The organism is Escherichia sp. E10V5 (assembly GCF_004212315.1).
Taxonomy (GTDB): domain Bacteria; phylum Pseudomonadota; class Gammaproteobacteria; order Enterobacterales; family Enterobacteriaceae; genus Escherichia.
Window position 1 is genome coordinate 1 of the sequence record NZ_RHJM01000023.1, and the last position, 57,671, is coordinate 57,671.

Below are 57,671 nucleotides of genomic sequence, written 5' to 3' on the forward strand. Positions count from 1 at the left end.
CTTATATCAGGACTAGTCATTATTCTGGTCGAGGCTTCAGTGGGAAGCGACGACGCACCAGCACAAAGAATAGCGGCACGAAGTAAATCGCCAGAATGGTGGCAGAAATCATCCCGCCCATTACGCCAGTACCGACGGCGTGTTGCCCACCAGAACCGGCACCACTGCTGATCGCCATCGGCAATACGCCGAAGATAAACGCTAGCGAGGTCATCAGAATCGGACGTAAACGCTGACGGCAGGCGTGGAGTGTCGCTTCAAACAGGTCGTGGCCTTTTTGATTCATCTCGTTGGCAAACTCAACAATCAGGATGGCGTTTTTCGCCGACAAACCAATGACTGTTAGCAGGCCAACCTGAAAGTACACATCGTTTTCCAGCCCACGCATCCAGGTTGCCAGCAGTGCGCCGATAACTCCCAGCGGTACAACCAGCATTACCGAGAACGGTACTGACCAACTTTCATAAAGTGCAGCCAGACACAGGAATACCACCAGCAATGAAATGGCGTACAGCGCCGGAGCTTGTGCTCCGGAAAGTCGTTCCTGGTACGACATCGCTGTCCACTCCAGTCCAAAGCCGTTCGGCAACTGCTTCACCAACGATTCCATAATATCCATCGCGGTACCCGTACTGACGCCCGGGGCGGCTTCCCCGACAATCTCTACCGCAGAATAGCCGTTATAGCGTTCCAGACGCGGCGAGCCTGTTTCCCAGCGAGAGGTCGCGAAGGCGGAGAAAGGCACCATGCCGCCGTCTTTGTTACGCACATACCACAGGTTAATGTCATCTGGCAGCATGCGATACGGCGCGGCAGCCTGCACATAGACTTTCTTCACGCGACCGCGATCCATAAAGTCATTCACATAGCTCGAGCCCCACGCGGTTTGCAGCGTGTCGTTAATATCGTCAATGGCAACGCCCAGTGCCTGCGCTTTGCGCTGGTCGATATCAATCTGCAATTGCGGGCTGTCGTCCAGACCGTTATGGCGCACACGAGTAAGTTCTGGGTTTTCCGCCGCGAGCGCCAGCAGCTGATTACGCGCGGCCATCAGCGCATCGTGACCAGCCCCGGCGTGGTCCTGCAACTCCATATCAAATCCAGCGGAACTGCCAAGACCGCTGATAGCAGGCGGGCTACTGGCGATAACGCGAGCTTCTTTGATTTTATTAAATTCTTTTGTTGCACGTTCGATAATGGCAAACGAGGTGCCTGTTTTACTGTCGCGTTCGCTCCAGTCTTTCAGGCGGACAAACATTCGTGCCACGTTTTGCCCGTTCCCCCCTGGGCCAGAGCCGACAGTGGCAAACACCGACATGATGTTGTCTTTCTCATGGGTGAAGTAATACTTCTCGATCTGTTCCACCACTTTCAGAGTCTGTTGCTGAGTCGAACCGCTGGGTAACTGTACCGAGGTGGTAAACATGCCACGGTCTTCCAGAGGCAGGAACGACGTCGGCAGACGCAGAAACAGGAACACCATGCCGCCTAACAGCAGGACGTAAATCAAAATCCAGCGCAGGCTGCGGTGGAGAATTTTCGCCACCCCTTTTTCGTAGCGTTCGGCGTTGCGGTTGAACATCTGGTTAAACCAGGCAAAAAAGCCTTTCTGCCCGTGATGTTCACCTTTTTTCAGTGGCTTAAGTAGCGTAGCGCACAATGCCGGAGTCAGGATCATCGCCACCAGAACCGACAGCACCATTGCCGCAACAATGGTTATAGAGAACTGGCGATAGATAGCCCCGGTGGTGCCGCCAAAGAAGGCCATTGGCACAAATACAGCAGAAAGCACCATTGCAATCCCGACCAGTGCGCCCTGGATTTGCCCCATCGATTTACGTGTGGCTTCGCGAGGAGTGAGTCCTTCCTCACTCATAATACGTTCGACGTTTTCCACCACCACGATGGCGTCATCCACCAGCAGGCCGATAGCCAGCACCATCGCGAACATGGTTAAGGTGTTGACGCTATAGCCGAAGGCATAAAGCACCGAGAAGGTTCCCATCAACACTACCGGCACGGCGATAGTTGGAATCAGCGTAGCGCGGAAGTTTTGCAGGAACAGATACATGACGAGGAAAACCAGCGCGATAGCTTCTAACAGAGTTTTCACTACGTCTTCAATGGAGGCCTTAACAAACGAGGTGGTTTCATACGCCACCTTGTACTCCAGTCCGGGCGGGAAATACTGCGCCAGTTCATCCAGACGGTTGATCACCAGTTCTGCCGTTGCCATTTCGTTCGCACCGGAGGCCAGTTTTACCCCCAGCCCCGAGGCTGGTTTACCGTTGAAACGGCTAAGATAATCGTATTTCTCCGCTCCCATTTCGACGGTGGCGACATCACCCAGTTTCACTTCCGAACCGTCCTGATTTACCCGCAGAGTGATATCACGAAACTGTTCTGGCGTTTGCAACAGTGATTGGGCGTTAATGGTGGCGTTGAGTGCCTGGTTATCGACAGACGGCGTACCGCCAAGCTGCCCAACCGCAATCTGTGCGTTCTGCGACTCAATGGCGTCAGTGACATCTTTGGCGGTCATCTGGAAACTGTTCAGTTTTGCCGGATCCAGCCAGATACGCATCGAATATTGCGAACCGTAAGCGTCGATATCACCAACGCCGTTCACGCGGCTTAACGGGTCCTGAATATTACTGGCAACGTAATCGGCAATATCCTGTTTATCCATCGAACCATCGGTTGAGACGAAGGCAATGGTCAGAATGTTGGTATCGCCGGTTTTACGCACCGTTACGCCCTGATTTTGCACCGCCTGCGGTAGTTTACGCATGGCCGACTGCAACTGGTTCTGCACCTGTTGCACTGCTTCGTCCGGATCTGTACCAGCTTTAAAACTGAGCGTTACTGACGCCTGTCCAGTACCGCTGCTTTGTGATGACATATACATCAGGTTATCGAGACCAGTCATATTCTGCTCGATAACCTGGGTCACGGTGTTTTCCAGCGTCTGGGCTGACGCGCCAGGATAGTTAGCGGTCACTCGCACGTTGGGGGGCGCGAGATCCGGGTACTGTTCAACGGGCAATGAGAAAATGGCCAGGGTTCCTGTCAGACACAACAGAATTGCCAGCACCCAGGCAAAAATGGGGCGATCAATAAAGAAATTCGCCATTAAAAGAGGACCTCGTAGTTCTGCGTATCGTTATGGGCATGCCTTGCTTCACTGTAGCGGCAAGGTACGAGCCAATCGTGGAGAAAAAAAGGAGATAATGTAAATTATCATGCCCTTTTATACTGAACCTAAAATGCCAGTATTTAATGAATAGTAGGCAGCATCATATCTGCTGGCTTTCCTCGCTCTCCGCAGAGCGAAAGCTAATACTCACTAACGTGCCGCCGCCGGAAGGTTGCGAAAAAGTCAGCGTCCCACCCAATCTTTCCGCGCGCTCGCGCATGATATTCAGACCATAATGGCCTTCGGGTTCCTCCGGTTCACCGATGCCAATACCGTTGTCGCGAATATAAACTGTGTGATTGCCATCCGGCGCGGTGACGCAGCTAACGGCAATTTCGCTGGCGTTGGCGTGCTTCATGGCGTTCAGCACCGCTTCGCGAATAATTTGCAACAAATGCACCTGCATCTGCGCATCCAGCGCCAGGGTTGGCAGACGGCAGTCGAGCGTCAGTTTGGCGCTGGTTTGGTTTTGTAATGTATCCAGCATTTCACGCAGCGCAGAGGGAAGATCCGCTTGCTGTAGCGTCAGTCGGAAAGTGGTTAACAGCTCGCGTAACTGCCGATAAGCATCATTCAGCGCCTGGGAGAAGTCGGCCATGATACTTTGTGCAGTGGCGTTATTTTCGGGTATCGAACGCTTCAGTAACGTCAACTGGATACGTAAATAAGAAAGCACCTGGGCCAGCGAGTCGTGCAGTTCGCGGGCGATGGTCGCGCGTTCTTCCATCAACAGCAACTGCTGAAAATGCTTCTGCGCCTGATTAAAGTACAAACCGCGTCCCAGCATCGATGAAACGCTGTTAAGTAGCGGTTCTGATGATGACACGTGGCTATTTTGCCAGTGCAACTCGCCGTAAACCGTCTCTTGCATGGTGACCGGTAAAATCTGCATTGGCAGCTCAGGGTTTGGCTTCCCTTCGCTAATCCGCCAGTTATCCCCAACGTTCAGCTCCAGATATTCAGCAGCCTCATTGTCGCGAACAATCTGCAAAATATGGCGGAAACAATGCACATCAATCTGGCTGGTGTTCAGTGCCTGCGAACACTGATACAACACCTCCAGGCGACGCTTGGCCTCGTGGAGATCGCGAGTTTTTTCTTCTACTGACGCTTCCAGCGAGCGGTACAACTTATGCAGCTCGCTCGACATCTGGTTAAAGGTTTTTGCAAGCAGGCCCAGTTCATTGGGCAGGCTGGTATCCAGCGGCGGCGAGTCGAACTGCCCGTGTTCAATACGCTGACTGGCGGTAACCAGTTGATTCAGCGGGGCTACCACCTGATGGCGTATGCGGCGCAAAGTAAAAAAGACCAGCGTGAAAATGCCAATACCGCCAGCTAGCGAAATCGCCACCACCAGCAGCATTTTGCGTTCAGCGTAGTGTTGCAAAGCCAGCACGAACAGGTCTATCTGATTGACATAATTATTAATATTGGCCTGATACCACGGCAAATCACCCTTGATGAGCCGATTATTCATCTCCAGCCAGTTGGCATTCAGATGCGCATAGCGGGCTTTTACTGCCTCTGGCACATACCAGACGTTGAGATTGGTTAATACCGGTGAATGCAGTGCCTGCTGGAACAGTTGGCGGTGTGCGTTAAGCTGTGGACTGCCACTTTGCAGATCGTAACCCAGACGATAACTCTGCATACGCAGCGATCCGGCAATATTGATAGCCTCAGCGTCGCGCAAACTGCTCGCCAGAGTTAGCAGAGCGATACCCGTGGAAAGAATCGACAGCAGCACAATGTAAAAAAAGGCCCGGGCCAGACTGGCCGAGACGGGGCGTTTGACAATCACACGCGTCTTCTCCACATAAAATAATGAATGTTACAGCTCGCTGAAACGCAATTTGATAAGCGATGAGATTATTTGATCTGCCACAGTTTATAGCGAAATAGTTACTTGTTCTGGGCACATGAACATTGCCGATCCCCGTCTAAGTCGGGTAATAACAACACTCATATAAAGAATAAGGTTTTTACAACCAAAAAAGAAGGTCGTTATGAATCGTTTTATTATGGCCAACAGTCAGCAATGTCTGGGGTGCCATGCTTGTGAAGTGGCCTGTGTGATGGCTCACAATGATGAGCAACACGTGTTGAGTCAGCACCATTTCCACCCCCGAATTACGGTTATTAAACATCAGCAGCAACGTAGCGCAGTGACTTGTCACCATTGTGAAGATGCGCCCTGCGCCCGTAGCTGCCCTAATGGCGCGATCAGCCACGTTGATGACAGCATTCAGGTCAATCAGCAAAAGTGTATTGGCTGTAAATCCTGCGTGGTGGCCTGTCCATTTGGTACGATGCAAATCGTCCTGACGCCCGTCGCGGAGGGTAAAGTTAAAGCCACCGCGCATAAATGCGACCTGTGTGCAGGGCGCGAAAACGGCCCTGCCTGTGTCGAGAATTGCCCGGCGGACGCGCTGCAACTGGTCACTGACGCTGCACTCTCCGGCATGGCGAAATCCCGCCGCCTGCGCACCGCGCGCCAGGAACATCAACCGTGGCATGCCAGTACCGCGGCACAAGAAATGCCGGTAATGAGTAAAGTCGAGCAAATGCAGGCAACGCCCGCGCGTGGCGAGCCGGATAAACTGGCGATTGAAGCGCGCAAAACTGGTTTTGATGAAATTTATCTGCCGTTTCGTGCCGACCAGGCACAACGGGAAGCCTCGCGCTGCCTGAAGTGCGGCGAGCATAGCGTCTGTGAATGGACCTGCCCGTTGCATAACCACATTCCACAATGGATTGAACTGGTGAAATCTGGAAACATCGACGCCGCCGTTGAGCTTTCTCACCAGACCAACACCCTGCCGGAAATTACCGGACGCGTCTGCCCGCAAGACCGTCTGTGCGAAGGTGCCTGTACTATTCGCGATGAGCACGGTGCGGTGACTATCGGCAATATTGAACGCTACATTTCGGATCAGGCGCTGGCGAAAGGCTGGCGTCCAGACTTAAGTCATGTCACCAAAGTCGACAAGCGAGTGGCGATTATTGGCGCGGGGCCGGCAGGGCTGGCCTGTGCGGATGTTCTGACCCGCAATGGCGTGGCGGTGACGGTGTACGATCGCCATCCCGAAATCGGTGGCTTGCTCACTTTCGGCATTCCTTCTTTCAAACTGGATAAATCCCTGCTGGCACGCCGTCGGGAAATCTTCAGCGCGATGGGGATTCACTTCGAACTCAATTGTGAAGTGGGTAAAGATGTCTCTTTGGGTTCGCTTTTGGAACAATACGATGCGGTCTTCGTTGGCGTCGGCACTTACCGTTCCATGAAAGCGGGTTTACCTAATGAAGATGCGCCGGGCGTTTATGACGCGCTGCCGTTCCTCATTGCCAACACCAAACAGGTGATGGGACTAGAAGAGCTACCGGAAGAGCCGTTTATTAATACCGCCGGGATGAATGTGGTAGTACTGGGCGGTGGGGATACCGCGATGGACTGTGTGCGTACCGCGCTGCGCCACGGCGCGAGCAACGTCACCTGTGCCTACCGTCGTGATGAAGCCAACATGCCAGGTTCGAAAAAAGAGGTGAAGAACGCCCGCGAAGAGGGGGCGAACTTCGAGTTTAATGTTCAGCCAGTGGCGATTGAGCTGAATGAACAAGGTCACGTCTGCGGGATTCGTTTCCTGCGCACGCGTCTTGGCGAAGCGGATGCACAAGGGCGTCGGCGTCCGGTACCGATTGAGGGCAGTGAATTTGTGATGCCAGCCGACGCGGTGATCATGGCATTTGGCTTCAACCCGCACGGGATGCCGTGGCTGGAGTCGCACGGTGTAACGGTGGATAAGTGGGGCCGCATCGTGGCGGACGTTGAAAGCCAGTACCGTTACCAGACCACCAATCCGAAAATCTTCGCCGGTGGCGACGCCGTGCGTGGCGCGGATCTGGTGGTTACCGCAATGGCAGAAGGACGTCATGCGGCACAGGGGATCATTGACTGGCTAGGCATAAAATCAGTTAAATCTCACTGATAGCCTACGCAGACAAACCCGACTTCACAGCGTAAGATAATTGTTCATTTCGCGCTGTGGAGTCGGTATGACGCAACAAATCACCCTCATTAAAGACAAAATTCTCTCCGATAACTATTTCACCCTGCACAACATTACTTACGATCTCACGCGCAAAGATGGCGAAGTTATCCGCCATAAACGTGAAGTTTACGATCGCGGTAATGGTGCGACGATCCTCCTCTACAACGCGAAGAAAAAGACCGTAGTTCTGATTCGTCAGTTCCGCGTCGCTACCTGGGTTAATGGCAATGAAAGCGGGCAGCTGATTGAAACCTGCGCCGGGCTGCTGGATAACGACGAACCGGAAGTCTGTATTCGCAAAGAAGCGATTGAAGAGACGGGCTATGAAGTGGGCGAAGTGCGCAAATTATTTGAACTGTATATGTCGCCAGGCGGTGTGACTGAGCTAATCCACTTTTTTATCGCCGAATACAGTGACAATCAGCGCGCTAACGCCGGTGGCGGTGTCGAAGATGAAGATATTGAAGTGCTCGAGCTGCCGTTCAGCCAGGCGCTGGAGATGATCAAAACCGGCGAGATACGTGACGGTAAGACGGTGTTATTGCTTAACTATTTGCAAACGTCACATTTAATGGACTGAAAAATAACAATAATATTTCGTTGTTTATTATTGGCTCAATCCGATAAATCCGATTGAGCCGCGCTACCTGCGCAACGAAGATACGACTTGTGCTGTTTGTTTGAACTTCTGGGGTCGTACCGTCCATGCGCTATCGCATTTTTCTTCTCTTTTTTTTCGCTTTGTTGCCGACGTCTTTGGCGTGGGCGGCACCAGCGCAACGGGCGTTTTCCGACTGGCAGGTCACCTGTAATAACCAAAACTTCTGTGTGGCACGCAATATTGGCGATCATAATGGACTGGTGATGACCCTGAGCCGCAGCGCCGGGGCGCATACCGACGCCGTTTTACGTATTGAGCGCGGCGGGTTGAAATCACCGGATGTGTCGGAAGGGGAAATAGCGCCACGGCTGCTGTTAGATGGTGAGCCGTTGGCGTTAAGTGGTGACAAGTGGCGGATTTCACCATGGTTATTAGTAACCGATGATACGGCAACCATCACCGCGTTTTTGCAGATGATTCAGGAAGGGAAGGCAATCACCTTACGCGATGGCGATCAGACCATTTCTTTAAATGGCTTAAAAGCGGCGTTGTTGTTTATTGATGCCCAGCAAAAGCGCGTTGGCAGTGAAACCGCGTGGATAAAGAAAGGGGACGAACCGCCGCTCAGCGTACCGCCCGCGCCTGCGCTGAAAGAGGTCGCGGTGGTTAACCCAACGCCGACACCACTCTCACTCGAAGAACGTAACGATTTGCTGGATTATGGTAACTGGCGGATGAATGGTCTGCGCTGCTCGCTTGATCCGTTGCGTCGTGAAGTGAGCGTTACGGCACTGACCGATGATAAAGCATTAATGATGATTAGCTGTGAGGCAGGTGCTTATAACACCATTGATTTGGCATGGATTGTATCGCGTAAAAAGCCACTGGCCTCGCGGCCGGTACGGTTACGTTTGCCGTTCAACAACGGTCAGGAGACGAATGAACTGGAGTTGATGAACGCAACATTTGATGAAAAAACGCGTGAACTGGTGACCTTAGCGAAAGGTCGCGGATTAAGCGATTGTGGCATTCAGGCGCGCTGGCGTTTTGACGGCCAGCGTTTTCGCCTGGTGCGTTACGCCGCAGAACCGACCTGCGATAACTGGCATGGGCCAGACGCCTGGCCCACGTTGTGGATCACCCGTTAAACATCATGGCGTGGACATGTAGGCCGGATAAGACGCATCCGGCAATCAGCATCAGGCACCTTTCACTCCCAGCACCTTATGCGCTTTTGCCACAATATTCTCGGCGGTAAAGCCAAAGAACGGGAACAGCTTATCCGCCGGAGCAGACTCCCCGTAACCCGTCATTCCGACAATCGCCCCTTTCAAACCAACATATTTGTACCAGTAATCGGCTATACCCGCTTCTACCGCCACGCGGGCCGCAACGTTAGAAGGCAACACCGACTCGCGATATTCCTCATCCTGGGCGTCGAAAATATCGGTCGAGGGCAGGGAAACCACGCGAACATTGCGACCTTCTCCCGCCAGTTTCTCTGCGGCCTGTAGGGTGATTTCCATCTCTGAACCGGTAGCAATCAAAATGATATCCGGCTTGCCGCCGCTGTCTTTCAACACATAACCACCACGAGCAATCTCTTTTACCTGATCCGGTGTTCGTTCTACCTGTGCCAGATTCTGCCTTGAGAGGATCAGCGCTGTCGGCCCGTTGTGACGCTCGACCGCCAGCTTCCAGCCCACCGCCGCTTCCACCTGATCGCACGGTCGCCAGGTGCTGAAATTCGGCGTTAAGCGCAGACTTGCCAGTTGCTCCACCGCCTGGTGCGTCGGACCATCTTCGCCCAGACCAATTGAGTCGTGGGTATAAACCATAATCTGCCGCGCTTTCATCAGTGCCGCCATCCGCGCGGCGTTACGGGCGTATTCAACAAACATCAGAAACGTTGCGGTATACGGCACAAAGCCACCGTGGTGTGCAATGCCGTTGGCAATAGCAGTCATACCAAATTCGCGTACCCCGTAGTGAATATAATTCCCTGCGGGATCTTCCTTCAGCGACACAGACCCTTTCCAGATGGTGAGATTACTTGGGGCCAGATCCGCCGAACCGCCAAGCAGCTCCGGCAGCATAGGGCCGTAGGCGTTAAGCGTATTTTGCGACGCTTTACGGGTAGCGATTTTCGCCGGATTCGCCTGCAACTCATTGATATATTTCTGAGTGGTTTTCTCCCAGTCCTTCGGCAGACCACCGCTCATTCGGCGAGTAAACTCTTCTGCAAGTTGTGGATGGGCCTTTTTATAAGCGGCAAACTTCTCATTCCAGCTCTGCTGGGCTTTTTCACCTTTTTCGCGGGCATCCCAGGCGTGATAAATCTCTTTGGAGATCTCAAATGGTGGATGATGCCAGCCCAGTTTTTGCCGTGCCAGCGCGACTTCTTCTTCGCCCAGCGGAGCACCGTGGGCCTCTTCCTTACCCGCTTTATTAGGCGAACCAAAGCCAATCACCGTGCGGCAGATAATCAGCGATGGTTTATCTTTCACGCTTTGCGCTTCAAGAATCGCTTCCTTCACCGCTTGCGGATCGTGGCCGTCGATCTCGTGGACAACATGCCAGTGGTAGGCTTCAAACCGTTTTGCCGTATCGTCGGTAAACCAGCCTTCGGTTTCACCATCAATCGAAATACCGTTGTGGTCGTAAAAGCCGATCAGCTTGCCGAGTCCCAACGTTCCTGCCAGTGAACAGACTTCGTGAGAGATACCTTCCATCAGACAGCCGTCGCCCATAAACACATAGGTGAAGTGATCGACAATCTCATGATCCGGCTGGTTAAACTGCGCTGCCAGCGTGCGCTCCGCTATCGCCAGTCCAACCGCGTTCGCCAAACCTTGTCCAAGTGGACCGGTGGTGGTTTCAACACCTGGCGTATAGCCAATCTCCGGGTGACCTGGGGTTTTCGAATGCAACTGACGGAAGTTCTTCAGCTCTTCCAGCGGCAGGTCATAACCAGTCAGATGTAGCAAACTGTAGAGCAACATCGAGGCGTGACCGTTGGAAAGAATAAAGCGGTCGCGGTCATACCAGGTCGGATCGGTGGGGTTATGTTTGAGAAAGTCGTTCCACAGCACTTCGGCAATATCGGCCATGCCCATCGGCGCGCCGGGATGACCGGAATTGGCTTTTTGCACCGCATCCATACTGAGCGCGCGAATCGCATTGGCAAGGTCTTTTCGGGACATAAAACACTCCGTGGCTGGTTTTAGAATTTGGCGGCAAGAAGATCTTCCAGTTTGCGTTGATCAACGGCGAACAGGCGGATGCCTTCAGACAGTTTTTCTACCGCCATCGGATCCTGATTGTGCTCCCAACGAAATTCCGCTTCGCTCATCGGGGAGGGGCGAGGGAAGGATTGCGATGCCGGGATCAGTTTGCGAACCACTGGCGAAACCTTTTCCTGCAACTCCTTCAGCAAATTCGGCGCGATGGTCAGACGGTCACATCCGGTTAAGGCGAGGATTTGTTCGGTACGACGGAAGCTGGCACCCATCACAATGGTTTCGTAGCGATGCTGCTTATAGTAGTCGTAGATGTTGCGCACAGATTTGACACCCGGATCTTCCTCTACCACATACGGGTCCATCGGTTTGCGCGCCTGATACCAGTCATAAATACGACCTACAAACGGCGAAATCAGAAAAACGCCCGCTTCTGCACAGGCCCGTGCCTGAGCAAAGGAAAACAGCAGCGTCAGGTTGCAGTTAATGCCTTCTTTTTCCAGTTTTTCTGCTGCGCGAATTCCTTCCCAGGTGGAGGCCAGCTTGATCAGAATGCGAGATCTCTCAATGCCCTGTTGTTGGTACAACTCCACGAGATGGCGTGCTTTTTCGATACTTTTTTCTTTGTCAAAAGAGAGGCGTGCGTCAACTTCTGTCGACACGCGACCGGGTACGATTTTGAGAATTTCTGTACCGAAATTGACTGCCAGTTTGTCGCAGGCCGCGATGACTTGTTGTTCCTGGGTCTTGCCATTTTTTTTACCCCAGGCAATAGCATCGTCTATTAAATGTTCATATTGTGATAAACCGGCAGCCTTGAGTAACAGCGAAGGATTGGTGGTGGCATCCTGGGGATGATAATGGCGAATGGACTCAATATCACCGCTGTCTGCCACGACAGTGGTGAACTGTTTGATGCCGTCTAACTCGTTCATAGGAAATACTCCTTGAAAAGTAAAGTGTTAGATGAGTGCGTTAATTCACACTTCTGAGAAATTTCGCTAAACGCATCAAAAAAGCATAGCAGACAGGCATGGTATTGCTGGATGAAGCAGGTAACATCAGTGTTATGGGATTATTACCAAAACATTATTTGATGGGGGAGAGTTTGGGCTTGCTCAGAGTCTCGAAGCTCCGGCAAGGTAATAATGTGCGCCACGTTGTGGGCTGAGGCAGTTGCCCACACCTATTTTTGTGAACGTTACGTGAAAGGAACAACCAAATGGATGAGCAGTTAAAACAAAGTGCACTTGATTTCCATGAATTTCCTGTACCAGGAAAAATCCAGGTTTCTCCGACCAAACCTCTGGCAACCCAGCGCGATCTGGCGCTGGCCTATTCACCGGGTGTCGCCGCGCCTTGTCTTGAAATCGAAAAAGATCCGTTAAACGCCTACAAATATACCGCGCGCGGTAACCTGGTGGCAGTTATCTCTAACGGTACGGCGGTGCTGGGGTTGGGTAATATTGGCGCGCTGGCAGGCAAACCGGTGATGGAAGGTAAGGGCGTTCTGTTTAAGAAATTCGCCGGGATAGATGTGTTTGACATCGAAGTTGATGAACTCGACCCGGACAAATTTATCGAAGTGGTCGCCGCGCTTGAGCCAACCTTCGGCGGTATCAACCTCGAAGATATTAAAGCGCCAGAATGTTTCTATATTGAACAGAAACTGCGCCAGCGGATGAACATTCCGGTATTCCACGACGATCAGCACGGGACGGCAATCATCAGCACCGCCGCCATTCTCAACGGATTACGCGTAGTAGAGAAAAATATCTCCGACGTACGGATGGTAGTTTCTGGTGCGGGCGCAGCGGCAATTGCCTGTATGAACCTGCTGGTGGCGCTGGGTCTGCAAAAACATAACATCGTGGTGTGCGACTCAAAAGGTGTTATTTATCAGGGCCGTGAGCCGAACATGGCGGAAACCAAAGCGGCTTACGCGGTGGTGGATGACGGCAAACGTACCCTCGACGATGTGATTGAAGGCGCGGATATTTTCCTTGGTTGTTCCGGCCCGAAAGTGCTGACTCAGGAAATGGTGAAGAAAATGGCCCGCGCGCCGATGATCCTGGCGTTGGCGAACCCGGAACCGGAAATTCTGCCGCCGCTGGCGAAAGAAGTGCGTCCGGATGCCATCATCTGTACCGGTCGTTCCGACTATCCGAACCAGGTTAACAACGTGCTTTGCTTCCCGTTCATCTTCCGAGGCGCGCTGGATGTTGGCGCAACGGCTATCAATGAAGAGATGAAACTGGCGGCAGTCCGCGCGATTGCGGAACTGGCCCATGCCGAACAGAGTGAAGTGGTGGCTTCTGCGTATGGCGATCAGGATCTGAGCTTTGGCCCTGAATACATCATTCCAAAACCGTTTGATCCGCGCCTGATCGTTAAGATCGCCCCAGCGGTCGCCAAAGCGGCAATGGAGTCCGGCGTGGCGACGCGCCCGATTGCCGATTTTGACGTCTACATCGACAAGCTGACCGAGTTCGTTTACAAAACCAACCTGTTTATGAAGCCGATATTCTCCCAGGCTCGCAAAGCGCCGAAGCGCGTCGTTCTGCCGGAAGGGGAAGAGGCGCGCGTTCTGCATGCGACGCAGGAACTGGTAACCCTGGGACTGGCAAAACCGATCCTTATTGGCCGTCCGAACGTGATCGAAATGCGTATTCAGAAACTGGGCTTGCAGATCAAAGCGGGCGTTGATTTTGAGATCGTCAATAACGAATCCGATCCACGCTTTAAAGAGTACTGGAGCGAATACTTCCAGATCATGAAGCGTCGTGGTGTCACTCAGGAACAGGCACAACGTGCGCTGATCAGTAACCCGACGGTGATCGGTGCGATCATGGTTCAGCGTGGTGAAGCCGATGCGATGATCTGCGGAACGGTGGGCGATTATCACGAACACTTTAGCGTAGTGAAAAATGTCTTTGGTTATCGCGATGGCGTTCACACCGCAGGCGCAATGAACGCGCTGTTGCTGCCGAGTGGTAACACCTTTATTGCTGATACCTATGTTAATGATGACCCAGACGCAGAAGAGCTGGCGGAGATCACGCTGATGGCGGCAGAAACTGTCCGTCGTTTCGGTATTGAGCCGCGTGTTGCTCTGTTGTCGCATTCCAACTTCGGTTCTTCCAACTGCCCGTCGTCGAGCAAAATGCGTAAAGCGCTGGAGCTGGTCAGGGAACGTGCGCCTGAGCTGATGATTGATGGCGAAATGCACGGTGATGCGGCGCTGGTAGAAGCGATTCGCAACGACCGTATGCCGGACAGCACCCTGAAAGGTTCCGCTAATATTCTGGTGATGCCGAACATGGAAGCTGCTCGTATTAGTTACAACTTACTGCGCGTTTCCAGCTCGGAAGGTGTCACTGTCGGCCCGGTGCTGATGGGCGTGGCGAAACCGGTTCACGTGTTAACACCGATCGCGTCAGTGCGTCGTATCGTCAACATGGTGGCGCTTGCCGTGGTTGAAGCGCAAACCCAACCGCTGTAATTCTTGCTTAACTATCACGCTTACCCTGAGTAATTCGGGGTAAGCGATTTTTATATTATTAATACGTCTTACTGCTTTTACTAATAGCAAATAAATTACCCGACATAAAATAAAGCAATATCTTTATATTTATTCATGCTCTGCATATGAAAGTTTATGTATCACGGTAAATATCTCTCCATTCTTAGTGATCTACCTCACCTTTTAAACACGCTTGCCGAATTTTGTTATTTACTCTGACGAAAAATTGTCACGATACACGCACGTTTTTTACAGGCGGCGACTCATGGACAAAGAACGCATCATTCAGGAATTTGTACCCGGGAAACAGGTCACGCTGGCGCATTTGATTGCGCATCCGGGTGAAGAACTGGCGAAGAAAATCGGCGTTCCGGATGCTGGCGCAATTGGCATTATGACGCTAACTCCCGGCGAAACGGCGATGATCGCCGGTGATTTAGCGCTGAAAGCCGCTGATGTGCATATCGGTTTTCTCGACCGCTTCAGCGGCGCGCTGGTGATTTATGGCTCGGTGGGCGCAGTCGAAGAAGCGTTATCACAAACCGTCAGTGGTTTAGGACGCTTATTAAATTATACGCTGTGTGAAATGACTAAAAGTTAATACGAGGCATTCATGAAACGAATTACGTTTGTGGGTAGCGTCGGGGCAGGAAAAACAACGTTATTTAATGCGTTGCAGGGAGATTATACCCTCGCCAGAAAAACACAGGCCGTGGAATTTAATGATAATGGCGATATTGATACTCCGGGTGAATATTTTAGCCATCCCCGTTGGTATCACGCCTTAATAACCACGCTACAGGATGTGGACATGCTGATATATGTCCACGGCGCAAATGATCCAGAAAGCCGATTACCTGCCGGGCTGCTGGATATTGGCGCCAGTAAACGGCAAATCGCCGTCATCAGTAAAACGGACATGCCGGATGCTGACGTCACCGCAACGCGACAGTTATTGCTTGAGACTGGCTTTGAAGAGCCAATTTTCGCGCTAAACAACCATGACCCGCAAAGCGTGCAGCAACTGGTGGATTATCTGGCATCTCTCACCGAACAGGAGGAAGCAGGTGAAAAAACTCATCACAGCGAATGATATTCGTGAAGCACACGCGCGCGGCGAACAGGCAATGTCCGTGGTTCTGCGCGCCAGCATTATTACCCCTGAAGCGCGCGAAGTGGCGGAACTACTGGGTTTTACCATCACCGAGTGCGATGAATCGACGCCTGTAACGGCATCCGTTCCCGCCAGTGCATCAGCCGATAAAACCGAAAGCCAGCGCATCCGCGAAACCATCATTGCCCAGCTGCCGGAAGGCCAGTTTACCGAAAGCCTGGTCGCGCAGCTGATGGAAAAAGTGATGAAGGAAAAGCAGTCGCTGGAGCAGGGGGCAATGCAGCCGAGCTTCAAATCGGTGACCGGCAAAGGCGGCATCAAAGTGATTGATGGCAGCAGCGTCAAGTTTGGCCGTTTCGATGGCGCTGAACCGCACTGCGTGGGCCTAACTGATCTTGTGACCGGAGACGACGGCAGCAGTATGGCCGCTGGTTTCATGCAGTGGGGCAACGCCTTCTTCCCGTGGACCCTGAACTACGACGAAATCGACATGGTGCTGGAAGGGGAGCTGCATGTTCGCCACGAAGGCGAAACCATGATTGCCAAAGCGGGCGATGTGATGTTTATCCCGAAAGGATCCAGCATCGAATTTGGTACGACATCCAGCGTGAAATTCCTGTATGTCGCCTGGCCGGCTAACTGGCAATCCCTATGAAAGATTTCATCACCGAAGCATGGCTAAGAGCGAACCATACGCTCAGCGAAGGCGCAGAGATCCATCTCCCTGCGGACAGTCGCCTGACGCCCTCTGCCCGGGAGTTACTGGAAAGCCGCCATCTGCGCATCAAGTTTATTGACGAACAGGGTAGCCTGTTTGTTGATGATGAACAGCAGCAGCCGCAGCCCGTTCACGGGCTGACTAGTAGCGATGAACATCCGCAGGCGTGCTGCGAACTGTGCCGCCAGCCGGTGGCGAAAAAACCAGACACACTGACTCATCTGTCGGCGGAAAAAATGGTTGCCAAAAGCGATCCGCGCCTGGGTTTTCGCGCTGTTCTCGACAGCACCATTGCGCTGGCTGTGTGGCTGCAAATTGAACTGGCGGAACCGTGGCAGCCGTGGCTGGCGGATATTCGCTCGCGTCTTGGCAACATTATGCGTGCCGATGCGCTGGGGGAACCGCTGGGCTGCCAGGCGATTGTCGGGCTTTCTGACGAAGATCTGCATCGACTTTCTCACCAGCCGCTGCGCTATCTCGACCACGATCATTTGGTGCCGGAAGCTAGCCACGGGCGCGATGCGGCGTTGCTGAATCTGCTACGCACCAAAGTGCGTGAAACCGAAACCGTAGCGGCGCAGGTGTTTATCACCCGCAGTTTTGAAGTATTACGCCCGGACATTTTGCAGGCGCTGAACCGCCTTTCCAGCACGGTCTACGTGATGATGATCCTGAGCGTAACGAAGCAGCCGCTAACGGTGAAGCAGATCCAACAACGACTGGGGGAAACGCAATGATTATTGAACGTTGTCGTGAACTGGCGTTGCGAGCGCCCGCCAGAGTGGTTTTTCCAGATGCTTTAGACCAACGCGTACTGAAAGCTGCGCAATATTTACATCAACAAGGTCTGGCAACGCCCATTCTGGTCGCCAATCCGTTTGAACTTCGTCAGTTTGCGCTCAGTCACGGCGTGGCGATGGACGGGCTACAGGTGATTGATCCGCATGGCAACCTCGCAATGCGGGAAGAATTTGCTCATCGCTGGCTGGCCCGCGCGGGCGAAAAAACGCCGCCGGATGCGCTGGAAAAACTCACCGAACCGCTGATGTTCGCCGCCGCAATGGTCAGCGCCGGTAAAGCGGATGTCTGTATCGCGGGCAACCTCTCTTCCACGGCGAATGTGCTGCGTGCCGGATTACGCATTATTGGCTTGCAGTCTGGCTGTAAAACGCTCTCTTCCATTTTCCTGATGCTGCCACAGTACAGCGGTCCGGCGTTGGGCTTTGCCGATTGCAGCGTGGTGCCGCAGCCGACGGCGGCGCAGCTGGCGGATATTGCGCTTGCCAGCGCCGAAACCTGGCAGGCCATCACCGGAGAAGAGCCGCGCGTGGCGATGCTGTCGTTTTCCAGCAACGGTAGCGCCCGTCACCCCTGCGTTGCCAATGTGCAACAGGCGACAGAAAGCGTCCGTGAACGCGCACCGCAGTTGGTAGTCGATGGCGAGTTGCAGTTTGACGCCGCTTTCGTGCCGGATGTCGCGGCGCAAAAAGCGCCTGCCAGCCCGCTACAGGGCAAAGCCAATGTGATGGTTTTTCCGTCGTTGGAAGCCGGAAATATTGGCTACAAAATCGCACAACGGCTTGGCGGGTATCGTGCCGTCGGGCCATTGATACAAGGACTTGCCGCGCCGATGCACGATCTCTCTCGTGGTTGTAGCGTGCAGGAAATTATCGAACTGGCGCTGGTGGCAGCCGTACCGCGTCAGACAGAAGTGAACCGCGAAAGCAGTTTACAAACACTGGTTGAATGAACGGTCCCGTTCTGGACCCTGATAAAGAGGAAAACACAATGGAAGCATTAGGAATGATCGAAACCCGGGGCCTGGTTGCACTGATTGAGGCTTCTGACGCGATGGTGAAAGCTGCGCGCGTCAAACTGGTCGGCGTGAAGCAGATTGGCGGCGGCCTGTGCACTGCGATGGTTCGCGGTGATGTTGCAGCCTGTAAAGCCGCGACCGATGCTGGTGCCGCAGCGGCACAGCGTATTGGCGAGCTGGTATCTGTACACGTTATCCCGCGTCCGCACGGCGACCTGGAAGAAGTCTTCCCGATCGGCCTGAAAGGCGACAGCAGCAACCTGTAATCACCCTGTGTGACGTCGATTCGGGCGTCACGCTCTCTCCTTTTTCATTTTACCTTCCGCGGAGGGTAGGGGGAGCTTTTACCTGAAATACGCCACGGAGGTGGGTATGAAACTGGCAATCGTCACTGGACAAATTGTTTGTACCGTACGCCATCACGGACTGGCGCATGACAAATTGCTGATGGTGGAAATGATTGATCCACAAGGTAATCCTGACGGGCAATGTGCCGTCGCCATCGACAATATTGGCGCGGGAACCGGGGAGTGGGTGTTGCTGGTGAGTGGCAGTTCCGCCCGCCAGGCGCATAAAAGCGAAACGTCACCGGTCGATCTGTGCGTGATTGGCATCGTCGATGAGGTGGTGTCTGGCGGTCAGGTTATTTTCCACAAATAAGGCAGAACATCATGAATCAACAGGATATTGAACAGGTGGTGAAAGCGGTACTGCTGAAAATGCAAAGCAGTGACACGCCGCCCGCCGCCGTTCATGAGATGGGCGTTTTCGCTTCCCTGGATGACGCCGTTGCGGCAGCCAAAATTGCACAGCAAGGGTTAAAGAGCGTGGCAATGCGCCAGTTGGCGATAACAGCCATTCGTGAAGCAGGCGAAAAGCACGCCAGAGATTTAGCGGAACTTGCCGTCAGTGAAACCGGTATGGGCCGCGTTGAAGATAAATTTGCCAAAAACGTCGCTCAGGCGCGCGGCACACCGGGCGTTGAGTGTCTCTCTCCGCAGGTGCTGACGGGCGACAACGGCCTGACTTTAATTGAAAACGCGCCCTGGGGCGTAGTGGCTTCGGTGACGCCTTCCACTAACCCGGCGGCAACCGTAATTAACAACGCCATCAGCCTGATTGCCGCGGGCAACAGCGTCATTTTTGCCCCGCATCCGGCGGCGAAAAAAGTCTCCCAGCGGGCGATTACGCTGCTCAACCAGGCGATTGTTGCCGCAGGCGGGCCGGAAAACTTATTGGTTACCGTGGCAAATCCGGATATCGAAACCGCGCAACGCTTGTTCAAGTTTCCAGGCATCGGCCTTCTGGTGGTGACGGGCGGCGAAGCGGTAGTGGAAGCGGCGCGCAAACACACCAATAAACGCCTGATTGCCGCAGGTGCCGGTAACCCGCCTGTGGTGGTGGATGAAACCGCCGACCTCGCCCGTGCCGCTCAGTCCATCGTCAAAGGCGCCTCTTTCGATAACAACATCATCTGTGCCGATGAAAAGGTACTGATTGTTGTTGATAGCGTAGCCGATGAACTGATGCGTCTGATGGAAGGCCAGCACGCGGTGAAACTGACCACAGAGCAGGCGCAGCAGCTGCAACCGGTGTTGCTGAAAAATATCGACGAGCGCGGAAAAGGCTCCGTCAGCCGTGACTGGGTTGGTCGCGATGCGGCGAAAATCGCGGCGGCAATCGGCCTGAACGTCCCGCAAGAAACGCGTTTGCTGTTTGTGGAAACCACCGCAGAACATCCGTTTGCCGTGACCGAACTGATGATGCCGGTGCTGCCCGTCGTGCGCGTCGCCAACGTGGCGGATGCCATTGCGCTGGCGGTGAAACTGGAAGGCGGTTGCCACCACACGGCGGCAATGCACTCGCGCAATATCGAGAACATGAACCAGATGGCAAACGCTATTGATACCAGCATTTTCGTCAAAAACGGACCGTGCATTGCCGGGCTGGGGCTGGGCGGGGAAGGCTGGACCACCATGACCATCACCACGCCAACCGGTGAAGGGGTAACCAGCGCGCGTACTTTTGTCCGTCTGCGTCGCTGTGTATTAGTCGATGCGTTTCGCATTGTTTAAGGAGTAACCGATGGCGCACGACGAACAATGGCTCACCCCGCGTTTGCAAACGGCGGCAACGTTGTGTAACCAGACGCCCGCCGCGACGGAATCTCCGCTGTGGCTGGGGGTGGATCTGGGCACCTGCGATGTGGTGTCGATGGTTGTCGATCGCGACGGTCAGCCGGTGGCGGTATGCCTCGACTGGGCCGATGTGGTCCGCGACGGCATCGTCTGGGATTTCTTCGGCGCTGTCACCATTGTTCGTCGCCATCTCGACACGCTTGAGCAGCAATTCGGTCGCCGTTTTAGCCATGCGGCGACCTCATTTCCTCCTGGTACGGACCCGCGTATATCCATCAACGTGCTGGAATCTGCCGGGCTGGAAGTGAGCCATGTGCTGGATGAGCCAACCGCCGTGGCGGATCTGCTGCAACTGGATAACGCAGGTGTAGTGGATATCGGCGGCGGCACTACCGGCATTGCCATCGTTAAGCAAGGCAAAGTGACGTACTCGGCGGATGAAGCCACCGGCGGACATCACATCTCTCTGACTCTCGCCGGAAATCGCCGTATTTCGCTGGAAGAGGCAGAGCAGTACAAGCGCGGACATGGTGAAGAGATTTGGCCCGCGGTGAAACCGGTGTACGAAAAAATGGCGGACATTGTCGCCCGGCATATTGAAGGGCAGGGCATTACTGATTTATGGCTGGCGGGCGGCTCCTGTATGCAACCGGGCGTGGCGGAACTGTTTCGCAAACAATTCCCGGCGTTACAGGTGCATCTACCGCAGCACAGTTTGTTTATGACCCCGCTGGCGATCGCCAGTAGTGGGCGAGAGAAAGCGGAGGGGATCTATGCAAAATGAATTGCAGACCGCGCTCTTTCAGGCGTTCGATACTCTGAATCTGCAACGGGTAAAAATATTTAGCGTCCCGCCTGCCACACTCTGCGGTCTGGGCGCAGTGAGCAGTTGCGGGCAGGAAGCACAAACGCGCGGGCTGAAACATTTGTTTGTGATGGTGGATGGCTTTTTGCATCAGTCGGGGATGACCGCCGGGCTGATTCGCAGTCTGACCGTCAAAGGTATCGCTATGACGCTCTGGCCGTGTCCGGTGGGCGAACCGTGCATTACAGACGTGTGCGCAGCCGTGGCGCAGCTGCGTGAATCAGGCTGCGATGGTGTCATCGCGTTTGGCGGTGGCTCGGTGCTCGATGCAGCGAAAGCCGTAGCGTTGCTGGTGACGAATTCCGATAGCACGCTGGCAAAAATGTCAGAAACCAGCGTTCTGCAACCACGATTGCCGCTGATTGCCATTCCAACGACCGCCGGAACCGGCTCTGAAACGACTAACGTGACGGTGATCATCGATGCGGTAAGCGGGCGCAAACAGGTGTTAGCACATGCCTCGCTGATGCCGGATGTCGCGATTCTCGACGCTGCGCTAACCGAAGGCGTGCCGTCGCATGTCACGGCGATGACTGGTATTGATGCGTTAACTCACGCCATTGAAGCGTATAGCGCGCTGAACGCCACCCCGTTTACCGACAGCCTGGCGATTGGCGCCATTGCGATGATTGGTCAATCGCTGCCGAAAGCGGTGGGCTACGGTCACGACCTTGCCGCGCGCGAGAGTATGTTGCTGGCTTCATGTATGGCGGGAATGGCGTTTTCTAGCGCCGGGCTTGGGTTATGCCACGCGATGGCGCATCAGCCAGGGGCGGCGCTGCATATTCCGCACGGTCTGGCGAACGCCATGTTGCTGCCAACGGTGATGGAATTTAACCGGATGGTTTGTCGCGAACGCTTTAGCCAGATTGGTCGGGCACTGCGAACTAAAAAATCCGACGATCGTGACGCTATTAACGCGGTAAGTGAGTTGATTGCGGAAGTCGGGATCAACAAGCGGCTGGCTGATGTGGGTGCAACAACCGGGCATTACGGTGCATGGGCGCAGGCCGCGCAGGAAGATATTTGTCTGCGTAGCAACCCGCGTACCGCCAGCCTGGAGCAGATTGTCGGCCTGTACGCAGCGGCGCAATAAATGCCGGATGCGACGCTTGCCGCGTCTTATCCGGCCTGGGGGATTGCACATGTAGGGCGGATAAGGCGTTTACGCCGCATCCGCCAGTGGCGCGGTGCAATTGCCGGATGCGACGCTTGCCGCGTCTTATCCGGCCTACAGGATTGCACATGTAGGGCGGATAAGGCGTTTACGCCGTATCCGGCAATGGCGCGGTGCAAGTGCCGGATGTGACGCTTGTCGCGTCTTATCCGGCCTGGGGGATTGCACATGTAGGGCGGATAAGGCGTTCACGCCGCATCCGCCAGTGGCGCGGTGCAAGTGCCGGATGCGACGCTTGTCGCGTCTTATCCGGCCTGGGGGATTGCACATGTAGGGCGGATAAGGCGTTCACGCCGCATCCGCCAGTGGCGCGGTGCAAGTGCCGGATGCGACGCTTGCCGCGTCTTATCCGGCCTACGGGATTGCACATGTAGGTCGGATAAGGTGTTTACGCCGTATCCGCCAATAAATAACAACTAACAGGGAGTAAAGGCGATGGGAATTAACGAAATCATCATGTACATCATGATGTTCTTTATGCTGATAGCTGCCGTAGACAGGATCCTGTCGCAGTTTGGCGGTTCTGCACGTTTCCTCGGTAAGTTCGGTAAAAGTATCGAAGGATCCGGCGGGCAGTTCGAAGAAGGTTTTATGGCAATGGGCGCACTGGGCCTGGCGATGGTCGGTATGACCGCGCTGGCACCGGTACTGGCCCACGTACTCGGGCCGGTGATCATCCCGGTTTACGAAATGCTCGGCGCCAACCCGTCGATGTTCGCCGGAACGCTGCTGGCGTGCGATATGGGCGGCTTCTTCCTCGCCAAAGAGCTGGCGGGCGGCGACGTAGCAGCGTGGCTATACTCTGGGTTAATTCTCGGGTCGATGATGGGGCCAACGATTGTGTTTTCCATTCCGGTGGCGCTCGGCATTATCGAACCTTCTGACCGTCGTTATCTGGCGCTCGGTGTGCTGGCCGGCATTGTGACCATTCCAATTGGCTGTATTGCTGGTGGTCTGGTAGCTATGTATTCCGGCGTACAAATCAACGGCCAGCCTGTGGAATTCACCTTTGCCCTGATCCTGATGAACATGATCCCGGTACTGATCGTCGCGGTACTGGTGGCGCTGGGGCTGAAATTCATCCCGGAAAAAATGATCAACGGCTTCCAGATCTTCGCCAAATTCCTTGTTGCATTGATTACCCTCGGCCTTGCTGCCGCGGTGGTGAAATTCCTGCTTGGCTGGGAACTGATCCCGGGCCTGGATCCGATCTTCATGGCCCCTGGCGATAAACCAGGTGAGGTGATGCGCGCCATTGAAGTTATCGGCTCTATCTCCTGCGTGCTGTTAGGGGCGTATCCGATGGTGCTGCTGCTGACCCGCTGGTTTGAAAAACCGCTGATGAGCGTCGGTAAAGTGCTGAATATGAACAATATCGCGGCAGCCGGCATGGTGGCAACGCTTGCTAACAACATCCCGATGTTCGGCATGATGAAGCAGATGGATACTCGCGGCAAAGTCATCAACTGCGCCTTCGCCGTTTCCGCAGCCTTCGCTCTGGGCGACCACTTAGGCTTCGCCGCTGCCAACATGAACGCCATGATCTTCCCGATGATTGTCGGCAAGTTGATCGGCGGCGTAACGGCAATTGGCGTGGCGATGATGCTGGTACCAAAAGAAGACGCGACTGCGGCTAAAGCCGAAGTGGAGGCGCAATCGTGAACACTCGCCAGCTACTAAGCGTCGGTATCGATATCGGCACCACCACTACCCAGGTGATTTTCTCCCACCTGGAGCTGGTTAACCGTGCGGCGGTGTCGCAGGTGCCGCGCTACGAATTCATCAAACGCGAAATTAGCTGGCAAAGTCCGGTGTTCTTTACCCCTGTCGATAAACAGGGCGGTTTAAAAGAAGCGGAGCTGAAAACTTTAATCCTCGAGCAATATCAGGCTGCGGGCATTGCGCCGGAAAGTGTTGATTCCGGCGCCATCATCATCACCGGAGAAAGCGCGAAAACCCGCAATGCTCGCCCGGCGGTGATGACGCTCTCCCAGTCGCTGGGCGATTTTGTGGTTGCCAGCGCCGGGCCGCATCTCGAATCCGTAATTGCGGGTCACGGTGCCGGGGCGCAAACCCTTTCTGAACAACGGCTGTGTCGGGTACTGAATATCGACATCGGCGGCGGCACGGCGAACTACGCCCTGTTCGATGCCGGAAAAATCAGTGGTACTGCCTGCCTCAACGTCGGCGGTCGCCTGCTGGAAACCGACAGCCAGGGGCGCGTGGTGTACGCCCATAAACCGGGGCAGATGATTGTGGATGAGTGTTTCGGCGCAGGCACTGACGCCCGTTCGCTGACTGGCGCGCAGCTGGTGCAGGTTACCCGACGAATGGCGGCGCTAATTGTCGAAGTGATTGACGGAACGCTCTCGCCGCTCGCGCAGGCATTGATGCAAACCGGTTTACTGCCCGCAGGTGTTACGCCCGAAATCATTACGCTTTCTGGCGGCGTGGGCGAATGTTATCGCCACCAGCCCGCCGATCCGTTCTGTTTTGCCGATATTGGCCCGCTGCTGGCAACGGCGCTGCATGACCATCCGCGCCTGCGTGAGATGAACGTGCAGTTTCCGGCGCAAACCGTGCGCGCCACGGTGATTGGCGCGGGCGCACATACTCTTTCGCTCTCTGGCAGCACAATCTGGCTGGAGGGCGTACAACTGCCGCTGCGTAATTTGCCGGTGGCGATCCCAATTGATGAAACGGATCTGGTGAGTGCCTGGCAACAGGCGCTGATTCAGCTGGATCTTGATCCCAAAACTGACGCGTACGTGCTGGCGCTTCCCGCCTCGCTGCCTGTGCGTTACGCCGCGGTACTGACGGTCATCAACGCGCTGGTCGATTTCGTCGCGCGTTTTCCGAATCCGCATCCCCTGCTGGTGGTGGCCGGGCAGGACTTTGGTAAAGCTCTGGGCATGTTGTTGCGCCCACAGCTACAACAACTCCCGTTGGCAGTCATTGACGAAGTGATTGTCCGCGCGGGGGACTATATCGACATTGGTACGCCTCTTTTTGGCGGATCGGTTGTGCCGGTGACGGTGAAATCACTCGCATTTCCTTCCTGAGGGAACGACTTATGAAACTAAAGACCACATTGTTCGGCAATGTATATCAGTTTAAGGATGTAAAAGAGGTGCTGGCAAAAGCCAACGAACTGCGTTCGGGGGATGTGCTGGCGGGCGTTGCAGCGGCAAGCTCACAGGAGCGCGTGGCGGCAAAGCAGGTGTTGTCGGAAATGACCGTAGCGGACATCCGCAATAATCCGGTGATTGCCTATGAAGATGACTGCGTCACGCGGCTGATTCAGGACGACGTTAACGAAACGGCCTACAACCAGATTAAAAACTGGAGCATCAGCGAACTGCGTGAGTATGTGCTGAGCGATGAAACCAGCGTGGACGACATTGCCTTTACCCGCAAAGGGCTGACCTCGGAAGTGGTCGCGGCGGTAGCGAAGATTTGCTCCAACGCGGACCTGATCTACGGCGCGAAGAAAATGCCGGTGATCAAAAAGGCCAATACCACCATCGGTATTCCGGGCACCTTTAGCGCCCGTTTGCAGCCGAACGATACCCGTGACGACGTGCAAAGTATCGCCGCGCAAATCTACGAAGGGCTTTCCTTCGGGGTGGGCGATGCGGTGATCGGCGTTAACCCAGTGACTGACGACGTGGAAAACTTAAGTCGCGTGTTGGATACCATCTATGGCGTGATCGACAAATACAACATTCCGACCCAGGGCTGCGTGCTGGCGCACGTCACTACCCAGATTGAAGCGATTCGTCGCGGCGCGCCGGGCGGGCTGATTTTCCAGAGTATTTGCGGCAGCGAAAAAGGGCTGAAAGAGTTTGGCGTGGAACTGGCGATGCTCGATGAAGCGCGCGCAGTGGGCGCGGAGTTCAACCGTATCGCCGGGGAAAACTGCCTCTACTTCGAAACCGGACAAGGTTCTGCGCTGTCCGCAGGTGCTAACTTCGGCGCTGACCAGGTGACGATGGAAGCGCGTAACTATGGGCTGGCGCGTCATTACGATCCGTTTATCGTCAACACCGTGGTCGGCTTTATTGGGCCGGAGTATCTCTACAACGACCGCCAGATTATTCGTGCGGGCTTAGAAGATCACTTTATGGGCAAGCTGAGCGGCATCTCTATGGGCTGTGACTGCTGCTACACCAACCACGCTGACGCTGACCAGAACCTCAACGAAAACCTGATGATCCTGCTCGCCACCGCAGGCTGCAACTACATCATGGGGATGCCGCTGGGCGATGACATCATGCTCAACTACCAGACCACGGCGTTCCACGATACCGCCACTGTGCGTCAGTTACTCAACCTGCGTCCGTCACCGGAGTTTGAACGCTGGCTGGAAAGCATGGGCATTATGGCAAACGGTCGCCTGACCAAACGGGCGGGCGATCCGTCACTGTTCTTCTGATGACGCGGAGATAACACATCATGGATCAAAAACAGATTGAAGAAATTGTACGCAGCGTGATGGCGTCAATGGGACAAGCAGCCCCCGCGCCGTCAGAAGCCAAATGCACCACCACAGCCTGTTCGGCACCGGTGACCTCGGAAAGCTGTGTGCTGGATTTAGGTTCCGCTGAAGCGAAGGCGTGGATTGGCGTTGAAAATCCGCATCGCGCAGACGTATTAACAGAACTGCGCCGCAGCACCGTGGCCCGCGTTTGTACCGGTCGTGCTGGTCCGCGTCCGCGTACCCAGGCGCTGCTGCGTTTCCTGGCCGATCACTCTCGTTCGAAAGATACCGTACTGAAAGAAGTGCCGGAAGAGTGGGTGAAAGCGCAGGGCTTGCTGGAAGTGCGCTCTGAAATTAGCGACAAAAATCTCTACCTGACTCGCCCGGATATGGGTCGCCGCCTGTGTGCAGAAGCTGTTGAAGCCCTGAAATCACAGTGTGTCGCCAGTCCGGACGTACAGGTCGTTATTTCTGATGGCCTGTCTACTGACGCGATCACCGTGAACTATGAAGAGATCCTGCCACCGCTGATGGCGGGCCTGAAACAGGCTGGTTTGAAAGTCGGCACGCCGTTCTTTGTGCGTTACGGTCGCGTGAAAATTGAAGATCAGATCGGTGAGATCCTCGGCGCGAAAGTGGTGATCCTGCTGGTGGGCGAACGCCCGGGGTTAGGGCAGTCAGAAAGTCTCTCCTGCTACGCCGTTTACTCGCCGCGTATGGCGACCACCGTTGAGGCCGATCGCACCTGTATCTCTAACATTCACCAGGGCGGCACGCCGCCAGTTGAAGCCGCAGCAGTTATTGTGGATTTGGCGAAACGTATGCTGGAGCAGAAAGCATCCGGCATCAACATGACCCGATAAGGAGGCATCATGCCAGCTTTAGATTTGATTCGACCGTCGGTCACCGCCATGCGGGTGATTGCCTCCGTTAACGCCGATTTTGCGCGTGAGCTGAAATTGCCACCGCATATTCGTAGCCTTGGGCTGATTTCCGCCGACTCCGATGACGTCACCTACATTGCCGCTGATGAAGCGACCAAACAGGCGATGGTGGAAGTGGTGTATGGCCGCTCGCTGTATGCAGGAGCCGCACACGGCCCGTCACCGACTGCCGGTGAAGTGCTGATTATGCTGGGCGGGCCAAACCCGGCGGAAGTGCGTGCTGGTCTGGATGCAATGGTTGCGCATATTGAAAACGGTGCGGCCTTCCAGTGGGCCAACGATGCGCAAGATACGGCATTCCTTGCACATGTGGTTTCGCGTACTGGTTCTTATCTCTCTTCCACTGCGGGTATTACACTTGGCGATCCGATGGCGTATCTGGTGGCGCCGCCGCTGGAAGCGACTTATGGCATTGATGCAGCGTTAAAATCTGCCGACGTACAGCTGGTGACTTATGTCCCGCCGCCGTCAGAAACCAACTATTCCGCCGCATTCTTAACGGGAAGCCAGGCGGCGTGTAAAGCGGCCTGTAATGCCTTTACCGATGCAGTGCTGGAAATCGCGCGGAATCCAATCCAGCGTGCGTAACGGAGGTTGCCGATGATCAATGCACTGGGATTGCTGGAAGTGGACGGCATGGTCGCAGCAATCGATGCGGCGGATGCCATGCTGAAAGCGGCCAACGTACGTCTGCTCAGTCATGAAGTACTTGACCCTGGTAGGTTGACGCTGGTGGTGGAAGGCGATCTGGCGGCGTGTCGTGCGGCGCTGGACGCAGGTTGTGCTGCTGCGATGCGTACCGGGCGCGTCATTAGCCGCAAGGAGATCGGTCGGCCAGACGATGACACCCAGTGGCTGGTTACTGGCTTTAACCGCCAGCCGAAGCAAGCTGTAAAGGAACCCTGCGTGCCAGCTATCGTTGCGGAATCTGCTGACGAGTTGTTGGCGCTGTTAACATCAGTACGTCAGGGAATGACGGCAGGAGAAGTGGCTGCCCACTTTGGCTGGCCGTTGGAAAAAGCCAGAAATGCGCTCGAACAGCTCTTTTCTGCCGGGACGTTACGTAAACGCAGTAGTCGTTATCGTCTCAAGCCCCATTAATCTGTCGGAGGTGCCGGGTGTCATATAACACCCGGCATTAACATCATGAAAAAGCCCCGTACAGCTAATTTGCACCATCTTTATCATGAACCCTTATCCGAAAACCTGAAGCTTACGCCGAAGGTCGAAGTGGATAATGTTCATCAACGACAGACAACGGATGTCTATGAACATGCTTTGACGATTACCGCCTGGCAGCAGATTTACGATCAGCTGCATCCGGGCAAGTTTCATGGTGAATTTACGGAAATTCTGCTTGATGATATTCAGGTTTTCCGTGAATACACTGGTCTGGCACTGCGTCAGTCGTGCCTGGTCTGGCCGAACTCTTTCTGGTTTGGTATTCCGGCGACACGCGGCGAACAGGGATTTATCGGCTCACAATGCCTGGGACGCGCGGAAATTGCCACGCGCCCTGGCGGCACCGAGTTTGAGCTGAGTACACCGGATGATTATACGATCCTTGGCGTAGTGCTTTCTGAAGATGTCATTACCCGGCAGGCTAACTTTTTGCATAACCCGGAAAGGGTGCTGCATATGTTACGTAACCAGTCGGCGCTGGAAGTGAAAGAGCAGCATAAAGCCGCGCTGTGGGGCTTTGTCCAACAGGCGCTGGCGACATTTTGCGAGAACCCGGAGAATCTTCATCAGCCTGCGGTGCGTAAAGTGCTGGGGGATAATTTGCTGATGGCGATGGGGGCGATGCTGGAAGAAGCGCAACCAATGGTGACAGCGGAAAGTATTAGTCATCAGAGTTACCGACGTTTGCTTTCCCGCGCCCGTGAATATGTGCTGGAAAACATGTCCGAACCGGTAACCGTACTGGACTTGTGTAATCAACTGCACGTTAGCCGCCGTACCTTACAAAACGCATTTCACGCTATTTTGGGCATTGGCCCGAATGCGTGGCTAAAACGCATTCGCCTGAACGCCGTGCGCCGTGAACTGATTAGTCCGTGGTCGCAAAGTATGACGGTAAAAGACGCCGCCATGCAGTGGGGATTCTGGCATCTGGGGCAATTTGCCACGGATTATCAGCAACTGTTTGCCGAGAAGCCGTCACTGACACTGCATCAGCGGATGCAGGAGTTGGGATGAGGGAGTTACACCCAATCCCTGACCTTAATAAACTCACTCAACGCCGCTTCCGGGCTGCCTGCTTCTGGCTGATAATCATACTCCCAGCGTACCAGTGGCGGCATCGACATCAGAATAGACTCGGTGCGCCCGCCGGTTTGTAAACCAAACAGCGTCCCGCGATCCCATACCAGGTTGAACTCGACATAGCGCCCGCGGCGGTACAACTGGAAATTGCGCTCGCGTTCGCCGTATTCCATTGCTTTACGCCGTTCAACAATCGGTAAGTAAGCGTCGGTGTAGCCTTTGCCTACCGCCTGCATAAAGGCAAAACAGTGGTCGAAATCTGGCGTGTTCAGATCATCAAAGAACAGCCCGCCAATGCCGCGCTGTTCGTTGCGATGTTTGAGGTAGAAGTAATCGTCGCACCACTTTTTGTAACGGGGATAAACGTCTTCACCAAATGGCAGGCACAGGTCACGGGCGGTGCGATGCCAGTGAATGGCGTCTTCTTCAAAACCATAGAATGGAGTTAAGTCGAAGCCGCCGCCAAACCACCAGACGGGATCGGCACCCGGTTTTTCGGCAATAAAAAACCGCACATTCGCGTGGCTGGTGGGAACGTACGGATTATGCGGATGCACTACCAGCGATACGCCCATCGCCTCGAAACTGCGCCCGGCAAGTTCCGGGCGATGAGCGGTCGCGGAAGCGGGCATCGCGTTGCCGTGGACGTGAGAAAAGTTGACGCCCGCCTGTTCGAAAACACCACCATTACGCAACACCCGACTACGCCCGCCGCCACCAGCTTCACGTTGCCAGCTATCTTCGACAAACTCTGCGCCATCTACGGCGGCCAGTTGCTGGCAAATTGTACCCTGAAGGTCGAGGAGAAACTGTCTAACCTGGTGTGCGTCGGGTTTCATAACTTACCGCTTTTTCGAGTGTGCTTTCTGGTTATCAAACCAGTGGAAATAACTGATCACGCCTTCAGCAATCGCTGTGGCGATTTTCTGACGAAACGCCGCCGTGCCTAATAGCCGTTCTTCTTCCGGGTTGGTGATAAACGAAGTTTCCACCAGCACCGAAGGAACCGACGGTGATTTCAACACCACAAATGCCGCTTGTTCGGTGTTGCGGCTGTGCAGTTTATGCACCGGCTTAATCTTCTTCAGAATATGCGAGCCGAGCGTCAGACTATTTTTAATGGTATCTGTTTGCACCAGATCAAACAGCACTTGTTGCAATAGGTGATCCCTGTCGGTCGCCTTTTTCCCGGCAACTTCATCAGCACGGTTTTCGCGTTCCGACAAATATTTTGCCATCGCGCTACTTGCGCCACGGTTAGAGAGGGCAAAGACCGATGCACCAGCGGCTTTCGGGTTAGTAAAGCCGTCGGCGTGAATTGACATAAACAGGTCAGCGCCATGTTTATGGGCGATTTCAACGCGATCGTACAGTGGAATAAAGGTATCGCCAGAACGCGTCAGCCGCGCATCAATGCCATGATTGCGCAAAATTGAACGGACGTTTTTGGCGATTGCCAGCACCACGTGTTTTTCTTTTGACCCGTTGCGGCCAATCGCACCGGTATCAATCCCGCCGTGACCCGGATCGAGAACGACTATCCGCTTGCCCCCAGCTTTTTTGGCTTTCGGCTTAGTGTGTCCGTTGCTGGTTTTTAAAGGTTCTTCTTTGGCGATGGCTTGTGACATTCCTGACAACGTCAGGGCAGCCAATCCGGCTTTCAGCACCTGGCGGCGCGAAGTGAGTGTTTTTAGTGGTTTAAAAGTGCTCATACGGCCTGAGTTGTAATAATGAAGTTCCAGATGTTATATCGTATCGCGTAATCCGTTACGACGGTTTGCTGGTGAGAATTGTTTTACTTTTCATTTCAATAAATGACAACGCGTCATTATGCCACTTTTTCAACCGATTTTCGTCAGATATTGGCTAATTCGGTCGTTCACGCCATAATCACCCTTTTAACCCCCAAAAAGGTAACTCATACCATGGAGATACGCGTATTTCGCCAGGAAGATTTCGAAGAGGTCATCACCCTTTGGGAGCGTTGCGACTTGCTGCGTCCGTGGAACGATCCGGAAATGGACATCGAACGCAAGATGAACCATGACGTCAGTTTGTTCCTGGTCGCGGAAGTGAATGGTGAAGTGGTGGGAACGGTGATGGGCGGTTATGACGGGCATCGTGGGTCTGCTTATTATCTTGGCGTGCATCCGGAGTTTCGCGGGCGCGGCATTGCTAACGCGTTGCTTAATCGGCTGGAGAAAAAGCTCATTGCCCGCGGTTGCCCGAAAATTCAGATCAACGTGCCGGAAGACAATGACATGGTGCTCGGAATGTACGAACGCCTGGGATATGAACACGCTGATGTGCTGAGTCTGGGTAAGCGTTTGATTGAAGATGAAGAGTACTGAGTTTCATCCTGTCCATTATGATGCGCACGGACGCCTGCGTTTACCTTTTCTCTTCTGGCTTGTGCTACTGCTTCAGGCGCGAACCTGGGTGCTGTTTGTGATTGCCGGTGCGTCGCGTGAGCAGGGTACTGCGCTGCTGAATCTGTTTTATCCCGATCATGATAATTTCTGGCTGGGGTTAATTCCCGGCATTCCAGCAGTGCTGGCGTTTTTGCTGAGTGGTCGGCGGGCTACGTTTCCCCGTATCTGGCATGGGCTCTATTTTCTGTTGCTGTTGGCGCAAGTGGTTTTACTTTGCTGGCAACCGTGGCTGTGGCTGAACGGTGAATCGGTTAGCGGAATCGGTCTGGCGCTGGTAGTGGCGGATATTGTGGCGTTAATCTGGCTGCTGACTAATCGACGTTTACGCGCTTGTTTTAATGAAGAAAAAGAATAACGCAGAGGTGCGCTTTGTTTATGCCGGATGCGGCGTGAACGCCTTATCCGGCCTACAAAACATCGAAAATTCAAGATATTGCAGGAAAAAGCAGGCCTGATAAGCGTAGCGCATCAGGCAATTTTGTGTTTGTCATCTACCTCTAACGGCACTTTTTTGCAAATTTGCACTCCAAGCAACGTTATTGAATAACCAAAGGAAGTGAGATGAAATCGCTGCGTTTAATGTTATGCGCTATGCCGTTGATGCTGACCGGCTGTTCCACTATGTCGTCAGTTAACTGGTCTGCCGCTAATCCGTGGAACTGGTTTGGTTCATCTACCAAAGTGAGCGAGCAGGGCGTGGGTGAATTAACGGCGTCCACACCATTACAAGAACAAGCTATTGCCGATGCGCTTGATGGTGATTATCGTCTGCGCAGCGGAATGAAAACCGCTAACGGTAATGTAGTGCGCTTTTTTGAAGTGATGAAAGGCGACAGCGTGGCGATGGTCATCAATGGTGAGCAAGGTACAATCAGCCGCATTGACGTTTCAGACAGCAATATTCCTGCTGACACCGGTGTTAAAATCGGTACACCGTTTAGCGACCTTTACAGCAAAGCATTTGGCAATTGCCAAAAAGCAGATGGTGATGATCGTGCTGTCGAATGTAAAGCTGAAGGCAGTCAACATATTAGCTACCAGTTCAGCGGTGAATGGAGTGGTCCTGAAGGGTTAATGCCTTCGGACGATACCTTGAAAAACTGGAAAGTCAGTAAAATTATCTGGCGACGTTAATTTGCGTCTGAGCAAACCGCTAATCACAAAAAACACGTAAAATAGCGCCCAACAATGCCACGGATTGCGTGGCATTATTATTTTCAGGAGGAACAATGTCTCAGGTTCAGAGTGGCATTTTGCCAGAACATTGCCGCGCGGCGATTTGGATCGAAGCCAACGTAAAAGGGGAAGTTGATGCCCTGCGTGCGGCCAGTAAAACATTTGCCGACAAACTGGCAACTTTTGAAGCGAAATTCCCGGACGCACATCTTGGTGCAGTCGTTGCCTTTGGTAACAACACCTGGCGTGCTCTGAGCGGCGGCGTTGGTGCCGAAGAGCTGAAAGATTTTCCGGGCTACGGCAAAGGTCTTGCGCCGACCACTCAGTTCGATGTGTTAATCCACATTCTTTCTCTGCGTCATGACGTAAACTTTTCTGTCGCCCAGGCGGCGATGGAAGCCTTTGGTGACTGCATTGAAGTGAAAGAAGAGATCCACGGCTTCCGTTGGGTGGAAGAGCGTGACCTGAGCGGCTTTGTTGACGGCACAGAAAACCCGGCGGGTGAAGAGACGCGTCGCGAAGTTGCGGTTATCAAAGACGGCGTGGATGCGGGCGGCAGCTATGTGTTTGTGCAGCGTTGGGAGCACAACCTGAAGCAACTCAACCGTATGAGCGTTCACGATCAGGAGATGATGATCGGCCGTACCAAAGAAGCCAACGAAGAGATTGATGGCGACGAACGTCCGGAAACTTCTCACCTGACCCGTGTTGATCTGAAAGAAGATGGCAAAGGACTGAAGATTGTTCGCCAGAGCCTGCCGTACGGCACCGCCAGTGGCACGCACGGTCTGTACTTCTGCGCCTACTGTGCGCGTCTGCATAACATTGAGCAGCAACTGCTGAGCATGTTTGGCGATACCGATGGTAAGCGTGATGCGATGTTGCGTTTCACCAAACCGGTAACCGGCGGCTATTACTTCGCGCCGTCGCTGGACAAGTTGATGGCGCTGTAAGCGTTTCTGATTCGATGATTAAAGGCAAGTCAATAGCATTACTGACTGGCTTCAGATTGTTGATAAAGTGCGCGTTGTACACGCCGGATGCGACGTAAACGTCTTATCCGGCCTACAAATCGTGCGAATTCAATACATTGCAGGGGCCGCGTAGGCCTGATAAGCGTAGCGCATCAGGCAGTATTGCGTTTGTCAGCAGTCTCAGGCCAGCCAGTAACAAAACTGACTGGCCTTTTTATTACTTCTGCTTTAACGCCGCATACACCTGATCAACTACCCAACCATAAGTTGCAATCGGTAACTGACCGCTTTCGAACATATTGGGATTTTTTTGTGGATCGGCAACTGGCGAATGGGGCTTGTTGCTTAACATCACAATCGCCATATGATTGACCGGATCGATAACGGTTACCGTCCCGGTCCAGCCCGTGTGACCGTACGTTTGCGGGCTTGCCAGCGTGCCAAACGTCGGCGTCATGGTGGCATTACCATTCACGCGCCAGCCAAGGCCAAAAGTGGCGTCCTCCTTTGAGCTGGTGGTGAACATCTTCACCGTTTCCGCACTGAACAGCTTCACATCACCATAGCCACCGCCGTTCAGCATCGTTTGCATTAACACCGCAATATCGCCGGTATTGGAAAACAAACCTGCGTGTCCGGAAACGCCGCCCATCGAATAGAACGCTTTTTCATCGTGCACCTGACCCCAGATAGTGGAGGTGCGGATATTCGGAAAGTGGATCACGCCATCGCGGGTATTGCCGTTCAGTTCCGTCGCGGCAATTTGCTGCGGTTTAAAGCCTTTCAGCAGCGGGTTAAATACCGTATGCGTCAGGCCGAGTGGTCGATAAATCGACTCTTCAACATAGCGGTCAAGCGGCTGGCCAGTAACTGACTCGACGATAAATCCAAGCAACATATAATCGACATCGCTGTAGATATGTTTGCTGCCGGGCTGATACTCCAGCGGCGTGCGCTTGATCATCTCCAGCGTCTGGCCTTTATCCTGCGAATATAACGCGCCCGCGACCGCTTTATTCGGGTATTGTGGGTCCGCCGGGAAACCGCCGCTGTGATGCAGCAGATCAGAAATCCGCAGCGTGTTTTTGCCTTTGATGGTGTCATTTGGACTGTCGGCAAACCCTGGAATATATTTCGCAATCAGATCGTCAGGATGCAGTTTGCCTTCGCTCATCAGCTTTTGCAGAGCGAAGTTAGTGGCGTACATTTTGGTATTTGAGGCCAGGTCATACAGCGTCTCGGTGGTGGCTTTTATAGGCTGCGCCATCAACACGCTGCCATCGTACTTTTTCGCCATCCCCCAGGCTTTGCGATACACAATCTGATTATCTTTAATAATCAGTAGGTTTACGCCGGGATAATCGGCATCAACTTGCTGGTTAATCCAGCGATCCATCTGGTTAAGCCGTTCGACATTGAACCCTGCTTTCTCTGGCGAACTTTCTGTCAGAACAGGGTATTTTGCGGCGCTGACGCTACAGCTGACAGCCAGCAGAGAAAGATAGAGCATTGTCCGTTTCATAATCAGTCCAGATTGACGTTACGGCAGCCAAAGAACGTGGTGAAAATAAACCCACTAACCCATGCCACCAGAATCCCACCTGCATATACCGCCATTGCCGGAAGGATACCTTGAGCGGAAGTCATCAGCGGTAGTGCCACCAGGCCAGACGGTCCGAAGGCGCTGTTTAAGCCCATTGGCAGACCCCACCAGGCTATCAGTCCGATAAACAAACCGCCCGCCGCGCCGCCTAAACAGGCGGTAACAAACGGCTTCATGCGGGGCAGTGTGACGCCGTAAATCAACGGTTCACCAACGCCCAGCAGACCGGGAATTATCGCCCCGCGCACCTGACTGCGTAGTGCACTGTGCGGTTGCGCTCGCCAGTAGAGCGCCAGCGCCGCGCCTACCTGGCCCGCGCCCGCCATCGAAAGGATGGGAAATAAGCTGTTGAACCCCTGACTGTCCATTAAAGCCAGATAAACAGGAATGAAGCCCTGATGCACGCCAAACACCACGGCGATCAGGAACAGCCCGGCTAAAACCGCACAACCGAGCGGATTACTGTTCAGGTGCATAAACAGCCACGACATGCCTTCAAACAGCCAGCCGCCCAGCGGCATAATGATCAGGTACGCAAGCGTAGCGGTGATCAACAGAGTGATTAACGAGGTCAGCAGCATGTCGAGATCGTCCGGCATAAAGCGGCGCACCATGCCTTCAATGCGGGCGCAGGCCCAGGCGGCAATCAACACGCCGATAATATTGCCGCGCGGATCGATGGGCAGACCGAAGAAATCGTGAAATCCGGCGTAGTAACCAGTGGTGGCAGCAGGGTTATAACCGAGCAAAAAGAGCGCGGCAATAATTGCGCCATTGACGCCCGTGCCGCCGAACGCCTGGGCCGCGTTATAGCCCACCAGAATTACCAGGAAGGTGAACAAGCCTTTGCTGAACACCTTCATAAAATTCAGCGCGTCGGGCAGCGTTCCCTGAGCATCTGCCGGAACGTGCATCACCGTGGCGATTAGCGTCGCTATCCCCAGCAACAGACCCGCAGCAATAAAACCGGGGATCAGCGGTGTAAAGATGGTGGCGAATTTGGCGAGAAATTGTTGCACGCCGGAAGTTTGTCTGGCTTTTAACTGGCGTTTATTCTGGGCGGCGATCTCTGCGGCATCCTGCACGGGTGCTTCGCCCAGCAACTCGCTCATGGCTTTTGCGGCACGATGCGCTTTGCCCGGCCCAAAGACCACTTGCACCTGATCGCTGGTCAAAATGACGCCCTTTACACCTTCCAGGGTTTTGATATCGGGATCAACCAGTGAACTGTCATGTACACCTAGACGCAGACGCGTCATACAGTTACCACAGCTGGCGATGTTTCCCGGGCCACCGACCCGGGTAAGAATGGTGTTCAGAAGTTCACTGCTGATCTCTTTAGCCATGGGTTATTCCTTTTCCAGAGCTTTGCGAATAAAGCCGCCATGTTGATCCAGGCGTTTTTTAGCTTCTGCGGCATCGAGATTTTTCAGCACCATCACAATAGCCGTTTTACAATGGCGGTCGCAGGCAACCAATGCCGCTTCCGCTTGCTCAGCGCTACATCCGGTGGCGTTTTTAACGATATTGACCTGGCGTACATGCAGTTTTTCATTGGTGGCGACCACATCGACCATCAGGTTGCCGAACACTTTGCCTGACTTAATCATCAGACCGGTGGAGAGCATATTGAGCACCAGTTTCTGCGCCGTGCCTGCTTTCATTCGCGAAGAACCGGTAACCACTTCAGCCCCAACAATCGGCGTAATAGCAAACTCTGCGGTAGTTGAAACGGCGCTCCCCGGATTACAGGAAATTCCCACTGTGCGGCAACCGAGCTGGCGGGCGTATTCCAGTCCGGCAATCACATACGGCGTACGACCGCTGGCGGCAATACCAACCACCACATCCTGTGCCGTTAAATTAATACTTTTCAGATCGTTAACGCCGCCTTCCCGGCTATCTTCCGCGCCTTCCACCGCGTGCTGAATGGCATATTCGCCGCCAGCAATCAAACCAACTACCAGGCCCGGTTTCACGCCGTAGGTCGGCGGACATTCACTGGCATCAAGAATACCCAGACGACCAGAGGTCCCCGCACCGATGTAAATCAGACGGCCGCCGCCGCTCACCTGGGCGTGAATAACATCGATCGCCGCTGCAATATCTGGCAGTACGCGCTCAACGGCGAGTGGTACGGTTTTATCTTCATCGTTGATAATCCGGCACATCTCCAGTGTCGAAACGCGGTCAATTTCAGCCGAGGCGGCATTCGAGCCTTCTGTAATCATCTTTTCAAGTTGCATATACAATCACCTTAAATATTTGCCTTCGAATAATTTCATCTGGAGTGAATCATATCTCCCTGCCTGATTATGTACAGCAGTGAATGTGTACAATGACAGCGTTGTGGTTATGGAAGATTTTACTTAAGATTTTCCTGAATTTAGATCCACTCCTCAGCATTGATCTGTCATTCAGGTATGGTAAGGACAATAGAGCGTAATGCTCTGTATTCAAAAGGAGAAACTTGAAATGGGTAAACTCACGGGCAAGACAGCACTGATTACAGGCGCATTGCAGGGAATTGGCGAAGGAATTGCCAGAACTTTTGCACGTCATGGCGCGAATCTAATCTTGCTGGATATCTCCCCTGAGATCGAAAAGCTGGCGGACGAACTGTGTGGTCGTGGTCATCGCTGTACGGCGGTTGTCGCCGATGTGCGTGACCCCGCGTCGGTAGCTGCTGCTATCAAGCGCGCGAAGGAAAAAGAAGGGCGCATTGATATCCTGGTGAATAACGCAGGCGTTTGTCGCCTGGGCAGTTTCCTCGATATGAGCGATGACGATCGCGATTTCCATATTGATATCAATATTAAAGGCGTATGGAACGTCACAAAGGCGGTGCTGCCGGAGATGATTGCCCGCAAAGATGGCCGCATTGTGATGATGTCTTCAGTCACTGGCGATATGGTGGCCGATCCTGGCGAAACGGCGTATGCCTTAACGAAAGCGGCGATTGTTGGCCTGACTAAATCGCTGGCGGTGGAGTACGCGCAGTCTGGTATTCGCGTAAATGCGATTTGTCCGGGCTACGTGCGCACGCCAATGGCGGAAAGTATTGCCCGTCAGTCGAACCCGGAAGATCCAGAATCGGTGTTGACTGAAATGGCAAAAGCAATCCCGATGCGTCGCCTCGCCGATCCGCTGGAAGTCGGCGAACTGGCAGCCTTCCTCGCATCGGATGAATCCAGCTATTTAACCGGTACACAGAATGTGATTGATGGCGGCAGCACACTGCCGGAGACGGTTAGCGTCGGTATCTGATTCACCTCTGTTTCCTCCCTGCATGTGTGGGGAGGATTTCGTCTTATTCCCTTTTCAACTTCCAAATCACCAAACGGTATATAAAACCGTTACTCCTTTCACGTCCGTTATAAATATGATGGCTATTAGAAAGTCATTAAATTTATAAGGGTGCGCAATGGCCGTTAACTTACTGAAAAAGAACTCACTCGCGCTGGTCGCTTCTCTGCTGCTGGCGGGCCATGTACAGGCAACGGAACTGCTGAACAGTTCTTATGACGTCTCCCGCGAGCTGTTTGCCGCCCTGAACCCGCCGTTTGAACAGCAATGGGCCAAAGATAACGGCGGCGACAAACTGACGATAAAACAATCTCATGCCGGGTCATCAAAACAGGCGCTGGCGATTTTGCAGGGCTTAAAAGCAGACGTTGTAACTTATAACCAGGTGACCGACGTACAAATCCTGCATGACAAAGGCAAGCTGATCCCGGCGGACTGGCAGTCGCGCCTGCCGAATAATAGTTCGCCGTTCTACTCCACCATGGGTTTCCTGGTGCGTAAGGGCAACCCGAAGAATATCCACGACTGGAACGACCTGGTGCGCTCCGACGTGAAGCTGATTTTCCCGAACCCGAAAACGTCCGGTAACGCGCGTTACACCTATTTAGCCGCGTGGGGCGCAGCGGATAAAGCTGACGGTGGCGATAAAGCCAAAACCGAACAGTTTATGACCCAGTTCCTGAAAAACGTTGAAGTGTTCGATACCGGCGGTCGTGGTGCGACCACCACTTTTGCCGAGCGCGGCCTGGGCGACGTACTGATTAGCTTTGAATCGGAAGTGAACAATATCCGCAAACAGTACGAAGCGCAGGGCTTTGAAGTCGTTATTCCGAAAACCAACATTCTGGCGGAATTTCCGGTGGCATGGGTCGATAAAAACGTGCAGGCCAACGGCACAGAAAAAGCTGCCAAAGCCTACCTGAACTGGCTCTATAGCCCGCAGGCGCAGACCATCATCACCGACTATTACTACCGCGTAAATAATCCGGAAGTCATGGACAAACTGAAAGATAAATTCCCGCAGACCGAGCTGTTCCGCGTGGAAGACAAATTTGGCTCCTGGCCGGAAGTGATGAAAACTCACTTCACCAGCGGCGGCGAGTTAGACAAGCTGTTAGCGGCGGGGCGTAACTGATGTTTGCAGTTTCATCAAGACGCGTGCTGCCGGGCTTTACCTTAAGCCTTGGCACCAGTCTGCTGTTTGTGTGCCTGATTTTGCTGCTGCCGCTCTCCGCGCTGGTGATGCAGCTTTCTGAGATGAGCTGGGCGCAGTACTGGGAAGTGATCACCAACCCGCAGGTGGTCGCGGCCTACAAAGTGACGCTGCTGTCGGCGTTTGTGGCTTCGATTTTTAACGGCGTTTTCGGCCTGCTGATGGCGTGGATTTTAACCCGTTATCGCTTCCCTGGCCGCACGCTGCTTGATGCACTGATGGATTTACCCTTTGCGCTGCCAACGGCGGTGGCCGGTTTGACGCTGGCCTCGCTCTTTTCTGTGAACGGTTTTTACGGTGAATGGCTGGCGAAGTTTGATATCAAAGTCACCTACACCTGGCTGGGGATTGCGGTAGCGATGGCCTTTACCAGCATTCCGTTTGTGGTGCGTACCGTGCAGCCGGTGCTGGAAGAGTTAGGCCCGGAATATGAAGAAGCGGCAGAAACGCTCGGCGCAACGCGCTGGCAGAGTTTCTGTAAAGTGGTGCTGCCGGAGCTTTCTCCGGCGCTGGTGGCGGGCGTGGCGCTGTCGTTTACCCGTAGCCTCGGTGAGTTTGGCGCGGTAATTTTTATCGCCGGGAACATCGCCTGGAAGACGGAAGTGACGTCGCTGATGATTTTCGTTCGCTTACAGGAGTTTGATTACCCGGCGGCGAGCGCGATTGCCTCGGTGATCCTCGCGGCATCCCTCCTGCTGTTGTTCTCAATTAACACTCTGCAAAGTCGCTTTGGTCGGCGTGTGGTAGGTCATTAATGGCGGAAGTTACCCAATTGAAGCGTTATGACGCGCGCCCGATTAACTGGGGCAAATGGTTTCTGATTGGCACCGGGATGCTGGTTTCGGCGTTCATCCTGCTGGTGCCGATGATTTACATCTTCGTACAGGCATTCAGCAAAGGGTTGATGCCGGTTTTACAGAATCTGGCCGATCCAGACATGCTGCACGCCATCTGGCTGACGGTAATGATTGCGCTGATTGCCGTGCCGGTGAACCTGGTGTTCGGCATCCTGCTGGCCTGGCTGGTGACACGTTTTGATTTTCCTGGGCGTCAGTTGCTGCTGACGCTGCTGGATATCCCGTTTGCCGTCTCTCCGGTGGTCGCAGGCCTGGTGTATCTGCTGTTCTACGGCTCTAACGGCCCGCTGGGCGGCTGGCTGGATGAACATAATCTGCAAATTATGTTCTCCTGGCCGGGAATGGTGCTGGTCACCATCTTCGTGACGTGTCCGTTTGTGGTGCGCGAGCTGGTGCCGGTGATGTTAAGCCAGGGCAGCCAGGAAGACGAAGCGGCGATTTTGCTTGGCGCGTCTGGCTGGCAGATGTTCCGCCGCGTCACATTGCCGAATATTCGCTGGGCGCTGCTTTATGGCGTGGTGCTGACCAACGCCCGCGCGATTGGCGAGTTTGGCGCGGTATCTGTGGTTTCCGGCTCGATTCGCGGCGAAACCCTGTCGCTGCCGTTACAGATTGAATTGCTGGAGCAGGACTACAACACCGTCGGCTCCTTTACCGCCGCCGCGTTGTTGACGCTGATGGCGATTATCACCCTGTTTTTAAAGAGTATGTTGCAGTGGCGCCTGGAAAATCAGGAAAAACGCGCGCAGCAGGAGGAACATCATGAGCATTGAGATTGCCAATATTAAGAAGTCGTTTGGTCGCACCCAGGTGCTGAACGATATCTCACTGGATATTCCTTCTGGTCAGATGGTCGCATTGCTGGGGCCGTCCGGTTCCGGGAAAACCACGCTGCTGCGCATTATTGCCGGGCTGGAGCATCAAACCAGTGGGCATATTCGCTTCCACGGCACCGACGTCAGCCGCCTGCACGCGCGCGATCGTAAAGTCGGTTTCGTGTTTCAGCATTACGCGCTGTTTCGCCATATGACGGTGTTCGACAATATCGCTTTCGGCCTGACGGTGCTGCCGCGTCGCGAGCGCCCGAATGCCGCAGCCATCAAAGCGAAAGTGACAAAATTGCTGGAGATGGTGCAGCTTGCCCATCTGGCGGATCGTTATCCGGCCCAGCTTTCTGGCGGCCAGAAACAGCGCGTGGCGCTGGCGCGCGCGCTGGCTGTGGAACCGCAAATTCTGCTGCTCGATGAACCCTTTGGCGCGCTGGATGCGCAGGTGCGTAAAGAACTGCGTCGCTGGCTGCGTCAACTCCACGAAGAGCTGAAATTCACCAGCGTGTTCGTGACCCACGACCAGGAAGAAGCGACTGAAGTAGCCGATCGTGTAGTGGTGATGAGCCAGGGCAATATCGAACAGGCTGATGCGCCGGACCAGGTATGGCGCGAACCAGCGACCCGTTTTGTGCTCGAATTTATGGGCGAAGTAAACCGCCTGCAGGGAACCATTCGCGGCGGGCAGTTCCACGTTGGTGCACATCGCTGGCCGCTGGGGTATACGCCTGCGTATCAGGGGCCGGTGGATCTCTTCCTGCGCCCGTGGGAAGTGGATATCAGCCGCCGCACCAGCCTTGAATCGCCACTGCCGGTCCAGGTGCTGGAAGCCAGCCCGAAAGGGCACTACACCCAATTAGTCGTGCAGCCGCTGGGGTGGTACAACGAACCGCTGACGGTCGTGATGCATGGCGACGACGCCCCGCAGCGTGGCGAGCGTTTATTCGTTGGTCTGCAACATGCGCGGCTGTATAACGGCGACGAGCGTATTGAAACCCGCGATGAGGAACTTGCTCTCGCACAAAGCGCCTGATAGGTTGAGTGAATGTTAAACGCCCGGAGGCGCTTCCCGCGATCCGGGCTTTTTAATGGCAAGGTTTGTAACCTGTAGGCCTGATAAGACGTGCAAGCGTCGCATCAGGCAACACCACGTATGGACAGAGATCGTGAGTACATTAGAACAAACAATTGGCAATACGCCTCTGGTGAAGTTGCAGCGAATGGGGCCGGATAACGGCAGTGAAGTGTGGTTAAAACTGGAAGGCAATAACCCGGCAGGCTCGGTGAAAGATCGTGCGGCGCTATCGATGATCGCCGAGGCGGAAAAGCGCGGGGAAATTAAACCGGGCGACGTGCTGATTGAAGCCACCAGTGGCAATACTGGCATTGCGCTGGCGATGATTGCCGCGCTAAAAGGCTATCGCATGAAATTGCTGATGCCGGACAACATGAGTCAGGAACGCCGTGCGGCGATGTTGGCTTACGGCGCGGAACTGATTCTGGTTACCAAAGAACAGGGCATGGAAGGAGCGCGCGATCTGGCGCTTGAAATGGCGAATCGTGGTGAAGGAAAGCTGCTCGATCAGTTCAATAATCCCGATAACCCTTACGCCCATTACACCACTACCGGGCCGGAAATCTGGCAGCAAACCGGCGGGCGCATTACCCATTTTGTCTCCAGCATGGGGACGACCGGCACCATTACCGGCGTGTCACGCTTTATGCGCGAGCAATCCAGTACTGTGACAATTGTCGGCCTGCAACCGGAAGAGGGCAGCAGCATTCCCGGCATTCGCCGCTGGCCTGCGGAATATCTGCCAGGCATCTTTAACGCTTCGCTGGTGGATGAGGTGCTGGATATTCATCAGCGCGATGCGGAAAACACCATGCGTGAACTGGCGGTGCGGGAAGGGATTTTCTGCGGCGTAAGCTCTGGCGGTGCGGTTGCTGGCGCGATACGCGTGGCAAAAGCTAACCCTGGCGCGGTGGTGGTGGCGATCATCTGCGATCGCGGCGATCGCTACCTTTCCACCGGGGTATTCGGGGAAGAGCACTTTAGCCAGGGGGCGGGGATTTAAGATTATTGCGCAGGCACCGTTTTATCCGTCTGCGCAATTAACGCATGTAAAAAAGGCTGTGCATTCTCATCGCTCTTACCGGGCATCTTCACGATATACGGCTTACCGGTAATCGATGATGACGAAGCCACTTTATCAATAAACTGCTCGGCGGTATCAATGCGGTTGCGCGTGTTGCCGAGCTTCAACTTCAGATGCGAAACTGCTTCATCGCAGGTATGTTCATCACCGTTGCGCACAAATATCAAATCCTTTTTCTGTGCTAATCCCTCCAGCATGGCGTTGATGCGGGCTTCTTCGTGGGCAGTTAACTTCGCGTAAGCGGGGAGTGTCATTAACAGCGTAATGACCAGACAAATGATTTTCTTCACTGAATTACCATATCCTTGTTTTGTGATAGCCGATTTGACTGCCAAAATCAGGTAAAGTTTCGGTTGGGATGCGATGAGGATCATCGGCAAGGAGAAAAATTAAATGAGTAGTTTGTTGTTGTTTAACGATAAGAGCAGAGCGTTGCAGGCGGATATTGTCGCTGTGCAGTCGCAGGTGGTGTATGGCAGCGTAGGCAACAGCATTGCCGTGCCTGCTATTAAACAGAACGGCCTGAATGTCTTTGCCGTGCCGACCGTGTTGCTCAGCAATACGCCACATTATGATACGTTCTACGGTGGTGCGATTCCGGATGAATGGTTTAGCGGCTATTTACGTGCACTACAGGAGCGTGATGCGCTGCGCCAGCTGCGCGCTGTCACCACCGGCTATATGGGAACCGCGTCGCAAATCAAAATACTTGCCGAGTGGCTGACTGTATTACGCGAAAACCATCCTGACTTATTGATTATGGTCGATCCGGTCATTGGCGATATTGATAGCGGTATCTACGTCAAACCTGATCTTCCGGAGGCGTATCGGCAATATTTGTTGCCACTGGCGCAGGGAATTACGCCAAATATCTTTGAGCTGGAAATCCTGACCGGTAAAAACTGCCGCGATCTCGACAGCGCCATTGCCGCAGCAAAAAGTTTGCTTTCAGACACATTAAAATGGGTGGTTATTACCAGCGCCTCTGGTAACGAAGACAATCAGGAGATGCAGGTGGTAGTGGTCAGTGCCGACAGCGAGAATGTCATTTCCCATTCTCGGGTAAAGACGGACCTTAAAGGAACAGGCGATCTGTTTTGCGCCCAGCTCATTAGTGGCTTGTTGAAAGGTAAGGAATTAACTGACGCGGTACACAGCGCAGGCTTACGCGTGCTGGAGGTGATGCGCTACACCCAGCAACATGAGAGCGATGAATTGATTTTGCCGCCGTTGGCGGAAGCATAAAAAATGGCGCCGATTGGCGCCATTTTTCACTGCGGCAAGAATTACTTCTTGATGCGAATAACCGGGGTTTCACCCACAGTCACGCTACCGGACAGTTTGATCAGTTCTTTGATTTCGTCCATGTTGGAGATAACAACCGGAGTCAGGGTAGACTTGGCTTTCTCTTCCAGCAGCGGGAGATCGAATTCAATCACAGTATCGCCAACTTTCACGCGCTGACCTTCTTCAGCAATACGCTTGAAGCCTTCGCCTTTCAGTTCAACAGTGTCGATACCGAAGTGAACGAACAACTCAACGCCGCTATCAGATTCGATGGAGAACGCGTGGTTGGTTTCAAAGATTTTACCAATGGTGCCGTCAACCGGAGCGACCATTTTGTTACCAGTTGGTTTGATAGCAATACCATCACCAACGATTTTTTCCGCAAAAACGACATCCGGCACGTCTTCGATATTGACGATCTCGCCAGAGAGCGGAGCAATGATCTCAATAGTTCCAGTATCCTTCTTGTCGTCGGAAACCAGAGATTTCAGTTTATCGAACAAACCCATGATCTTCTCCTAAGCAGTAAATTGGGCCGCATCTCGTGGATTAGCAGATTGTTTTTTCTTCAATGAACTTGTTAACCAGCGTCATTAACTCGTCCGTTGTCGGTTGAGCAAGAGCCTGCTCTGCTAACACCTTCGCATCTTCGAAGTTCGTGTTACGGATAATCTTCTTAATGCGCGGGATAGAAATGGCGCTCATAGAGAATTCGTCCAGACCCATCCCCAGCAACAGAAGTGTAGCACGTTCATCGCCAGCAAGCTCACCACACATACCTGTCCATTTGCCTTCAGCATGAGAAGCATCAATAACTTGCTTGATCAAGTTCAGCACGGACGGTGACATTGGCTGGTAAAGGTGTGAAATCATATCATTACCACGGTCAACTGCCAGAGTGTACTGCGTTAAATCATTGGTGCCGATACTAAAGAAATCAACTTCTTTGGCTAAATGACGCGCAATTGTCGCGGCAGCCGGTGTTTCCACCATTACGCCAATTTCAATTGACTCGTCAAACGCTTTACCTTCGTCGCGCAGTTCCTGTTTGTAGATTTCGATCTCTTTGCGCAGTGCACGCACTTCTTCAACAGAGATGATCATCGGGAACATGATGCGCAATTTACCGAAAGCAGAGGCACGCAGGATAGCGCGAAGCTGATCGCGCAGGATCTCTTTACGATCCATCGCGATACGGATAGCACGCCAGCCGAGGAACGGGTTCTCTTCTTTCGGGAAGTTCATGTACGGCAGCTCTTTATCGCCGCCAATGTCCATGGTACGAACAATAACTGCCTGTGAGCCACACGCTTCAGCCACCGCTTTGTAAGCAGCAAACTGTTCTTCTTCGGTTGGCAGCGCGTCGCGGTCCATGAACAGGAATTCGGTACGATACAGACCAACGCCTTCAGCGCCGTTACGCTCTGCACCTTCAACGTCACGAACAGTACCGATGTTAGCGCACACTTCGACCTGGTGACCGTCCAGCGTAATTGCTGGCAGATCTTTCAGTTTAGCAAGCTCTGCTTTTTCAGAAGCAACTTGCTCCTGAACGGCGCGCAGTTTATCAATAACTTCATTGGTTGGATTGACGTAAACTTGATTGTTTACGGCATCCAGAATCAGATAGTCGTCGTTTTTCACCTGAGAGGTGACGCTACCGGTACCCACGATGGCTGGCAGTTCCAGAGAACGCGCCATGATAGAGGTGTGGGAAGTCCGGCCACCCGCGTCGGTGATGAAACCCAGCACCTTCTTCAGGTTTAGCTGTGCGGTTTCAGACGGCGTCAGGTCAGCGGCAACCAGGATTACTTCATCCTGAATGGCGCTCAGGTCGATGATCTTCAGCCCAAGGATGTTGCGCAGCAGGCGCTTACCGATATCACGTACGTCGGCCGCACGCTCTTTCAGGTATTCGTCATCCAGTTCTTCCAGGGCAGAAGCCTGACCTTCGATAACTTCATGAGCAGCTGCATCAGCGGTCATGTGCTTATCTTTAATCAGGGCTATGATTTCCTGCTCCAGCTCCTCATCTTCGAGCAACATAATATGCCCTTCGAAGATGGCTTCTTTTTCTTCACCGAACGTTTCACCAGCTTTCGTTTTGATCGTTTCCAGCTGGGCAGATGCCTTGGCACGACCGCTCAGAAAACGTTCAACTTCCTGATCAACCTGGTCGGCAGAAATTTTTTTCCGGTCAATGACGATTTCGTCTTCTTTCAAAAGCAGAGCTTTACCGAAAGCGATACCCGGGGATGCTAAAATGCCTGAAATCATAACCCTACCTTACTTGTGACTGATTTTTAAAAGAACCCGGGAAATTACTCGAGTTCCGCCATCAGTTTAACCAGATGTTCAACCGCTTTTTGCTCGTCTTCGCCTTCTGCAGAGATAGTCACAACGGTGCCTTGAGTCAGGCCCAGAGTCTGCAGTTTGAACAGGCTTTTGGCGCTGGCGCTTTTGCCGTTAGAAGTCACAGTAATTTCAGAAGTGAAGCCCTTAGCTTCTTTTACAAACTGGGCAGCAGGGCGGGTGTGCAGACCGTTCGGAGCGGTAATGGTAACTTCTTGCTGGAACATTGTATTTCCCCAACTTATAGGTTTAGTGTTGTGGAACTAAAGTCTAGCCTGGCGGTTCGACTTTAGCCTGTATTGTTAGCGCCAGTTTTAACAGACGCGACGCACGAAGTGCTCTATACAGTCCATTGCTGGCGGATGTTGGCCGCTGACGTTTCGTTCATCATTAAACATTATGCCGCTAAAGGAAGACTTGAACCAAATCATAAAATCGATTCAGCTAAGGCTTTTCCTGTAACGATTAATTTCGCGCATCAAAATAATTAGTCAGGTTAAATACCAGTTCCGACAAGTTGAATCAATGCCAGGAGGGGTGAAAGTTTGAAGCAGGCCACAAAAAAGCACCTGAAAAGGTGCTTTTTTACGCATTTTTAACAAGCTGGCATTACTGTTGCAGTTCTTTCTCGGTAAAGAGATCGGCAAACAGTGCAGTGCTTAAATAACGCTCACCCGATGATGGCAGAATAACCACAATATTCTTATTGGTAAAGCTTTCATCTTCTTGTAGTTTCAACGCTGCAGCAACAGCCGCGCCGGAAGAGATCCCGGCAAGAATGCCTTCTTCTTCCATCAGGCGACGCGCAGTAGAGATGGCTTCTTCATTGGTGATGCCAATAACTTTGTCGACCAGTTTGAGATCAAGGTTAGCCGGGATAAAGCCAGCACCGATGCCCTGGATTTTATGCGGCCCGGGTTTGATTTCTTCACCTGCCAGCGCCTGGGCGATAACGGGAGAGTCGGTTGGTTCTACGGCAACAGAGATGAGGTCAGTCTTGCCTTTGGTGCCTTTAATGTAGCGGCTGACGCCGGTCAGCGTACCGCCAGTGCCGACACCAGCAATAAACACATCGACCTGACCGTCAGTATCTTCCCAGATCTCCGGGCCGGTGGTTTTTTCATGAATTTCCGGGTTTGCCGGGTTGCTGAATTGTTGCAGCAGCAAGTATTTTTCTGGATTGCTGGCAACAATTTCCTCCGCTTTTTGAATTGCGCCTTTCATGCCTTTAGCACCTTCGGTCAGCACCAGGTTTGCACCTAACGCTTTGAGCAGCTTGCGGCGTTCAATACTCATGGTTTCCGGCATGGTCAGAGTGAGTTTATAACCGCGAGCGGCAGCCACATACGCCAGTGCAATCCCGGTATTGCCGCTGGTTGGCTCCACCAACTCAACGCCCGGCTTCAGTACGCCGCGCTTTTCGGCATCCCAAATCATATTGGCACCGATACGGCACTTAACGCTGAAGCTGGGGTTTCGGGATTCCACCTTCGCCAGAATACGTCCGTTACCGATGCGATTCAGGCGAACCAGCGGTGTGTGACCGATAGTCAGCGAGTTATCTTCAAAAATCTTACTCATGGCCTGTCCTTAACTGTATGAAATTGGGATACAACAGGTAGCATACCCGCTCAGAGAATATGCGGAAGTAAGGATTTAGCATATCTATATGCAGAAGGGAAATAATGGCTCGCAAGATGGAATAAGGGGCGGCATAAGCCACCCCTGTTCCACACATAATGTTTACAAAACAATCGGTAAATTGTTACCGCCATAATGCATGTTTAGCGCGGTAGCAATCGACCCACATCGCCGTAGCGCCACAAACGGCCACCGGCATGATGAACAGGTTGAGTACCGGGATCATCGTGAACAAGCTGGTTAAAGCACCAAACTGCATATTAGTGATTTTGCGCGTGCGCAGGGCAGTGCGCATATCTTTGAATGGCACTTTGTGGTTATCGAACGGATAGTCGCAGTACTGGATGGCTAACATCCAGGCGCTGAACAGGAACCACAGCACCGGTGCGACGGTTTGCCCAATGCCAGGGATGAAGTAAAGGATCAGCAATACAATCGCGCGCGGCAGATACCAGGCAAACTTTTGCCATTCACGTTTCATAATCCGCGGCACATCTTTCATGATGCCGAAAATACCGGTATCCGGTGGCGTAGCGCCAGTCAGTCTTGCTTCCAGTTGTTCAGCCAACAAACCGTTAAATGGTGCGGCAATCCAGTTGGCGATGGTGGAGAAAAAATAGCCAAAAACCAGTAGCACGGAGATAACCGCTACAGGCCACAGCAAATAGCTCAACCATTGCAGCCAGTCAGGTACGTGACTCATTAACGACGGGATCCAAACATCCAGCTGGCTAAAGAGCCACCAGAACGCGCCTCCCATCAACAATATATTGATCAACAGCGGTAAGATGACAAAACGGCGAATCCCAGGTTGCGAGACGAGCTTCCAGCCTTGCGCAAAATAGTAAAAACCGCTGCGTGAGGCAGATGTGAATGTTGAAACCATAATCAGGATATGCTCCTTTTGACCAATCCCAGGAAAGTTCTGCGTATTTTACCGGGTATTTGCGCAATGGACAGTTAGGATATGTTCGAAAAACCAGCAAAAAGCACGATTTCATCTATCTTTGTGCTGTGAAAGTTAATAGTGCACTTGCACTTGAGGTAATCGACAAATACTCTTAGTGAGTAAATGTTTGCCGTGGTGGCAAGGTGTTAGAACAACAGAGAATATAATGATGCAGGATTTGCGTCTGATATTAATCATTGTTGGCGCGATCGCCATAATCGCTTTACTGGTACATGGTTTCTGGACCAGCCGTAAAGAACGATCTTCTATGTTTCGCGATCGGCCACTAAAACGAATGAAGTCAAAACGTGACGACGATTCTTATGACGAGGATGTCGAAGATGATGAGGGCGTTGGTGAGGTTCGTGTTCACCGCGTAAATCATGCCCCGGCTAACGCCCAGGAGCATGAGGCTGCTCGTCCGTCGCCGCAACACCAGTACCAACCGCCTTATGCGTCTGCGCAACCGCGTCAACCGGTTCAGCAGCCGCCTGAAGCGCAGGTACCGCCGCAACATGCTCCGCATTCAGCGCAGCCTGTTCAGCAACCGCAGCCAGTGCAACAACCGCAGCCAGTACAGCAGCCGGCTTACCCGCCGCAGCCTGAACAGCCGGTTGTTTCGCAGGTGCCTCCAGCTCCGCAGCCTACTTTCCAGACCGCGGAACCTGTAGCGGCACCGCAGCCTGAACCTGTAGCTGAACCAGCGCCTGTGATGGATAAGCCGAAGCGCAAAGAAGCGGTGATCATCATGAACGTCGCGGCGCATCACGGTAGCGAGCTGAACGGTGAACTGCTTCTTAATAGCATTCAACAGGCGGGCTTTATCTTTGGCGATATGAATATTTATCATCGCCATCTTAGCCCGGATGGCAGCGGCCCGGCGTTATTCAGCCTGGCGAATATGGTGAAACCGGGAACCTTTGATCCTGAAATGAAGGATTTCACAACGCCGGGTGTCACTATCTTCATGCAGGTGCCGTCTTACGGTGATGAACTGCAAAACTTCAAGCTGATGCTGCAATCCGCGCAGCATATTGCCGATGAAGTAGGCGGCGTAGTGCTTGACGATCAGCGCCGTATGATGACTCCGCAGAAACTGCGCGAGTATCAGGACATCATCCGCGAAGTCAAAGACGCCAACGCCTGATACACTTAGGGCAAATCAACTTCTTTTCGAACCCCCGCTTGTCGGGGGTTTTTAGCATTGATGGTGCGATATGGAATCAATCGAACAACAACTGACAGAACTGCGAACGACGCTTCGCCACCATGAATATCTTTATCATGTGATGGATGCGCCGGAAATTCCCGACGCTGAATACGACAGGCTGATGCGCGAGTTACGTGAGCTGGAAGCCAAACATCCAGAGCTGATTACCCCTGATTCACCTACCCAACGTGTAGGTGCTGCGCCGCTGGCAGCCTTTAGCCAGATCCGTCATGAAGTACCAATGCTGTCGCTGGATAACGTATTTGATGAAGAGAGTTTTCTCGCCTTCAACAAACGCGTACAGGATCGTCTGAAAAGCAACGAAAAAGTGACCTGGTGCTGCGAGTTAAAGCTCGATGGGCTTGCCGTCAGCATTCTGTATGAGAATGGTGTACTGGTAAGCGCGGCAACCCGTGGCGATGGCACTACTGGGGAAGACATCACGTCTAACGTGCGTACCATTCGCGCCATTCCGCTGAAACTGCATGGTGAGAATATTCCAGCACGTCTGGAAGTGCGTGGTGAAGTGTTCCTGCCGCAGGCGGGCTTTGAGAAGATTAACGAAGAGGCGCGACGCACGGGCGGAAAAGTGTTTGCTAACCCACGTAATGCGGCGGCAGGTTCTCTGCGCCAGCTTGATCCGCGTATTACTGCGAAGCGACCGCTTACTTTCTTCTGCTATGGCGTTGGCGTACTGGAAGGTGGCGAGTTGCCGGATACTCATCTGGGCCGCTTAATGCAGTTTAAAGCGTGGGGATTACCAGTCAGCGATCGGGTAACGCTTTGCGAATCAGCAGAAGACGTGTTGGCGTTTTACCACAAAGTGGAAGAAGACCGCCCGACGCTGGGCTTTGATATTGACGGTGTAGTCATTAAGGTCAACTCGCTGGCGCAGCAGGAGCAACTTGGCTTTGTTTCCCGCGCCCCGCGCTGGGCTGTTGCGTTTAAATTCCCTGCGCAGGAACAAATGACTTTTGTGCGCGATGTAGAGTTTCAGGTTGGGCGTACAGGAGCGATTACGCCCGTTGCGCGTCTGGAACCTGTCCATGTTGCAGGCGTGCTGGTGAGCAACGCCACACTGCATAATGCCGACGAAATTGAACGTCTCGGTTTACGCATTGGCGATAAAGTGGTGATTCGCCGCGCAGGTGACGTGATCCCACAAGTGGTTAACGTCGTGCTTTCTGAACGCCCGGAAGATACCCGTGAGGTTGTATTCCCGACGCATTGCCCGGTATGTGGTTCTGACGTGGAACGTGTGGAAGGTGAAGCGGTTGCTCGCTGTACTGGTGGCCTGATTTGCGGTGCTCAACGTAAAGAATCGCTGAAACACTTTGTTTCCCGTCGTGCGATGGACGTTGATGGCATGGGTGACAAAATTATCGACCAGCTGGTTGAAAAAGAATACGTTCACACTCCGGCGGACCTGTTCAAACTCACCGCAGGCAAACTTACCGGACTGGAGCGAATGGGGCCGAAATCGGCACAAAATGTGGTTAACGCGCTGGAAAAAGCGAAAGAAACCACCTTTGCCCGCTTCCTCTATGCCCTTGGCATCCGTGAAGTCGGTGAGGCTACCGCAGCAGGTCTGGCGGCATATTTTGGCACGCTGGAAGCGCTGGAATCAGCCTCGATTGAAGAGCTGCAAAAAGTGCCAGACGTCGGGATCGTGGTGGCATCTCATGTTCACAACTTCTTTGCCGAAGAAAGTAACCGTAATGTCATCAGTGAACTGTTGTCTGAAGGCGTTCACTGGCCTGCGCCGGTGGTGATTAACGCGGAAGAGATCGACAGCCCGTTTGCCGGTAAAACCGTGGTGCTCACCGGTAGCTTAAGTCAGATGTCGCGTGATGACGCTAAAGTTCGCTTGATCGAACTGGGCGCGAAAGTGGCGGGCAGCGTGTCGAAGAAAACCGATCTGGTGATTGCCGGAGAAGCTGCAGGTTCTAAACTGGCGAAAGCGCAGGAACTGGGTATTGAAGTCATCGACGAAGCTGAAATGCTGCGTTTGCTGGGGAGCTGAGGTGGAAAAAGAGCAGCTGATTGAAATTGCCAATACGGTGATGCCGTTTGGCAAGTACAAAGGGCGTCGCTTAATCGACCTGCCGGAAGAGTATCTGCTGTGGTTTGCCCGCAAAGATGAGTTTCCGGCAGGCAAACTCGGTGAGTTAATGCAAATCACGTTGCTGATTAAAACCGAGGGGCTGGCGCAACTGGTCCAGCCCCTGAAACGTCCGCTTTAAGCTTTTCCGGCGCTGCTTTCCTGCTGCGCCTGTAGTTGCTCGGTCTGGCGCTTATAACGACGCGCCAGCACCGCGCAGACCATCAGTTGGATCTGATGGAAAATCATCAACGGCAGTACCATCATACCGATCACCGATGTGGGGAACAGAATGTTCGCCATCGGAATACCATTCGCCAGACTCTTTTTCGAGCCACAGAAGACGATAGTGATTTCATCTGCCTTATTGAAACCCAGTCGACGCGCCATAAAGACGTTAATCACAATCACAATAGCCAGCAATACGCAGCTAACTACCACAATAAACAGCAGCGAACCCCAACCGACTTTGTGCCAGATGCCGTTAACGACGGCTTCGCTGAATGCCGTATAAACGACCAAAAGAATGGATGTCTGGTCGGTTTTTGCTATCCACTTTTTATTGCGTGCTACCCAGTTACCAATCCACGGGCGAGAAAGATGTCCCAGCACGAACGGCAGCAGTAGTTGCAACATAATCTTACCAACCTGTTCCAGACTGCCTTCTGCTCCGTGGATATTCATTACCAGACCGACCAGCAACGGCGAAAGGAAAATCCCCAGCAGGCTGGATGCCGACGCAGAACAAACCGCCGCCGCGACATTACCGCCCGCCATTGAAGTAAAGGCGATTGCAGACTGCACGGTAGCCGGGAGAATGCACAAATAGAGAAAACCGGAATAGAGCATCGGATCGACATTTACCGGTTTCCACCAGGCAAACAGTACGCCCAGAATCGGAAACAGTACGAAGGTGCTGCACATTACCCACAAATGCAATCGCCAGTGACTACCGCCAGCAATTATCGCCTCACGCGACAGCTTCGCACCGTGCATAAAGAACAACAGGGCAATAGCTGCCGTGGTCAGATTTTCAAAGAAGGGGACAAAACCGCCGCTGGCCGGAAAGAAAGAAGCCAGCAATACCACCGTGATCAAGGTTAAAGTGAAAGGATCGAGGATACGAAAAAGTTTCATAAAGACTCCAGATGACCGATGCTTTCATTGTGCGTTGTTCTGATTGATAAATAAAACTGAATTGCTTATCAATTTGTGCGTGGTAATGGGAAGTCAGGGGGAGCTTCGCCTGGTTGACAAATAGGGGCTGTTAACTGAGGAAACTATGTGACAGCCGAAAAAATCACAGAAGGTTATTACTGCTGATGTACATAGCAGTTTTAGCGTGGTCAGCGCTGGTTTTAGAACGGGTATTTTATTGAATAAAGAATGTTACACGGAGAGAACGTTTCACTCACTTTATTATTAACGGTGCGGTAAAATTATGAGGGTAGACTCAGGTTTAATAACAGGAGTTACCTTTTTATCATATATTTCTCGCAAACAATAAACATCATGAATGTGATTGTCTCATATATTTTTGATGTGATTGTTTAGTGTTGCTGTTTACTGGGTTAGTGGTTTATCTAAAAACTCATAATTATTACGCAATAACAGGGTGGTTTTCTTAATGTTTTCAGAATCGATATCAAATCGCAATTGATCATTGCAATAAAAGATATTGGTAAATTTGATGTGTTTCAGGATATTTAAAGGGGAGGGTCAAATCAAAGGGGACGACGGTGAATCTAAAACTACAGTTAAAAATTCTTTCATTTCTGCAATTCTTTTTGTGGGGAAGTTGGCTAAACACATTTGGTTCTTATATGTTTATTACGCTGCGCTTCAAAGGAGAAGATATTGGTGCAGTCTACAGTACATTGGGTATTGCAGCGGTGATAACGTCAACACTATTTGGCATTGTGGCAGATAAATGGATTAGCGCTAAATGGATTTATGCCGCCTGTCACTTTTTTGGCGCGGTAACATTATTTATCGCGGCATCTGTTACAACACCTTCGGCAATGTTCATTGTCATTTTACTTAACTCTCTCGTTTATATGCCAACGCTTGGCTTGAGTAATACGATTTCCTATTACCGTATACAAAATGCGGATATGGATATTGTGACTGAGTTTCCACCAATACGCATCTGGGGAACGATCGGATTTATTGTTGCGATGTGGGCAGTAAGTCTGGCGGGTTTTGAATTAAGTCATATGCAATTGTATATCGGAGCGGCGGCTTCATTAGGGTTAAGTCTGTTTACGTTGACATTACCTGTTGTACCGGTAGCTAAATCTAACCAGGCACAAGGAATAATAGACGTTCTCGGACTGCGTGCATTTGCACTGTTCAAAAATAGCAAAATGGCTATTTTCTTTATCTTTGCCATGCTGCTTGGGGCAGAATTACAGATTACCGGAATGTTTGGAAATACTTTCCTCCACAGCTTCGAGAGTGTTCCAGAGTTTGCCAATAGTTTTGTTGTCACCCATGCTTCTATTTTGTTATCGATTTCTCAGATATCCGAAGTTTGTTTCATTCTTGCTATTCCCTTTTTTCTGAAAAAATATGGTATTAAAAATGTCATGCTGATGAGCATGATTGCCTGGATGCTGCGCTTTGGTTTATTCGCTTATGGCGATCCTTCATTCGGCGGTACTATTCTGTTAATTCTTTCGATGATCGTTTATGGCTGTGCCTTTGACTTCTTCAATATATCTGGATCGGTATTTGTTGAACAAGAAGTTGATCCTTCGATCCGTAATAGTGCTCAGGGCGTATTTCTGATGATGGCCAATGGTTTTGGTTGTATTCTGGGTGGTTTTATTAGTGGCAAAGTCGTCGATTATTTAACAACGGATGGTAACCCGCAATGGTCAACCATTTGGCTGGTATTTGCCGGATATTCACTGGTTCTTGCTATCGCATTTATGCTGTTGTTTAAATATAAACACAACGGTGCCACGACGACGTCCGGTCATTTCGCCTGATACGCTATTTATAAAAATTAATGATATTTTATAGGATTCATAAAAGAGGATGTTATGGCAAATCAATTGTATAACCAGTGTCGGGTTTATTGCGCACCCTGGCGATTAGATGCTTTAAATTTAAATGACATCATCGATCAATGGATTGACGATGGTCTGTTACCGCCCCTGATCCATACTTTTCTTCCTTATCGCGATGATGCCGGTGCCTCCAGTGAAGAGGAGATTTTTGTTAACGATGTCGCGAATATGGACAACAGCGTTGGGGTTATCGGTTATTTCGATGGCGGAACTTATGATTCCGGTTGTGCGTGGGAAGTGGGCTATGCATGGGCTTCAGGAATGTCGGTACATCTGGTTACGACCGACTTTCTCTTATGGGCGGCAGGTAACTCTTCAGAGTTTTACCCTATAAGTAAGCTGATAAATTATGTAGCAAAAGTTGTATCAGTGTCAGATTCTGATG

The 57,671-nt window shown here is 52.9% G+C and carries 53 protein-coding genes (1 of these 53 running past the window's edge); 37 read left to right on the plus strand and 16 right to left on the minus strand.

Features of this window, described 5'->3' with window-relative positions; translation table 11 throughout:
- Positions 1-19 precede the first annotated feature (19 nt).
- Entirely contained in the window at positions 20-3,133 is a 3,114-nt protein-coding gene (gene acrD, locus D9738_RS16425) for a multidrug efflux RND transporter permease AcrD (RefSeq protein ID WP_130207435.1), read from the minus strand.
- Positions 3,134-3,296: 163 nt separating this feature from the next.
- A complete protein-coding gene (gene narQ / locus D9738_RS16430) occupies positions 3,297-4,997 on the minus strand; it encodes a nitrate/nitrite two-component system sensor histidine kinase NarQ (protein ID WP_130260649.1) in 1,701 nt (566 codons plus the stop codon).
- Between the two features lie 205 nt (positions 4,998-5,202).
- Between narQ and aegA the strand changes: the two genes are divergently transcribed.
- From aegA to D9738_RS16445, 3 genes are all read left to right on the plus strand, one after another.
- Positions 5,203-7,182, plus strand: coding sequence for a formate-dependent uric acid utilization protein AegA (aegA, locus tag D9738_RS16435; RefSeq protein ID WP_130260650.1), 1,980 nt, complete (start codon positions 5,203-5,205; stop codon positions 7,180-7,182).
- Between the two features lie 67 nt (positions 7,183-7,249).
- Positions 7,250-7,825, plus strand: coding sequence for a GDP-mannose pyrophosphatase NudK (nudK, locus tag D9738_RS16440; protein ID WP_000193711.1), 576 nt, complete (start codon positions 7,250-7,252; stop codon positions 7,823-7,825).
- Between the two features lie 125 nt (positions 7,826-7,950).
- Positions 7,951-8,994, plus strand: a complete 1,044-nt coding sequence (locus D9738_RS16445) for a DUF1176 domain-containing protein (protein ID WP_130260651.1) — start codon at positions 7,951-7,953, stop codon at positions 8,992-8,994.
- Positions 8,995-9,045: 51 nt separating this feature from the next.
- On the opposite strand, the gene tkt is transcribed toward D9738_RS16445, so the two are convergent.
- Both tkt and tal read right to left on the minus strand, forming a co-directional pair.
- Positions 9,046-11,049, minus strand: coding sequence for a transketolase (gene tkt, locus D9738_RS16450; RefSeq protein ID WP_130260652.1), 2,004 nt, complete (start codon positions 11,047-11,049; stop codon positions 9,046-9,048).
- Positions 11,050-11,069: 20 nt separating this feature from the next.
- Positions 11,070-12,020 (minus strand): transaldolase, encoded by a 951-nt coding sequence (gene tal, locus D9738_RS16455; protein ID WP_130260653.1) that lies wholly within the window; start codon positions 12,018-12,020, stop codon positions 11,070-11,072.
- 287 nt (positions 12,021-12,307) lie between these two features.
- Between tal and maeB the strand changes: the two genes are divergently transcribed.
- From maeB to eutR, 18 genes are all read left to right on the plus strand, one after another.
- Positions 12,308-14,587 (plus strand): NADP-dependent oxaloacetate-decarboxylating malate dehydrogenase, encoded by a 2,280-nt coding sequence (gene maeB, locus D9738_RS16460; RefSeq protein WP_130207423.1) that lies wholly within the window; start codon positions 12,308-12,310, stop codon positions 14,585-14,587.
- Between the two features lie 286 nt (positions 14,588-14,873).
- On the plus strand, positions 14,874-15,209 hold the full coding sequence (gene eutS / locus D9738_RS16465; protein ID WP_000356956.1) for an ethanolamine utilization microcompartment protein EutS: 336 nt from the start codon (positions 14,874-14,876) through the stop codon (positions 15,207-15,209).
- 12 nt (positions 15,210-15,221) lie between these two features.
- Positions 15,222-15,701 carry an ethanolamine utilization acetate kinase EutP gene (eutP, locus tag D9738_RS16470; protein WP_130260654.1) on the plus strand — a complete coding sequence of 160 codons (480 nt, stop codon included), beginning with the start codon at positions 15,222-15,224 and terminating at the stop codon, positions 15,699-15,701.
- Positions 15,676-16,377: an ethanolamine utilization acetate kinase EutQ gene (eutQ, locus tag D9738_RS16475; protein WP_130260655.1), complete on the plus strand. Its 702-nt coding sequence runs from the start codon at positions 15,676-15,678 to the stop codon at positions 16,375-16,377. Before eutP ends, eutQ begins: the two co-directional genes overlap by 26 nt.
- Positions 16,374-17,177, plus strand: coding sequence for an ethanolamine utilization cob(I)yrinic acid a,c-diamide adenosyltransferase EutT (eutT, locus tag D9738_RS16480; protein WP_130260656.1), 804 nt, complete (start codon positions 16,374-16,376; stop codon positions 17,175-17,177). Before eutQ ends, eutT begins: the two co-directional genes overlap by 4 nt.
- The gene (gene pta, locus D9738_RS16485; RefSeq protein ID WP_130260657.1) at positions 17,174-18,190 is read left to right on the plus strand and encodes a phosphate acetyltransferase; all 1,017 of its coding nucleotides are present in this window, start codon (positions 17,174-17,176) and stop codon (positions 18,188-18,190) included. The genes eutT and pta overlap by 4 nt, the downstream gene beginning before the upstream one ends.
- A gap of 38 nt (positions 18,191-18,228) precedes the next feature.
- Positions 18,229-18,522, plus strand: coding sequence for an ethanolamine utilization microcompartment protein EutM (gene eutM / locus D9738_RS16490; RefSeq protein WP_000387713.1), 294 nt, complete (start codon positions 18,229-18,231; stop codon positions 18,520-18,522).
- Between the two features lie 106 nt (positions 18,523-18,628).
- Positions 18,629-18,916 carry an ethanolamine utilization microcompartment protein EutN gene (eutN, locus tag D9738_RS16495; protein ID WP_130207415.1) on the plus strand — a complete coding sequence of 96 codons (288 nt, stop codon included), beginning with the start codon at positions 18,629-18,631 and terminating at the stop codon, positions 18,914-18,916.
- Between the two features lie 11 nt (positions 18,917-18,927).
- Positions 18,928-20,331, plus strand: coding sequence for an aldehyde dehydrogenase family protein (locus D9738_RS16500; RefSeq protein WP_130260658.1), 1,404 nt, complete (start codon positions 18,928-18,930; stop codon positions 20,329-20,331).
- A 10-nt stretch (positions 20,332-20,341) separates the two neighbouring features.
- Positions 20,342-21,178, plus strand: a complete 837-nt coding sequence (eutJ, locus tag D9738_RS16505) for an ethanolamine utilization protein EutJ (RefSeq protein ID WP_130260659.1) — start codon at positions 20,342-20,344, stop codon at positions 21,176-21,178.
- Entirely contained in the window at positions 21,168-22,355 is a 1,188-nt protein-coding gene (gene eutG / locus D9738_RS16510; protein WP_130260660.1) for an ethanolamine utilization ethanol dehydrogenase EutG, read from the plus strand. Before eutJ ends, eutG begins: the two co-directional genes overlap by 11 nt.
- Before the next feature lie 516 nt (positions 22,356-22,871).
- Positions 22,872-24,098, plus strand: a complete 1,227-nt coding sequence (gene eutH, locus D9738_RS16515) for an ethanolamine utilization protein EutH (protein WP_130260661.1) — start codon at positions 22,872-22,874, stop codon at positions 24,096-24,098.
- On the plus strand, positions 24,095-25,498 hold the full coding sequence (gene eutA, locus D9738_RS16520) for an ethanolamine ammonia-lyase reactivating factor EutA (protein WP_130260662.1): 1,404 nt from the start codon (positions 24,095-24,097) through the stop codon (positions 25,496-25,498). The genes eutH and eutA overlap by 4 nt, the downstream gene beginning before the upstream one ends.
- Positions 25,499-25,509: 11 nt before the next feature.
- Complete coding sequence (gene eutB / locus D9738_RS16525; RefSeq protein WP_000769975.1) at positions 25,510-26,871, plus strand: ethanolamine ammonia-lyase subunit alpha; 1,362 nt, start codon at positions 25,510-25,512, stop codon at positions 26,869-26,871.
- A gap of 20 nt (positions 26,872-26,891) precedes the next feature.
- Entirely contained in the window at positions 26,892-27,779 is an 888-nt protein-coding gene (gene eutC, locus D9738_RS16530) for an ethanolamine ammonia-lyase subunit beta (RefSeq protein WP_130207403.1), read from the plus strand.
- A 9-nt stretch (positions 27,780-27,788) separates the two neighbouring features.
- Positions 27,789-28,448, plus strand: a complete 660-nt coding sequence (gene eutL, locus D9738_RS16535) for an ethanolamine utilization microcompartment protein EutL (protein WP_001111027.1) — start codon at positions 27,789-27,791, stop codon at positions 28,446-28,448.
- Positions 28,449-28,460: 12 nt separating this feature from the next.
- On the plus strand, positions 28,461-28,961 hold the full coding sequence (gene eutK, locus D9738_RS16540; RefSeq protein ID WP_130207402.1) for an ethanolamine utilization microcompartment protein EutK: 501 nt from the start codon (positions 28,461-28,463) through the stop codon (positions 28,959-28,961).
- A gap of 45 nt (positions 28,962-29,006) precedes the next feature.
- Positions 29,007-30,059 (plus strand): HTH-type transcriptional regulator EutR, encoded by a 1,053-nt coding sequence (gene eutR / locus D9738_RS16545; RefSeq protein ID WP_130260663.1) that lies wholly within the window; start codon positions 29,007-29,009, stop codon positions 30,057-30,059.
- A gap of 5 nt (positions 30,060-30,064) precedes the next feature.
- Here eutR and hemF read toward each other — a convergent pair whose 3' ends face one another.
- The gene (gene hemF, locus D9738_RS16550; protein WP_130260664.1) at positions 30,065-30,964 is read right to left on the minus strand and encodes an oxygen-dependent coproporphyrinogen oxidase; all 900 of its coding nucleotides are present in this window, start codon (positions 30,962-30,964) and stop codon (positions 30,065-30,067) included.
- Between the two features lie 3 nt (positions 30,965-30,967).
- Positions 30,968-31,837 (minus strand): N-acetylmuramoyl-L-alanine amidase AmiA, encoded by an 870-nt coding sequence (amiA, locus tag D9738_RS16555; RefSeq protein ID WP_130207396.1) that lies wholly within the window; start codon positions 31,835-31,837, stop codon positions 30,968-30,970.
- A gap of 213 nt (positions 31,838-32,050) precedes the next feature.
- Here amiA and D9738_RS16560 point away from each other — a divergent pair, with 213 nt between their 5' ends.
- From D9738_RS16560 to yfeX, 4 genes are all read left to right on the plus strand, one after another.
- Positions 32,051-32,476 (plus strand): GNAT family acetyltransferase, encoded by a 426-nt coding sequence (locus tag D9738_RS16560; RefSeq protein ID WP_000406000.1) that lies wholly within the window; start codon positions 32,051-32,053, stop codon positions 32,474-32,476.
- Complete coding sequence (locus D9738_RS16565) at positions 32,463-32,912, plus strand: DUF2919 domain-containing protein (protein WP_130207394.1); 450 nt, start codon at positions 32,463-32,465, stop codon at positions 32,910-32,912. The genes D9738_RS16560 and D9738_RS16565 overlap by 14 nt, the downstream gene beginning before the upstream one ends.
- Before the next feature lie 206 nt (positions 32,913-33,118).
- Positions 33,119-33,691: an RpoE-regulated lipoprotein gene (locus D9738_RS16570; protein WP_130260665.1), complete on the plus strand. Its 573-nt coding sequence runs from the start codon at positions 33,119-33,121 to the stop codon at positions 33,689-33,691.
- 95 nt (positions 33,692-33,786) lie between these two features.
- Positions 33,787-34,686: a porphyrinogen peroxidase gene (yfeX, locus tag D9738_RS16575; RefSeq protein WP_000084590.1), complete on the plus strand. Its 900-nt coding sequence runs from the start codon at positions 33,787-33,789 to the stop codon at positions 34,684-34,686.
- 238 nt (positions 34,687-34,924) lie between these two features.
- Here yfeX and pbp4b read toward each other — a convergent pair whose 3' ends face one another.
- Genes pbp4b through murQ form a run of 3 tightly spaced genes read right to left on the minus strand, consistent with a single transcriptional unit; the run spans position 34,925 to position 38,556 of the window.
- Positions 34,925-36,229, minus strand: a complete 1,305-nt coding sequence (gene pbp4b / locus D9738_RS16580; protein WP_130260666.1) for a penicillin binding protein PBP4B — start codon at positions 36,227-36,229, stop codon at positions 34,925-34,927.
- 2 nt (positions 36,230-36,231) lie between these two features.
- Positions 36,232-37,656, minus strand: a complete 1,425-nt coding sequence (murP, locus tag D9738_RS16585) for a PTS N-acetylmuramic acid transporter subunit IIBC (RefSeq protein WP_130207388.1) — start codon at positions 37,654-37,656, stop codon at positions 36,232-36,234.
- A gap of 3 nt (positions 37,657-37,659) precedes the next feature.
- Positions 37,660-38,556 carry an N-acetylmuramic acid 6-phosphate etherase gene (gene murQ / locus D9738_RS16590; protein WP_130207386.1) on the minus strand — a complete coding sequence of 299 codons (897 nt, stop codon included), beginning with the start codon at positions 38,554-38,556 and terminating at the stop codon, positions 37,660-37,662.
- 229 nt (positions 38,557-38,785) lie between these two features.
- Here murQ and ucpA point away from each other — a divergent pair, with 229 nt between their 5' ends.
- From ucpA to cysM, 6 genes are all read left to right on the plus strand, one after another.
- The gene (gene ucpA / locus D9738_RS16595; RefSeq protein WP_000517431.1) at positions 38,786-39,577 is read left to right on the plus strand and encodes an SDR family oxidoreductase UcpA; all 792 of its coding nucleotides are present in this window, start codon (positions 38,786-38,788) and stop codon (positions 39,575-39,577) included.
- 157 nt (positions 39,578-39,734) lie between these two features.
- Entirely contained in the window at positions 39,735-40,751 is a 1,017-nt protein-coding gene (gene cysP / locus D9738_RS16600) for a thiosulfate/sulfate ABC transporter substrate-binding protein CysP (protein WP_000290223.1), read from the plus strand.
- The gene (gene cysT / locus D9738_RS16605) at positions 40,751-41,584 is read left to right on the plus strand and encodes a sulfate/thiosulfate ABC transporter permease CysT (protein ID WP_000458420.1); all 834 of its coding nucleotides are present in this window, start codon (positions 40,751-40,753) and stop codon (positions 41,582-41,584) included. The genes cysP and cysT overlap by 1 nt, the downstream gene beginning before the upstream one ends.
- On the plus strand, positions 41,584-42,459 hold the full coding sequence (gene cysW, locus D9738_RS16610; RefSeq protein WP_000852695.1) for a sulfate/thiosulfate ABC transporter permease CysW: 876 nt from the start codon (positions 41,584-41,586) through the stop codon (positions 42,457-42,459). The genes cysT and cysW overlap by 1 nt, the downstream gene beginning before the upstream one ends.
- Entirely contained in the window at positions 42,449-43,546 is a 1,098-nt protein-coding gene (cysA, locus tag D9738_RS16615; protein WP_130260667.1) for a sulfate/thiosulfate ABC transporter ATP-binding protein CysA, read from the plus strand. The genes cysW and cysA overlap by 11 nt, the downstream gene beginning before the upstream one ends.
- Before the next feature lie 133 nt (positions 43,547-43,679).
- Positions 43,680-44,591 carry a cysteine synthase B gene (gene cysM / locus D9738_RS16620; protein WP_130260668.1) on the plus strand — a complete coding sequence of 304 codons (912 nt, stop codon included), beginning with the start codon at positions 43,680-43,682 and terminating at the stop codon, positions 44,589-44,591.
- A 2-nt stretch (positions 44,592-44,593) separates the two neighbouring features.
- On the opposite strand, the gene D9738_RS16625 is transcribed toward cysM, so the two are convergent.
- Positions 44,594-44,962 carry a YfeK family protein gene (locus tag D9738_RS16625; protein WP_130260669.1) on the minus strand — a complete coding sequence of 123 codons (369 nt, stop codon included), beginning with the start codon at positions 44,960-44,962 and terminating at the stop codon, positions 44,594-44,596.
- A 103-nt stretch (positions 44,963-45,065) separates the two neighbouring features.
- On the opposite strand from D9738_RS16625, the gene pdxK reads away from it, so the two are divergent.
- Positions 45,066-45,917 carry a pyridoxine/pyridoxal/pyridoxamine kinase gene (pdxK, locus tag D9738_RS16630; protein ID WP_130260670.1) on the plus strand — a complete coding sequence of 284 codons (852 nt, stop codon included), beginning with the start codon at positions 45,066-45,068 and terminating at the stop codon, positions 45,915-45,917.
- Positions 45,918-45,958: 41 nt separating this feature from the next.
- Here pdxK and crr read toward each other — a convergent pair whose 3' ends face one another.
- From crr to cysZ, 5 genes are all read right to left on the minus strand, one after another.
- Positions 45,959-46,468, minus strand: a complete 510-nt coding sequence (crr, locus tag D9738_RS16635) for a PTS glucose transporter subunit IIA (RefSeq protein ID WP_000522247.1) — start codon at positions 46,466-46,468, stop codon at positions 45,959-45,961.
- 40 nt (positions 46,469-46,508) lie between these two features.
- Entirely contained in the window at positions 46,509-48,236 is a 1,728-nt protein-coding gene (gene ptsI / locus D9738_RS16640; RefSeq protein WP_000623129.1) for a phosphoenolpyruvate-protein phosphotransferase PtsI, read from the minus strand.
- A 44-nt stretch (positions 48,237-48,280) separates the two neighbouring features.
- Positions 48,281-48,538: a phosphocarrier protein Hpr gene (ptsH, locus tag D9738_RS16645; protein WP_000487600.1), complete on the minus strand. Its 258-nt coding sequence runs from the start codon at positions 48,536-48,538 to the stop codon at positions 48,281-48,283.
- Positions 48,539-48,920: 382 nt separating this feature from the next.
- Positions 48,921-49,892 (minus strand): cysteine synthase A, encoded by a 972-nt coding sequence (gene cysK, locus D9738_RS16655; protein ID WP_000034402.1) that lies wholly within the window; start codon positions 49,890-49,892, stop codon positions 48,921-48,923.
- Positions 49,893-50,076: 184 nt separating this feature from the next.
- Entirely contained in the window at positions 50,077-50,838 is a 762-nt protein-coding gene (gene cysZ / locus D9738_RS16660; protein ID WP_130260671.1) for a sulfate transporter CysZ, read from the minus strand.
- A gap of 229 nt (positions 50,839-51,067) precedes the next feature.
- Here cysZ and zipA point away from each other — a divergent pair, with 229 nt between their 5' ends.
- The 3 genes from zipA (at position 51,068) to D9738_RS16675 (ending at position 54,354) form a co-directional block, all read left to right on the plus strand.
- Positions 51,068-52,048 (plus strand): cell division protein ZipA, encoded by a 981-nt coding sequence (gene zipA, locus D9738_RS16665; protein ID WP_130260672.1) that lies wholly within the window; start codon positions 51,068-51,070, stop codon positions 52,046-52,048.
- A gap of 70 nt (positions 52,049-52,118) precedes the next feature.
- Positions 52,119-54,134: an NAD-dependent DNA ligase LigA gene (gene ligA, locus D9738_RS16670; protein WP_130260673.1), complete on the plus strand. Its 2,016-nt coding sequence runs from the start codon at positions 52,119-52,121 to the stop codon at positions 54,132-54,134.
- Position 54,135: 1 nt separating this feature from the next.
- Positions 54,136-54,354, plus strand: a complete 219-nt coding sequence (locus D9738_RS16675) for a DUF3820 family protein (protein ID WP_130260674.1) — start codon at positions 54,136-54,138, stop codon at positions 54,352-54,354.
- Here D9738_RS16675 and D9738_RS16680 read toward each other — a convergent pair.
- Entirely contained in the window at positions 54,351-55,349 is a 999-nt protein-coding gene (locus D9738_RS16680) for a bile acid:sodium symporter family protein (protein ID WP_130260675.1), read from the minus strand. The two genes, D9738_RS16675 and D9738_RS16680, sit on opposite strands and share 4 nt — an antisense overlap.
- 602 nt (positions 55,350-55,951) lie before the next feature.
- On the opposite strand from D9738_RS16680, the gene D9738_RS16685 reads away from it, so the two are divergent.
- Positions 55,952-57,205 carry a nucleoside permease gene (locus tag D9738_RS16685; protein ID WP_130260676.1) on the plus strand — a complete coding sequence of 418 codons (1,254 nt, stop codon included), beginning with the start codon at positions 55,952-55,954 and terminating at the stop codon, positions 57,203-57,205.
- A gap of 54 nt (positions 57,206-57,259) precedes the next feature.
- Positions 57,260-57,671: the 5' portion of a nucleoside 2-deoxyribosyltransferase gene (locus tag D9738_RS16690; protein ID WP_130260677.1), read on the plus strand. The gene runs 518 nt beyond the window's last position; only the first 412 of its 930 coding nucleotides appear in the window; it begins with the start codon at positions 57,260-57,262; the stop codon falls past the right edge of the window.

Coding starts and splice junctions, on each gene's coding strand:
- acrD (WP_130207435.1), bottom strand. CDS start 3,133: ATGGCGAATTTCTTTATTGATCGCCCCATTTTTGCCTGGGTGCTGGCA.
- aegA (WP_130260650.1), top strand. CDS start 5,203: ATGAATCGTTTTATTATGGCCAACAGTCAGCAATGTCTGGGGTGCCAT.
- nudK (WP_000193711.1), top strand. CDS start 7,250: ATGACGCAACAAATCACCCTCATTAAAGACAAAATTCTCTCCGATAAC.
- D9738_RS16445 (WP_130260651.1), top strand. CDS start 7,951: ATGCGCTATCGCATTTTTCTTCTCTTTTTTTTCGCTTTGTTGCCGACG.
- tkt (WP_130260652.1), bottom strand. CDS start 11,049: ATGTCCCGAAAAGACCTTGCCAATGCGATTCGCGCGCTCAGTATGGAT.
- tal (WP_130260653.1), bottom strand. CDS start 12,020: ATGAACGAGTTAGACGGCATCAAACAGTTCACCACTGTCGTGGCAGAC.
- maeB (WP_130207423.1), top strand. CDS start 12,308: ATGGATGAGCAGTTAAAACAAAGTGCACTTGATTTCCATGAATTTCCT.
- eutS (WP_000356956.1), top strand. CDS start 14,874: ATGGACAAAGAACGCATCATTCAGGAATTTGTACCCGGGAAACAGGTC.
- eutP (WP_130260654.1), top strand. CDS start 15,222: ATGAAACGAATTACGTTTGTGGGTAGCGTCGGGGCAGGAAAAACAACG.
- eutT (WP_130260656.1), top strand. CDS start 16,374: ATGAAAGATTTCATCACCGAAGCATGGCTAAGAGCGAACCATACGCTC.
- pta (WP_130260657.1), top strand. CDS start 17,174: ATGATTATTGAACGTTGTCGTGAACTGGCGTTGCGAGCGCCCGCCAGA.
- eutM (WP_000387713.1), top strand. CDS start 18,229: ATGGAAGCATTAGGAATGATCGAAACCCGGGGCCTGGTTGCACTGATT.
- eutN (WP_130207415.1), top strand. CDS start 18,629: ATGAAACTGGCAATCGTCACTGGACAAATTGTTTGTACCGTACGCCAT.
- D9738_RS16500 (WP_130260658.1), top strand. CDS start 18,928: ATGAATCAACAGGATATTGAACAGGTGGTGAAAGCGGTACTGCTGAAA.
- eutJ (WP_130260659.1), top strand. CDS start 20,342: ATGGCGCACGACGAACAATGGCTCACCCCGCGTTTGCAAACGGCGGCA.
- eutG (WP_130260660.1), top strand. CDS start 21,168: ATGCAAAATGAATTGCAGACCGCGCTCTTTCAGGCGTTCGATACTCTG.
- eutH (WP_130260661.1), top strand. CDS start 22,872: ATGGGAATTAACGAAATCATCATGTACATCATGATGTTCTTTATGCTG.
- eutB (WP_000769975.1), top strand. CDS start 25,510: ATGAAACTAAAGACCACATTGTTCGGCAATGTATATCAGTTTAAGGAT.
- eutC (WP_130207403.1), top strand. CDS start 26,892: ATGGATCAAAAACAGATTGAAGAAATTGTACGCAGCGTGATGGCGTCA.
- eutL (WP_001111027.1), top strand. CDS start 27,789: ATGCCAGCTTTAGATTTGATTCGACCGTCGGTCACCGCCATGCGGGTG.
- eutK (WP_130207402.1), top strand. CDS start 28,461: ATGATCAATGCACTGGGATTGCTGGAAGTGGACGGCATGGTCGCAGCA.
- eutR (WP_130260663.1), top strand. CDS start 29,007: ATGAAAAAGCCCCGTACAGCTAATTTGCACCATCTTTATCATGAACCC.
- hemF (WP_130260664.1), bottom strand. CDS start 30,964: ATGAAACCCGACGCACACCAGGTTAGACAGTTTCTCCTCGACCTTCAG.
- amiA (WP_130207396.1), bottom strand. CDS start 31,837: ATGAGCACTTTTAAACCACTAAAAACACTCACTTCGCGCCGCCAGGTG.
- D9738_RS16560 (WP_000406000.1), top strand. CDS start 32,051: ATGGAGATACGCGTATTTCGCCAGGAAGATTTCGAAGAGGTCATCACC.
- D9738_RS16565 (WP_130207394.1), top strand. CDS start 32,463: ATGAAGAGTACTGAGTTTCATCCTGTCCATTATGATGCGCACGGACGC.
- D9738_RS16570 (WP_130260665.1), top strand. CDS start 33,119: ATGAAATCGCTGCGTTTAATGTTATGCGCTATGCCGTTGATGCTGACC.
- yfeX (WP_000084590.1), top strand. CDS start 33,787: ATGTCTCAGGTTCAGAGTGGCATTTTGCCAGAACATTGCCGCGCGGCG.
- pbp4b (WP_130260666.1), bottom strand. CDS start 36,229: ATGAAACGGACAATGCTCTATCTTTCTCTGCTGGCTGTCAGCTGTAGC.
- murP (WP_130207388.1), bottom strand. CDS start 37,656: ATGGCTAAAGAGATCAGCAGTGAACTTCTGAACACCATTCTTACCCGG.
- murQ (WP_130207386.1), bottom strand. CDS start 38,556: ATGCAACTTGAAAAGATGATTACAGAAGGCTCGAATGCCGCCTCGGCT.
- ucpA (WP_000517431.1), top strand. CDS start 38,786: ATGGGTAAACTCACGGGCAAGACAGCACTGATTACAGGCGCATTGCAG.
- cysP (WP_000290223.1), top strand. CDS start 39,735: ATGGCCGTTAACTTACTGAAAAAGAACTCACTCGCGCTGGTCGCTTCT.
- cysT (WP_000458420.1), top strand. CDS start 40,751: ATGTTTGCAGTTTCATCAAGACGCGTGCTGCCGGGCTTTACCTTAAGC.
- cysW (WP_000852695.1), top strand. CDS start 41,584: ATGGCGGAAGTTACCCAATTGAAGCGTTATGACGCGCGCCCGATTAAC.
- cysA (WP_130260667.1), top strand. CDS start 42,449: ATGAGCATTGAGATTGCCAATATTAAGAAGTCGTTTGGTCGCACCCAG.
- pdxK (WP_130260670.1), top strand. CDS start 45,066: ATGAGTAGTTTGTTGTTGTTTAACGATAAGAGCAGAGCGTTGCAGGCG.
- crr (WP_000522247.1), bottom strand. CDS start 46,468: ATGGGTTTGTTCGATAAACTGAAATCTCTGGTTTCCGACGACAAGAAG.
- ptsI (WP_000623129.1), bottom strand. CDS start 48,236: ATGATTTCAGGCATTTTAGCATCCCCGGGTATCGCTTTCGGTAAAGCT.
- ptsH (WP_000487600.1), bottom strand. CDS start 48,538: ATGTTCCAGCAAGAAGTTACCATTACCGCTCCGAACGGTCTGCACACC.
- cysK (WP_000034402.1), bottom strand. CDS start 49,892: ATGAGTAAGATTTTTGAAGATAACTCGCTGACTATCGGTCACACACCG.
- cysZ (WP_130260671.1), bottom strand. CDS start 50,838: ATGGTTTCAACATTCACATCTGCCTCACGCAGCGGTTTTTACTATTTT.
- zipA (WP_130260672.1), top strand. CDS start 51,068: ATGATGCAGGATTTGCGTCTGATATTAATCATTGTTGGCGCGATCGCC.
- ligA (WP_130260673.1), top strand. CDS start 52,119: ATGGAATCAATCGAACAACAACTGACAGAACTGCGAACGACGCTTCGC.
- D9738_RS16680 (WP_130260675.1), bottom strand. CDS start 55,349: ATGAAACTTTTTCGTATCCTCGATCCTTTCACTTTAACCTTGATCACG.